The organism is Bradyrhizobium sp. LTSP857, assembly GCF_000938285.1.
GTDB lineage: Bacteria > Pseudomonadota > Alphaproteobacteria > Rhizobiales > Xanthobacteraceae > Bradyrhizobium.
This window is the reverse complement of record NZ_JYMS01000016.1, coordinates 56,346-101,639: the sequence shown is the minus strand read 5'-3', so window position 1 is coordinate 101,639 and position 45,294 is coordinate 56,346. Positions and strand designations below refer to the sequence as shown.

Below are 45,294 nucleotides of genomic sequence, written 5' to 3'. Positions count from 1 at the left end.
GACGAACTCAGACCCGCCATTTACCGCGACAGGAAACTCCACTCCGTTCCGAACAAGTAAAAGCGTCACAAGCTCTCAGGGTGACGGCGAGGGACTGGGGCTCGCGGCCCGAACTCAGTCCCGCAGCAGCTCGTTGATGCTGGTCTTCGACCGCGTGCGCTCGTCGACGCGCTTGACGATGACGGCGCAGGCGGTGCTCGGGCCGATCTGGCCGTTCTTCATGGGCTTGCCGGGCAGCGCGCCGGGGACGACGACGGAATATTCCGGCACTTCGCCGATGAAGATCTCGCCGGTCTCGCGGTCGACGATCTTGGTCGAAGCGCCCAGGAACACGCCCATCGCCAGCACCGCGCCCTTGCGCACGATGACGCCTTCGGCGACCTCCGAGCGCGCGCCGATGAAGCAATCGTCCTCGATGATGACGGGCTCGGCCTGGAGCGGCTCGAGCACGCCGCCGATGCCGGCGCCGCCGGAGATGTGCACGCGCTTGCCGATCTGCGCGCAGGAGCCGACGGTGGCCCAGGTGTCGACCATCGTACTCTCATCGACATAGGCGCCGAGATTGACGAAGGACGGCATCAGCACGACGTTCTTGGCGATGAAGGCCGAGCGGCGGACGATGGCGCCCGGCACCGCACGAAACCCGGCGTCGCGAAAACGGTTCGGGCCCCAGCCTTCGAACTTGGAGGGCACCTTGTCCCACCAGCTCGCCTTGCCGGGACCGCCGCCAATGACGTCCATGTCGTTGAGGCGGAAGGAGAGCAGCACGGCCTTCTTCAGCCATTGATTGACCTTCCACTTGCCGTCGGCCCCGCGCTCGGCGACGCGCGCCTCGCCCTTGTCCAAGGTCTCCAGCACCTGGTCCACGGCCTCGCGCACCTCACCCTTGGTCGAGGTCGAGATGCCGTCGCGCGCGTCGAAAGCGCTGTTGATGGTGGATTCGAGGGCGGACAGGGACATCGGGATTTCCTCAGAGGCGGACGGGAATTTGTGGCGGATTGGGAGGCTTTTTCGGGATTTGGAGGGGAGGAGTCAAGGCATACTCCGCCGTCGTCCCGGGGCGCGCGAGCCCTGTAGCCCGGATGGAGCGAAGCGTAATCCGGGAAAGTCTCTCCTGCGGTGCGATGTCCCGGATTTCGCTTCGCTCCATCCGGGCTACGGGCCTAACGTGACAGCCCCGCCAAAAACCCCGCCAGATCGTCCGTGACGTGGTCGACATAGGCCGCATCGCGCCCCTCCAGTTCCCAGTCCTCGCGCACCACTTCCTTGGTACCGTCAGGCACCACCAGCACCGTGGTCATGCCGAGCTGGTGCGGAACGGTGAGGTTGCGGGCGAGGTCCTCGAACATGGCGGCGCGTGTCGAATCGACCGAATGGTCGCCGAGGAATTTCTGATAGGTCTGCGGCGCGGGCTTCGGCTCGAACCCGGCGGCGATGATGTCGAACACGCCGTCGAAATGTGAGGCGAGGCCGAGCCGCGCCAGCACGGCGTCGACATGGTCGACCGAGCCGTTGGTGAGGATCAGCTTGCGTCCCGGGAGTTTTGCGATCGCTTCGCCGAGCTGCGGGTTCGGCTCCAGCGGCGAGTGATCGATCTTGTGGACGTAAGCGAGGTAGTCGTCGGCGCGCACGCCATGCAGGGTCATCATGCCGCGCATCGTGGTGCCGAAGCGCAAATAATAATCCTTCTGGATTTTGCGCGCTTCCGCAGGGCTCACGTTCAGCCAGTTGCAGACGAACTCCCCGATCCGCGCATCGACCTGCTGCCACAGATTGACGTGATGCGGGTAGAGCGTGTTGTCGAGGTCGAACACCCAGGTGTCGACATGGGCGAAGGTGCGGGGTGGGGTCATATCAAATCTCTATCTGCTACTCGCAAGCGTGGCCCACTTTCCGCCGTCGTCCCGGCGAAGGCCGGGACCCATACCCCCAGGGAGTGGTTTGGCGAAGACTCGGAGCCAGCAGCTTCGCGCGACAACTTCCTGTCGTGGTTATGGGTCCCGGCCTTCGCCGGGACGACACGGGTGTTTGTGGCGCTAGAGCTGATCGCACCATCACCACCACCATCACGGCACCGCAAAGCGCAGCGTCTTGCCGCCGCTGCTCATATCCACGGCACCAAAACCCGTCGCCGCAAATCCGCGCGCGGGACAATCGCTTTGCTCGTTGGTCTCGAACTTGGTCTCGCGCGTGCAGAGCTGCCTGTCGCCGCCCCAGTTCAGCGGCTTGTCCTGCTGCTTGATCACGCGGTTGTCGGCATCGACGGCTTCGGCGAAGCTGAAGATCTGTTTCGGCGTGCCGGTCACGTCGGGATGCAGGCAGGTCTTGGGATCGATGCGATACCAGCCGCGGCTCGTCACGGACTTGCCGTCGTCGGTGGCAACCGCCGCCATCACCTTGTGCGGCGTGTCGTTGCACCAGGTCAGGCCGCTCGGCGATGGCGTCTGCACCGCGTCGACCATGGTCTTGAAGAAGTTCGGCGACGAGACGATGTCGGATGGCAGCCCGCGGCTTTTCAGGAAGGCGGCAAGGGCACCTTGCGTCTTCGGCCCGTCGACGCCGTCGATCGGGGCTGCATCATAGCCGGCGATCAGCAGCAGCCGCTGGATGCCGGCGAGCCGCGCCTGCTCGTCGTCATATTCGGAATCCTCGGCGAGATAGGCGGTGAAATTGCCGTCGTCGCTCTGCGTCGGCGTGATCTGGGTGAAGGCAGCCTGGGTCTGGCCGGCGCGGCACTGCCGCGCAGCCGCGATGACGAAATTGTCTTGCGCGACGCAGAGCATGTCGCTGCCGTTCTGCGGGATGGGCGAAGCGCCATAGACGCCGAGCGCGCGCGCATTGAGCAGGATGCGGTCGGCCGAGAGCGTGCCCTGCACCACCACACGGCAGGTGGCGGGATCGATCCTGAACCAGCCCCGCGTCGCAGTCGCTGCCTTGTCGTCGATGCCGATTGCGGCCTCGACGACGTAGGACATGCGGTTGCAGATCTTGAGGTCGGCGACGGCCGGTGCGGAGGAGAAGACAAATGACACGACTGCTGCCGGCAGCGTCATCAGGAAACGGGTCACGAGCGAGCGACGGCGAGGCCTCGTCCCGCGCTCGTCAAGCGCGGGCGGGGCGCCCTCGGTCCTTGGCCGCTCGCTCATCACTTGTGGATCAGCGTTCCCGTGCCCGTGTTGGTGAAGAGCTCGAGCAGCACCGCGTGCTGCATCTTGCCGTCGATGATGACGACGCCCTCGACGCCCTGTTCGAGAGCGTAGATGCAGGTCTCGACCTTCGGGATCATGCCGCCGGAAATGGTGCCGTCGGCGATCAGCTTTCGCGCGTCCTTGATCGAAAGCTGCGGGATCAGCTTCTTCGACTTGTCGAGCACGCCCGGCACGTCTGTGAGCAGCAGCAGACGTTTTGCCTTCAGCGCGCCCGCAACCGCACCCGCAAAAGTGTCGGCGTTGACATTCAGCGTCTGGCCGTCTTTCGAGGTCGCCAGCGGCGCCAGCACCGGGATCAGCTCATAGCCGATGAGCTGGTTGAGCAGCGTGAGGTCGACCTTCTCGGGGTCGCCGACGAAGCCGAGATCGACCGCCTTCTCGATATGCGAGTCCGGATCGATGATGGTGCGCGTCGTCTTCGACGCCTTCACCATGTTGGCGTCCTTGCCTGACAGGCCCACGGCCTTGCCGCCGGCTTCGTTGATGTAGCCGACGATCTGCTTGTTGACGGAGCCGGCGAGCACCATCTCGACGATCTCGATGGTCGCGGCATCGGTGATGCGCAGGCCGGCTGCGAATTCTGAGACGATGCCGAGGCGCTTGAGCATGGTCGCGATCTGCGGCCCGCCGCCATGCACCACCACCGGGTTGATCGCGGTCTGCTCGAGCAGCACGATGTCGCGGGCAAAATTCCTCGCGGTCTCCTCGTCGCCCATGGCATGGCCGCCATATTTGATGACGATGGTTTCTTCGTCATACTGCTGCATGTGCGGCAGCGCTTCGGACAGGATGCGGGCCTGGTCGAGCGGGGAGATTTCGGTCATCTGGCAGATCTCGCTGGCGGGACAAACGCGGCCTGCGTTCTATCTGATTGGCGGGCGAGGCGCAAAGTGGGACTGATATGAAGCTGCGTAGCCCGGATGGAGCGAAGCGTAATCCGGGGTTGGTGCCAAAAGCGCCAGCGGCCCCGGATTGCGCTTCGCTCCATCCGGGCTACGGATCAGCGCTTGGGCACCACCGCTGCCAGCGTCACCGCCAGCCAGCTCACGATCATCAGCGTTCCGCCGGTCGGCGCGGCGTAGGGAAGCAGCGAATGCCCGGCGTATTGCCGCACGGTGAGGTCGCCCGCGAACAGCGTGGCTGCGATCACGAAGCCGAACGCTGCCATGAGGCCAATTCCGCCGTGCAGAAGGCCGCGTTCGAGCAGCGCGACGACCGCCAATATGGCAGTTGCATGAAACAGCAGCATGGCGCTGGCGGAGGCGAGCCGGCTCGCATCGCCGCCGTGCGCGGACGCGGCCGCCAGCGCCACGCCAGCGGCGCCCATCAAACCGGCAAGCCCAATCAACAGGCGGAACGCGGCCATTACGATGTCCGCTCTTCCAGGAGCTTCGCCATCGCGGCGCGCAGCTCGGCCATTCCGGTGCCGGAGCGCGAGGAGGTCGTCAGCACATCCGGAAACGCGGCGGGATGCTTGGCGAGCGCAACGCCGGTCTCGGCAATCCGCTCGGCAAGCTCGGATGCCTTTACTTGGTCGGCCTTGGTCAGCACGATCTGATAGCTGACGGCCGAGCGGTCGAGCGTGCCCAGGATTTCATGGTCGACGTCCTTCAGCCCGTGCCGCGCATCGATCAGCAAATAGACCCGCGCGAGCGAGGCGCGGCCGAGCAGGAATTTGTGGATCAGGTCGGTCCAGGACGCGACCTGGGTCTTGGGCGCCTTGGCGTAACCATAGCCGGGCATGTCGACGAGGCGCAGGTCGGCTTTGCCGGGGACCTCGAAGAAGATCAGCTCCTGGGTGCGGCCCGGCGTGTGCGAGGTGCGCGCAAGCGCATTGCGGCCGGTGAGCGCGTTGATCAGGCTCGACTTGCCGACATTGGAGCGGCCGGCGAAGGCGATCTCCAGCCCCGCCATCGGCGGCAGCGATGCAATCGAGGGCGAGGCCCAGATGAACTGCCAGTCGCGGGTGAACAGTTTTCGCCCGGCCTCGATCAGCTTCGCATCTTTGTCGTCGGTCATGCGAAGGCTTTCAGTTGTTTACCGCGTCATTGCGAGCGGCTTGTCCGCCGTAGCTCGAAGAGCGAAGGCGGAAGCGAAGCGCTCGCAATGACGGAGCTACGTCGCTTTCTTCGCGAACGTCGCCTTGAGATTGTCGAACAGCTCCACCTTCACACCGTTACGGCGCATGATGAAGCTCTGCTGGAGCACCGACAGCGTGTTGTTCCAGGCCCAGTAGATCACGAGACCCGCCGGGAAGCCCGCCAGCATGAAGGTGAAGATCAGCGGCATCCAGTTGAAGATCATCTGCTGCGTCGGATCCGGCGGCGTCGGGTTCAGCTTCATCTGGAACCACATCGTGATGCCCATGATGATCGGCCAGATGCCGAGCGCGAGATAGTGGCCGAACAGGGGAAGCGTGGTCGGATCGAACGGGATCAGGCCGAACAGGGTGAACAGATTGGTCGGATCGGGCGCGGAGAGATCCTTGATCCAGCCGAAGAATGGCGCGTGCCGCATCTCGATGGTGACGAACAGCACCTTGTAGAGCGAGAAGAACACCGGGATCTGGATCACCACGGGAAGACAGCCGGCGACCGGATTGATCTTCTCCTTGCGGTAGATCTCCATCATCTCCTGCTGCTGCTTCACCTTGTCGTCAGGGTAGCGCTCTTTCAGCACCGCAAGCTGCGGCTGGATCGACTTCATCTTCGCCATCGAGGCGTAGGACTTGTTCGCCAGAGGGAAGAACAAGAGCTTCACGATCACGGTCACGAGCAGGATCGAGATGCCGAAATTGCCGAAGAAGCGGTAGAAGAAGTCGAGCCCGAGGAACATCGGCTTGGTGATGAAGTAGAACCAGCCCCAGTCGATCAAGAGATCGAAATGGTTGAGGCCGAGCTCCTTGTTGTAGCCGCCGAGTCCTGCAAACGGGAACACGCCAACGACGCCGGCTTCCTTGGCGCCCGCAAACAGCCGCGCGTTCGCGGTTGCGGTGCCGCCGATCGCGACGGTGACGGGATCGAGCAGATAGTCGGTCTGGTAGGTGTGGACATTGCCGTTGAGATTCGACGAGAAGCGCGCCTGAAGCTCGGCACTGGTGTCGGGCAGCAACGCCGAGGCCCAGTACTTGTCGGTCATGCCGAGCCAGCCGTTGGTGGCCTTGAAGCTCACCGACTTCGCTTCGTCGATCTTCTTGTAGGCGTATTCCTGCAAGCCATCGAGATAGCCGATCAGGCCTTCATGCAGGATGTAATAGCCCGAGACCTGCGGCGTGCCGTGGCGCGAGATCAGCGCGAAGGGGAAGAGCTTGACCGGCGCATTGCCGACATTGCTCACCTCGTCCTTGACGGTGAAGAGATAGTGATCGTCGACCGAGATGGTGCGGCGGAAGGTGAGGCCTTCGCCATTGTCATATTTCAGCACCACCGGCGTCGACGGCGTCAGGCTGCCGCTGCCGTCCTGCTGCCAGACGGTCTGCGCGTCCGGCATCTTCGCCGTCACGCCCGTCGCCGCCACCCAGCCGAACTCGGCGTAATAGGGTTCTGCCGTGCCCGAGGGCGAATACAGAATGATCGGCGGCGACTTCGGGTCGACCGTCTCACGGAATTGCAGCAGCGCGAGGTCGTCGATGCGGCCGCCCTTCAGCGCGATGCTGCCGGCGAGGCGCGGTGTGTCGATCTTCACGCGCGGGCTGGCTGCAATCGCGGTGTCGCGGGCCACGACCGGCTGGACCTGCTGGTTCGCGCCCGGAGTCGTCGCGGGCGCCGGCGCACTGCCGGACTGCGGCGTGGCGCCCGGCGTTGCGGACGCCGTCGGCTGCGGCGCGGTCTTCTGGAGCTCGGCCTGCGTCTGTTGCTGGGCGCGCTGCTTCTCCATCGCCGGCACGTTGTAGAAATACTGCCAGGCGATCAGCACCAGGCCGGACAGAATGACGGCGAGGATGGTGTTGCGATTGTCGGTCATCACTATTGTCTCGTCATCAATCCGGTTTGCGGCTGGTCGCTGGGGCGGGCTTTTGGCCGCGTCCCTTGTGCGCCTGCCGCGCGGGCTTTGTGAACGCTGCGCGGAGATCGTCGATCATGGTCGCGAAGTCGCGCGTGAGCGCGTCCCGGCGTCCGACCAGCACATAATCATGATGGGGTAGCATCGATACCGGATCGAGCCGCTTCACCACTTCGCGAAGCCGGCGCCGGATGCGATTGCGCTCGGGGGCGTTGCCGTTCTTTTTGGTAACGGTGAAGCCGATCCGGATCGGGCCGCTGTCGTCGCGGCCAAGGCTTCTGCGGTCAAGGCTTTGCAGGACGAACGCGGGACTATTCACCCGCGCGCCATTGGCAACGGCGACGAAATCCGCCCGCTGCCTCAGCCGATCCATGATGAAATCCCAAAAAGGGGGTCCGGCTCAGGCGCTCAGACGCTTGCGGCCGCGGGCGCGGCGTGCGGCGAGAACCTTGCGGCCGCCGGCAGTGGCGAGACGAGCCCGGAAGCCGTGACGGCGCTTGCGCACCAGTTTGCTGGGTTGATAAGTCCGCTTCACGGGTTTTTCTCCGCTGACCGGGCAATTTGCCTGTAGAATTAAGGGTAAAGTCCGGAAGATGCGGCCCAAAATGGGCCATTTCCGGCCCCAAGAGAGCCGCTCCCTGCTTCACGCCGGGTCATCGCGGACAATTTGGCCGGCTTATAAGGGAGCGTCCCCTCTTCGTCAACGTCGCAGGACCGCACAGGTCGGATGAATATCACTGTTTCGGTGGGGTTTTTAACTCTTGAGGTAGCGGCTCGCCGGATCAGCGCTTACATCCCACCTTGGGAGATTAGCGATCCGTAATTTGACCGGCCCTAGGTGTGGGTCGCATGCTCCAATAGCCAGTCCTCCAGTAGCAAGGCCAGCAGGGGCGAATTTTGTGGCGACAGACCTCCAGCCGACCCAAGACTTGGATAGAGCTTTGGATCGAGCCACAGATCGGGTCATGGATCAGCCGGACCCGCCGGTGACGCGGTCGCGCGGGCCGGCGGGGCTTGGCCTGTCCGGCAAGCTGCTGCTGCTGACCGTTCCCCTGGTGATGATCGCGGCGAGCCTGCTCTATGTCCCCGCGATCGCCAACTTCTGGGTCAACCGGCTCAACGACCGCGTCGCGGCGGCCAACACGGCGGCGCTGGTGCTCGATGCGGCGCCGCTCGGCATGGTTCCCGATTCGCTGTCGCGGCAGATCCTCAAAAGCATCAATGCGCGCGCGGTCGCGATCAAGATGGGCCAGCAGCGCCGGCTGCTCGCCAGCGACAATCTGCCGGCCACGATCGAGCACGACATCGACCTGCGCGACATGACCGCGTGGGAGGCGATCACCGGCTCGTTCCAGATGATGCTGGAGACCGGCAACCAGCCGATCCGCATCGTCGGCCCCGGCGTCGGCAACGCCCAGTTCATCGAGATCGTCACCGACGAGCTGCCGCTGCGGCAATCGATGTACCGCTTCTCCCGCAACGTCGTGGTGGTCGCGCTGATCATCGCGGCGCTGACCGCGGGCCTCGTCTACCTCGCGCTGCATTATCTGTTCGTGCGGCCGATGCGGCGGCTGACCGCGAGCCTGGTCGGCTTCCACGAGAATCCCGAGAGTTCGGCGCGGATCATCGTGCCGAGCCAGCGCAGCGACGAAATCGGCGTCGCCGAGCGCGAATTGTCGGACATGCAGCGCGATCTGATGTCGATGCTGCATCAGAAGAGCCGGCTCGCCGCCCTCGGCCTCGCCGTCTCCAAGATCAACCACGATCTGCGCAATCTGCTGGCGTCGGCCCAGCTGCTGTCGGACCAGCTCGCCAGCGTGCCCGATCCGCGGGTGCAGCGCTTTGCGCCAAAGCTCGTGCGCTCGCTCGAGCGCGCTATCGCCTTCTGCCAGTCGACGCTGTCCTATGGCCGCGCCCAGGAGGCCGCGCCTGACCGCCGCATGATGCTGATCGAGCCTGTCGTGCTGGAGGTGCGCGAGACCGCGGGTCTCGCCAACGACGCCTCGATTGCCTGGGTCGCCGCAGTCGAGCGCGGGCTCGCGGTCGATGCCGATCCCGACCAGCTGTTCCGGGTGCTGCTCAACCTCGTGCGCAACGCCGCCCAGGCGCTGGAAAGCCATGCGGCCGGCGACGGCGGCGTGCAGCAGATCCGGATCACCGGCAAACGCGAGGGCGCGGTCGCCATCCTGGAGGTCTCCGACACCGGCCCAGGCGTGCCCCAGCGGACCCGGGAGCATCTGTTCGAGGCATTTCAGACCTCCGGCCGCCCCGGCGGCAGCGGGCTTGGGCTGGCGATCGCCGCCGAGCTGATCCGCGCCCATGGCGGCGACATCCACCTGGTCGAAGGCACCATCGGCGCCACCTTCCGGATCGTCATCCCCGACCGCCCCGTGGAACTCCTCTCCATCCGCAACGAGCGGGCGCGGGCGTAATCGGCCAAAGGCCGACATCGGAAATTGTCATTTGGCTGCAAAATCTCCCTAACCCGGACCTTGCCAATCGGGGCAAGAGCGGTTAGTCAGAGCGCTCTTTCGCACCCCTCCGGCGCTGTCCGGAGGCTGCGTGCGGGCTTTGGCCCGCCAACGCTGTTCGCGAAACACGCGCCCGTAGCTCAGCTGGATAGAGCATCAGACTACGAATCTGAGGGTCGGACGTTCGAATCGTTCCGGGCGCGCCATTTTCTCATCATTCAGAATAAAACTGCGAACTCAGGGTCCTGAATCGGCCCTCTCATTGCATCAGCCGCGTCTGTTTGTGTTGCTAAGCTAGGTTGGTTTGCTCGTAAGTTTTCAAGTAAGCCAATTCTCCACGTTCAGGCCGGGGATACGTTTGAATTCACCGGTATTGGCGGTCACGATCGTGGCGCCGGTCGCATAGGCATGAGCGGCGATCAGCAGGTCGTTGCCGCCGATCGGCTTTCCCGCCGCTTCCAGCTTGGCGCGAATTCCGCCGTATTCGGTGTCGGCTGGCACTTCGAATGGCAGCACATTTATCTCGCCGAGCAGGTCTTCGACAGCTTTGAGCAGTCGCTTCGACCCGCTCTTCGTGCAGCCGTAGCGCAGTTCGGCCGCCACGATGATACTGGTGCAGATGTTGTCCTCGCCGAGCTTGGCGATCCGTTTTGCAACTTTGCCCTGCGGATTTCTGATCAGGTCGGAAACGATGTTCGTGTCCAGCATGTAGCGAGTCAAAACACGCTCTCCGGCGCGGGCGGGGGGTCGTCGATTTCAGGAAAACTCTCTTCCAGCGGCTTCATCGTTTTGAGCAGGGCGACCAGTCCGCGCTTACGCACCGGCTCGATCACCAGACGATCGCCGTCGCGGTGCATGATCGCTTCGTCGCCCGGCAGTTCGAACTCCACAGGAATACGGACCGCCTGGTTGCGGCCGTTGCGGAACAGTCTGACGTGCCTCTGCTCAGGCATGGGTTATCTCCAAGCATATGCCGTAGACATATGCCACTGGGCGCGGGATTACAAGGACCCGCCAAGTCGGGTAGTTTCCGTTTCGGCCTGACGCCAAGGGCGCTGACGGATTGCGCAGGCGATCGCCAAGGGACGACCACCCCCGTCGATCCGCCCTGCGCAAGGCGAGGCGAAACCGGCGCGATGTCAGGCCGGGCTCATTCGGCGTAGGACTGGGTGGACCACGCCGCCCTTAGTTTCGGCGTGACGTGAGCGCCGAACTGGCCGAACCATTTGTTGAACAGGGCCTCGGCCTCGCCCGATTTGAACATCTTCCCCATCGAGTGGTTGACGATCCAGAGGATCGTCGGATTGAGCTTGGGCACCATGAAGCCCTGCGGCGCGTAGCCATATTCGTCACCGACGATTTCAAGCGCGTCCGGCTTCTTCGACTGCCGTATCAGCCCGTAGAAGGCGCCATTGTCGCTGAAATAAGCGTCGGCGCGCCGGGTCTCGACGGTGATGAGCCCGGCCGCGTGGTCGTCAACGTTGACGATGCGGATGTTCAGCTTCTTTTCGGCGATGAGGTTTTTGAGGTCAGGCTCGCTGCTGCCGCCGGTCGCTACCGCGACGATCTTGCCGTTCAAATCGTCATAGCTCTTGATGCCGGCGCTCTTGAGGACGAGCATCTGGCTCGACGAAACATAGGAGACCGACGAGAAGTCGACCTGCTTGTTGCGGCCGAAGGTGTTGACCGTGCCTTCGCATTCGAGGTCGATCGTGCCATTGGCGACGAGCGCCTGACGGTTCTGGATCGTGACCGGGACGTATTTGATCTTGATCTCCGGCAGCTTCAACTCGCTCTTGATGTCGTCGATGATGCGCGTGCAGAACTCGACCGAATAGCCGGTGGGGTTCTTTTGGTCGTCGAGATAGCTGTAGGGAAACAAGGCGTCCCGAACGCCCATGGTGATGGTCTGGGTGTCGCGCAACTTCTTGACGATGGAGTCCACTTCCTGCGCTCCTGCAGACGAAGCTGCGAGACCGATGGCCAGGAACGCGCCTGTGGCGGCAGCAAGATTGAGTGTCATGGGTCTCTTTCGGTTGTCGCGATCGCTCGCATGGTGATCCGCCCCCGGCTGAGGGCAAGTGTTTAGGCGAGTGTCTAGTATCCTCCGCGTGCCCGCGTCTGGAGTTCGTCCCGCGTCATCTGCGCGAAGCCGAGCGCGGGCAAAAGGTCGTTATCTCCTGCGAAGTCGCGGCCGTAGGCCGCCGAGAGCATGGTCATCCCAGCCTCATGCAACGTCGCCGGCCGCCCGACGAGCTGCCCGAGCAGCACCGTCGGCAGCAATCCGAAGGGCACGTCCTCGAGGACATAGCGGCTGTCCAGCGTCGCGGGGCCGAAGCCGCCGCGCCCGCGGTTATGTAGTTCGGCATTCATCTCGGCGATGCTGGCGACCGGGAGTTGGTAGGAGTAGGCGTAGTGTTCGTGGATGGTCCGAACCGAAACGCCGAAGGCTTCGGCGATCGCCAGCCGCTCGGCGTCGAGCGCTTCCATGACACGTCCGACGGCGGGCGTGACGTTCTCCGCCTGCCCCCAGCGCTCGCCGCGCTCCATGCGTGTCAGGTTGTACAGGGCGATGGCGAGGTGGTTCTGCGGGTTGAGATTGCTGAGCGCGATGGCGAGAAGCCCCTCGCGTTCGACGAAGCGGTCGCCGAACAGCGCCGTGCAGAGCGCGAGACCTTCGGCACTGCCGCCTTGCGGCACCGTCGCGAGATCGATCTTCGAGCGCACCGAGTTGACGGCGACCTCGGTCGGCGAAGTCTTGCGGCCGGTCGTCAGCGTCGTGCCCCAATTGATGATCGGCGAACGGACGCCACGCGCCGCCAGCTGCCGCGAGAGATAGAGCGCGCCAAAGGAAGCGTGCGAGCTGATGATGATCGGCTGTCCATCCCGCAGGTGCTGCGCCGCTTCATCGAGGGCCATCTTGTGGGCGTAGCCCGGCATCGCGAGCATCACGACATCTGCGTCGGCGATGGCTTCGGCGGCACTGCCGGCGATGCGCGGATGGAAACTGATCTCGATCGCCATCGTCGCCCGCAGCGGCTCTCCTGCCGCTAAGGCTTGCGTGCTCCGGCCGGAAGGCGACCACAGCATCGGGTCATGTCCGGCCGTCGAGAGATAGGCAGCAGCGCCGCAGGCAGCGGAGCCGGCTCCAAGAATACTTACGCGCATCGTGCGAGCGCCTTTTCTGGGTCTGGTTGGGGAAAGGCGATCATCTCAGCCGCTCAATGCGTCAGGACGTTGGTGAGGAACTGCCTGGCTCGCTCCGAGGCGGGGGCGGTGAAGAACTGGGCCTTGGGCGTGTCCTCCACGATCTGGCCGCGGTCCATGAACAGCACGCGATCGGCGACCCGCTGGGCGAAACCCATCTCATGGGTCACGACCATCATGGTCATGCCTTCGAGTGCCAACTCCTGCATGACTTCCAGCACCTCGTTGATCATTTCTGGGTCGAGCGCCGACGTTGGCTCGTCGAACAGCATGGCTCGCGGGTCCATGGCCAGAGCGCGGGCGATCGAGACGCGCTGCTGCTGTCCGCCTGAAAGCTGGCTGGGTCGGCTGTCCCGCTTGTCGCCGAGCCCGACCCGCGCCAGAATTTTCTCCGAGCGCGCATCGGCCTCGGCCCGCGAGCGCTTCAGCACATGGATTTGCGCCAGGCTGACGTTCTGCAACGCCGTCATGTGTGGATAGAGTTCGAAGCTCTGGAACACCATGCCGATGCGCGCGCGCAGGGCCGGCAGGTCGGTCTTGGGCGAGGACACCGAGACACCATCCACGGTGATCGTGCCGCGCTCGAACGGCACGAGCCCGTTGATGCATTTGATCAGCGTGCTCTTGCCGGACCCGGACGGCCCGCAAACCACCACGACCTCGCCGAGGCTGATGGTCGCGGAGCAGGCGCGCAGGATTTGCTGGTTGCCGTAGGATTTGTGCAAATCGTCGATGACGATCATGACGGAAGGCCCTTCCTGTAGAACTCGGCGGCTTTCGTCGTGCCCAGGCAAATCACCAGATAAACCACGGCAACCAGCGCATACATCTCAGTGGCGCGCCCATCGCGCGATGCGACGACGCTCGCGGCGGTCAGGAAATCATGCAGCGAGACGACATAGACCAGCGAGGTGTCCTGGAAGACGATGACGATCTGGTTCAGGATCAGCGGCATCATCGCCCGCAATGCCTGCGGCAGGATGATGAGGCGCAGCACCTGGCCGCGCCGCAGCCCGGTCGCAAGTCCCGCATCACTCTGTCCATGACGAACGTTCGAGATGCCGGCGCGGACGATTTCGCAGTAGAACGCCGCCTCGAACAGCACAAACGCCAGCAGTGCGGAGGTGAGCGACCCGACCGGCCTGCCGATGGCGAGTGGCACGAGGAAGTAGAACCAGAACAGCACCAGCACCAGCGGCAGCGTGCGCATCACAGTGACGTAGGTCGAGGCGGGGACGGAGAGCCACCGGTGCGAGGACAGCCGCATCAGCGCAAGCCCGAAGCCCAGCATCAACCCGCCGACGGTCGCGACCAGGACCAGCAGCGCGCTGAGCGCCATGCCTTCCACCAGAAACGCCGAGGAGCGGGCGATGATGCCCCAATCGAAATCGCTCATGCCGGCGTCTTTCGCAGGGCTGCGCCGCCGATCCTGATATCGATGAAGCGCATCAGTCCCGTCACGCACAGGCCGATGACGAGGTAGCCGATGGTTGCGAAGGTGAAGGCCTCGAAACCCTGGAAGGTGTAGTTCTCGACATGGCGGCTCTGCGCGGTGAGTTCGAGGACGCCGATCGTGAGGCTGAGAGAGGAGAGCTTGACGGTGATCAGGAATTCCGAGGTCAGCGGCCCGACGATGGCGCGCAGGCCCAGCGGCAGCACGATCAGCCGGTAGGCCTGCGCCGGACGCAGCCCCGTCGCCAGCGCCGCCGGCATCAGCGGCGCGCCCACCGCGTCGATTCCGGCGCGGACCTGCTCGGCGACACGCGAGCCGGCGAAGAGGCCGATCGCCACGACAGCGGTGACGACCTCCGGATAGGGCAGGTCCCGCTTGAGCCAGAGCCCGAAGGAATCGGGGACCACTTCGGGCAGCACGAAATACCAGAGAAAGAGCTGCACCAGCGGCGGAACGTTGCGGAAGACGTCGATGTAGAGTCCGGCCAGCAGCCGGGCACCGCGCGAAGGCGAACTCCGGGCGGTTCCGGCCAGCAGACCAACCATGAGCGCGACGGCCCAGCTGGCAAGGCTGATAATCACGGTCCAGAGCAGACCGCTCCACAGCCAACCCATATAGGGATCTTTGAAGAGGATCGACCAATCCCAACGGTAATTCATCTCGCGGGGGGCCTGTCGCGCAATATCTCCATGATGCAGCGCGGGTCTCGGTCGTCCATCAGCAGCCCTTGAATTCCACTATTCCCGGAATGATTCCGCCATCGATTGAATATTGTCAAACCTGCCGGTTGCAAGCGTCGGGCCAATTGGCGCCATTCTGGAAAGAGGCGCCTACGATCGGGAAGCCCAAGAACGTTCAGCGTGCGCAGGAGCACGCGCTCCTCGTGCGACAACCACCGGCTTTGCGCCGGACTGTTTTCCACCCCGGCAATCGGCTATTGTTGCAATGTGCGTTGTTGCTTGTTGGGGGGAACATGCAGCTTGGTCTCAAATCCCGCAAAGTCATTTTTGTTCACGGCATTTTCGGCTGGGGCGAAGGTGAGCTGCCGCTTTCCTATTGGGGCGACGCGCTCGCGCAATTCGCGGCGCCCCGCTTCGAGGTGCATGAGGTCAAATGCGGGCCGGTGAGCTCCTTCCACGACCGGGCATGCGAGCTGTTTGCCCAGATCAAGGGAGGCGATTTCATCTACGGGCCCGTTGCGACCAGCGCCAAGCGCTCCCTGGTGCCGCGTGAAGAACGAAAACATGTTGCAGGTCCCTTGTTGCCGGACTGGTCGGCGGACAATCCGGTCATTCTGGTCGCTCATAGCGCTGGCGCACACACCTGCCTGGCACTGCAGCGATTGCTCAAGGACGATCATTTCGGAGTTGGGTCGAACGCCGACTGGGTCGAAGCCGTGATCTGCATCTCCGGCGTGCTGAACGGTTCGACCCTTGCCTACAGGTTCGGCTGCGACCCGGCGACGGGTGTCCTGACCGACAATCCGGAGCGCCTGATCCGGGCTACCGTCGAAATCGCCGAGTTCGTCCCGACGATACCGTTCGCCGGGATCGACCTCTGGCTGGAGCAGTGGAATGATCGCAACGCTTTCGTGAGCGGCAGGGATAATCTCGCTTATGATCTCAGCCTGACGGGTTGCCAGGTCGCCAATGCAGCGTTTTCCACCAACCCGAACAGCTATTATCTCTCGCTCGTCACCAGCATGCCGACGGAACGAAAATGGCTCGGTATTCCAGTTCCGCGGCTGTTTGGCGGAATCAATGTTCTGCTGGCGGGGTCGGCAACGTATCAGGCAGACGTCGTCGACTTCGAACGCGGAGCCCTTCCGCTGCCGAACTGGGGAACGACGCCGGACCTCCTGATTGATGCCTGGCGCGAAAACGACGGAGCCGTGAGTGCGATCTCGCAACGCTTCCCCTTCACGCACCACAATGAGCCGTTCGGCCGAGAGGGATTTTTCGATGGCGCGCCGATCGAAAAGGGCAAATGGTACTTCGAGCGGGTCGAAAATGTCATCGGCAGGCGCTTCGATCACCTCGACCCCGGATTCGGCGTCAGGATGAAATGGGCGGCAGCCGCAGCCCAACGCCAGCTCTATCAAAAGCTTGCAGCGCTATTATAGCGCGACAGCCCGTCGCGCGGCTCGGTGGCGCCGGTCCCGGATCTGGACCGGCGCACTCTGGATATTTCCTCTTAACCCTAAAATAATGCGCACCGGCTACGCTTTCCGCCGCCTGATTGCGCCTCGTGGGGTTTGATTCGCTCACCCCAGAACTTCTGTCATCCAGAATTTGGACAGTTCGCCAACATGCCCAAGCTTAATCGTATTGGTTACAAACTCGGCGCCGTGGGCCTGTTCGGCGTTCTGCTTTCGGGAGCCATGGTCGCCAACCAGATGGTCTCGGAGCAGGCTATCAATTCAGCCCAACACCGCGCCAGCGTGCTCCAGACGATCGCCGACCACACCCTTCAAGGCAACATTGCCTTGCGGGGAATGGAGCTGGCGGTGCGCGATACCAGGCAGTCGAAGAATTCGTCCGAACTCGAGAAGGGCCTCGGCGGCCTCAACGCCGCCTTCACGGCCGTGACCAGGGAGCTCGATGTTGCGATCGGCAATGTCGCCAATCCCCTCGACAAGGAGCGGCTGGAGAAAATCAGGTCTCTTGCCGCCGACTACAACAACCAGGCATCGGAAATCGGAAAGGCCCAGCTCAGGATCTTCGAGATCACCAAGAAGCGGAACGATCGCTCCGCCGAGTGGACCAAGACATTTGAAGACCTGCTGCTGTCGTCGGCGCTGATACGCGCGACAAATCGGTCCGATATCGAAAAGGTCCTGAACGAAGCCGATTCAATGTTCAATTCGGTTCGCTCAGCGACCTGGCAATTGATCGCAACCGGCGACGAGAGCCAGAAGAACGTCATCGACAATCGTACCGCTGGACTGGATGACACGTTGGACAGTGCCAGAAGCATCGTCAGCGACGCTGGACTTCTGGGGACGATCGATTCGCTCGCGACCATCGTGAAGAAATTTTCGGCCGCTACCCGCGAGGCCATTCAGGCGGAAGCGGACAAGAAGCAGCTCGTCGATGTGAAGGCGCTGCCGGTTGCCAATCAGATCCTCGAGTTGATGCGAACGGCCGTGGAAATTGCCGAAAAGGGCACCGAGGAAGCCAAGGCGCAGGCCGCGGCCGAATTGGGCCAGGCGAACCGTCTGAGTTTCGTCATGGCTATCATCATGATGCTGTCGCTGATTGGCTCGGTGATCTTCACGTTTGTCGGCGTTTCAAGGCCGCTGACCCGCCTGAGTGCCGCACTCGGCAAGATGGCGGGTGGTGAGCTGAATATCGAAATTCCCGGCGCAAATCGCGGCGACGAAGTCGGCGATGTGGCCAAGACGGTCGTCGTGATCCGCGAGAATGCCGAACAGAGAGCGCGGGATGAAGCCGATGCCAAGGCAAATCAGGACAAGCGTGTTGAGGGGCAGCGCAAGGCTGACATGATCAAGCTCGCCGACACTTTTGAGACCGCCGTGGGCGAGATCGTCGAAACCGTGTCGTTGGCCGCGACCAAGCTCGAAGCCTCCGCCTCGACGCTCAGCTCGACCGCGGAGCGTGCACAGGACCTCACCACGACGGTCGCCGCCGCGTCCGGGGAAGCGTCCGCGAATGTGCAGTCGGTGGCCGCCGCCACCGAGGAAATGGCGTCATCTGTGACCGAGATCAGCCGCCAGGTGCAGCAATCGGCGCGGATGGCCAACGATGCGGTCGGCCAGGCCCGCATCACCAACGAGCGGGTCAGCGAGCTGTCGAAGGCGGCAAGCCGCATCGGGGACGTCGTCGAGCTGATCAATACCATCGCAGGCCAGACCAATCTGCTGGCGCTGAACGCCACCATCGAGGCGGCGCGTGCCGGCGAGGCCGGCCGCGGCTTCGCGGTCGTGGCCTCGGAAGTGAAGGCGCTCGCCGAGCAGACCGCGAAGGCCACCGGCGAGATCGGTCAGCAGATCGCGGGCATTCAGACCGCGACGGCAGAGTCGGTCGGCGCGATCCAGAACATCAGCAGCACCATCGAAAAGCTGTCCGAGGTTTCATCGACGATTGCAGCCGCGGTCGAGGAGCAGGGCGCGGCGACCCAGGAAATCTCCCGCAATGTGCAGCAGGCTTCGCACGGCACCCAGCGGGTTTCTGCCAACATTACCGACGTGCAGCGTGGCGCGTCCGAGACCGGCACGGCCTGTTCGCAGGTGCTGTCTGCGGCGCGGTCATTGTCTGGCGACAGCAATCGTCTCAAGCTCGAAGTCGGCAAATTCCTGGACTCGGTCCGGGCGGCCTGACGGGCGTAGTCCGAGGGCTCCGCTCACCGAAGCACCTCGGACAATTCGCCTGACCCCTCACGCCGTGGCGAGCACCGGCTGCTTCGGCCGCCGGCCGATCATCAGCGACAGCACGGCCGCGAGGATGCCTGTCACACCTGCGATCATGAAGGCTTGCCAATAATCACCCTGCGTTGAGCGCATGAAGCCGGCGAAGAAGGCCGCGCAGGCGGCCCCCAACTGATGACCGGCGACGACCCAGCCGAAGATCAGCGGCGCATTCTTGTCGCCGAACGTCTCGTTGGCGATGCGCACGGTCGGCGGCACGGTCGCGATCCAGTCGAGCCCGTAGAACACGGCGAAGACCGACAGGCTGACAAACGAGAAATCCGAGTAGGGCAGATAGATCAGCGAGAGCCCGCGCAGGCCGTAATAGAAGAACAACAGCTTGCGTGGATCGAAACGGTCGGTGAGCCAGCCCGACAAAGTGGTGCCGAACAGGTCGAAGAACCCCATCAGCGCGAGCAGGCTCGCGGCCTGCACTTCGAAGATGCCATGGTCGCCGCAGAATGCGATCAAATGGGTGCCGACGAGACCATTGGTGGTGAAGCCGCAGATGAAGAAGGTGGCGAACAGGAACCAGAATGTCTGTGTCTTAGCCGCGCGCACGAGGTTGCTGATCGCGGCGGCGAACGGATTGCCCTGCGCCGGTGGCGCGGGCTGATCGTCATGCGCACCGCCGTAAGAGCGCAGCCCGATCGTGGCGGGCCGCTCCGGCACCAGAATGTACACCAGCGGAATCAGCGCCGCGCAGCACGCGGCCACTGTCAACACCACCGGCTGCCAGCCGCCCCATTCGACCAGGGCCGCGAGGCCCGGCATGAAAATGAGGGTGCCGGTGGCGGTGCTCGCCGTCAGCAATCCCATGACGAGGCCGCGATTGGTGGTGAACCAGCGGTTGACGATGGTGGCGCCGAGCACGTTGGCCACCGCGCCCGAGCCGATGCCGGAGAGCAGTCCCCAGGTCAGGAACAATTGCCACGGCGCAGTCATGAAATAGCTCGCAGCCGTCGAGAGCGACATCAGCACCAGCGCGCCCAGCACCGTGCGGCGGATGCCGAAGCGCTGCATCACGGCCGCGGCGAACGGACCGGCGAGGCCATAGAGAAAGATGCCGACCGCGGCCGACGACGAGATCACGCTGACGTCCCAGCCGAAAGTCTTTTGCAGAGGCAGCATCAGCACGCCGGGCGTCGCGCGCAGTCCCGCTGACGCAAGCAGCGCCAGGAAGATCACGGCGACGACCACGAAGGCGTAGTTCCGGCCGAACGGCCGCTTCGAGACGGAGGCGGATTGAACGGAGGCAGGTTGAACGGAAGAAGGGGGCATGTTACTTACCGGTACGTATTGCGATGCGGCATTAGTACGTACCGGTCAGTAACATTGTCAAGCCCATCCGAGAGGCAGCCAAGTCCGATGAAGAAGAAAGTCGACATGCCTGCGGACCCGCCGCTCCGGGCCGCCGATCGCATTCGCGCCTCCGCAAGCGAGCTGTTCTACCGCGAAGGCATCCGCGCCGTCGGCGTCGACGAGGTGGTGGACCGGGCCGGCGTGACAAAACCCAGCCTCTATCGCAGCTTCGCCTCCAAGGATGATCTCGCCGCAGCCTATTTGCGCGATTACGATGTGAGCTTCTGGGAGAACTTTGAACACCCCGGCGGCAAGACTTACAGCAACGCGCGCGATCATGTGCTCGCCTATATCAGCCAGCTCTCGTCGCGCGCCGTGGCCAAGGGCTATCGCGGCTGCGGCCTGAGCAACGCCGCGGTGGAATATCCGTCGCGCGACAATCCGGCGCGCCAGGTCGCCGAAGCGCACAAGAAGGTCTTCCGCAAGCGCCTGCGCGAACTCGCAGCTGGCATGGGCGCGCGTCAGCCGAACGTGCTCGGCGATGCGCTGCTGCTGCTGATCGAAGGCATCTACGTCACCGGCCAGCAATCCGAAGACGGCCCTGCGCAGTCCGCGCTTGCTACGGCGAAGCTGCTGATCGATGCGAGCGTGAAGGCGGGGTGAGGGCCATCGCACGGCTTTGACGGAAGATTATGCGCTGCTTTCGTCGGTGGGAATGTGGCGCCGGAAGTCCATCCTGTCGTGGAGGATGCGCACGATTTCGATCGTGCTATCCGGCGCGGCGCGGTACATGAGGAAGTGGCTTCCGCGCCGACCGCGTCGTGCAACGTGGAGCGTGCGAAGACCCGGCGCGATCTCGTCCCGGGTTTTGGAGCCTGTAACCTCAGGGCGATCGGCGAGTTCGCCGATCGCTTGAACCAGCACGTCCCGATAGACGCGCGCTTGGCGCGGCCCGAAATTCTCAGTGGTCCATTTCAGAATATTGGCAAAATCGACTTCCGCGGCAGCACCGAGGCGGACGCGCCATTGTTGCCGGGCCATACGGCTTTATTCGTCCGTTCCGGAGATGACCTTCTCCGAGAGATCAGTCAGATAGGTTTGCAGGTCGTCGATTGTCCTGAATTCTTTGAATTCGCCACGCTCTAATGACCCAATCCCAAGGCGAGCCGCGGCGCGCAACGCCTTGAGCTTGCCGGCGTCCTCGGCTTCGCGTTGCTCCACCAGTCGCAGTCCGTCGCGCAGCACTTCGCTGGCGTTCTGGTAGCGGCCGGACTCGACGAGGGTTTCAATGAGTTCCTGTTGGCGTTTCGTCAGCACGACGTTTCGCGTTGGCATCGTCGTCCTCACTATTTCGGCCTCTATGGCATAATATGCCACAAGGGTCCTGTCGCTTCAATCTCGCAATCGACGTCGTGCTGTTGGCTGCCGCGGCGCATTTGCGTGGATGCTACGCCGAGCAATGGCGCGGCGAATATGCTGGTCAGCGCCACCCCATCGCCGGCGCGACGTGCGTCAAGGTCGCCTCGATCGAATGTGCGCAGTAGTCGACGCCCAACTGGTTGGGAATCGTCAACAGCAACGTGTCAGCCTCTGCGATCGCCTCATCCTGTCGCAGATGCTCGATCAGCGCCTCCGGCTCCGCGGCGTAGCTCCGTCCGAAGATTGCCCGCGTACGCGGGTCGATGAAGCCGATCTGGTCTTCACCTCCGCGCTCTCCGCCGAAATAGGCGCGGTCGCGATCGTCGATCAGCGCGAAGATGCTGCGGCTGACGGACACGCGCGGCTCGCGTCGGCATTTGTCGCCAGAGGCGTCGATTTTTGCCCGTGAATGACTTATGCTGCCGATCTTCGCACACGGGTTTGCGGCGGGGAGATCAGCGCTTCCGCGGGAATTCCCCACTCGCGGTGCAGCCGCCAGGCCATCTTCATCGTAAGAGGGCGCTTGCGCGTCAGGACGTCGGAGGCGCGCTGGCGCGAGCCGAGCAGACGGCCGAGATCCGCTTGGGTATGTTCCCCGGTTTCCATACGATAACGGATCGCGTCAACCGCATCGGGCGGGTCAATCGGCCAGTGCTTGCGCTCATAGTCTTCGATGACCAGTGCGAGAAGGTCGAAACGATCGCCCTCCGGCGTGCCGGGCTTTGGTTCGCTTTCGAAATAGCGCTCGATCTCTTCGAGTGCAGCCGAGTAGTCGCCTTCGGAGCGGAGCGGACGGATCATTTTCTTGGCCATGAGACGGTCTCCGGGTCGATGCGGTCGTATTCAGCGTGAGTACCAATGAACTTCACCAGCAGGCGGCCAAACGCAAACGACACATGCACGACCAATCGATATTTGTTGCCGCCCAGGTCAAAGATGACCCGATTGTCACCCACGAAATCGACCGTGCCGCCGAACTGCCGCTTTATCTCAGCCGGACCGGCCCAACGCGCCTTCGCTGCAATCGCAACCCAAGCGCGGATCGGGCCCTCAGCGCGCGGGTGACGCGCCCAGAATTGCCGTAGCGTCCGACGGGCGATCACCTGCATTCTGAGATCATATCATGTCACCATTTTGGTGACAAACAAATTGATGCTCGCAGTGCGCGGGTGGCAGAATCGCGTCTCCGGGGTAGCGAAGAAGCCATGGCGCCTCGGACGTCACCGCCACCCAAGCGCCGGCGCGACATGCGTGAGGATCGCCTCGATCGAATGTGCGCAATAAGCGACGCCCAGCTGGTTGGGCACCGTCAATAGCAACGTATCTGCCTCCGCGATCGCCTCGTCCTGCCGCAGCTGCTCGATCAGCGCATCCGGCTCGGCGGCATAGCTCCGGCCGAAGATCGCCCGCGTTTGCGGGTCGATGAAGCCGATCTGGTCTTCGCCTCCGCGCTCGCCGCCGAAATAGGCGCGGTCGCGATCGTCGATCAGCGCGAAGATGCTGCGGCTGACGGACACGCGCGGCTCGCGGGTGTGGCCGGCCTCTTTCCACGCGGCGCGATAGCTGCGGATTTGGGCTGCCTGCTGCACATGAAAAGCCTCGCCGGTCTCGTCGTTCTTCAGCGTCGAGCTCTGCAAATTCATGCCGTGCTTCGCGGCCCACACGGCGGTCGCGTTCGAGCCGGCACCCCACCAGATCCGTTCGCGCAGGCCTTCGGAATGCGGCTCCAGGCGCAGCATCCCCGGCGGATTTGGAAACATCGGCTGCGGATTGGGTTTTGCGAAACCCTCGCCGCGCAGGACGTCCAGAAAGACCTCGGCATGGCGCCGACCCATGTCGGCGTCGGTCTGGTCCTCGGCCGGCTGATAACCGAAATAGCGCCAGCCATCGATCACCTGCTCCGGCGAGCCGCGGCTGATGCCGAGCTGAAGCCGCCCGCCGGCGATGAGATCGGCGGAGCCGGCGTCCTCCGCCATGTAGAGCGGATTCTCGTAGCGCATGTCGATCACGGCCGTGCCGATCTCGATCTTGCTGGTCCTGGCGCCGACCGCCGCAAGCAGCGGAAAGGGCGAGGCAAGCTGGCGCGCGAAGTGATGCACGCGGAAATAGGCGCCGTCGGCGCCGAGCTGCTCGGCTGCAACGGCAAGCTCGATCGATTGCAGCAGCGTGTCCCCGGCCGAGCGGGTCTGCGATTGTGGCGAGGGCGTCCAATGTCCGAAGGACAGGAATCCGATTTTTTTCATGCGGTCATCTATGGATGGTGGGGAGGGGTTAGTCTTCTCACATTTTGACGAACACAGAAAATCTGGCTATAATCTGGCCAGAATGCCCTTTGACATCATCCTTGCTCCAGAAGCCGTGGAAGACCTCAAGCGCATTAAGGCGCATGTTCGGGCGGCCGTTCGTGCCGCGCTGGAAACGCATCTGAGGGACGAGCCCGAGAAAGTCAGCCGCAGCCGGATCAAGAAGTTGCGGGGTTTGCGACGGCCTCAATATAGGCTGCGCGTAGACGAAGTCCGAGTATTCTACGATGTTTCCCGCACGACCGTCGAAATTCTGGCGATCGTTGCCAAATCGGAGGCCGAGTCATGGCTCGCACAATTCGGAAATCCGGAGTGAAAGAGGTTCCGCTTTCCGAGATCAAGGATGATTTGTCTCGCTACCTTCGTGAAGCGGAGACGCAGGAGATTGTCATCACGCGTCACGGCAAGCCGGCCGGTGTGTTGATTGGATTCGAATCGGAGGAGGACTGGTTCGAATACCGTTTGGAGCATGATCCTCGCTTTTTGCAGCGGATCGAACAGGCGCGCAACAGCTTGCGCGCCGGGCGCGGTGTGAAGCTTGAGGATATTGATACGGAGTAGCGGTGGAGGCTCGTCCATCCCACACGCCCCGATAATGGCATCGTGCGCCTGTTTTGCCCGACGGGCCAACGGCTTCGCCGAAAACTCGCGTGCATCTCCAATTATGTGCGAATGAGTAGCTGAGACGGATAGTCCAAAAATGGCAGGGGGAGTGGACCGCCCGTATTTCAAGCATTCGATCTCGCAGCTCGAAAGCTTGTTCGAGCAGAGCCACTCGGACTCGCATGTTCTTGGTGTGCTGGCCCACGAGCTTGAGTTCAGGACAACGCCCCGGGCGGGGCAACTCCGTGCGAGGGTCGCGGAAGCTCTGGCCATCCTGTCAATCAAACGAGCAAATGCGACAGGTTTGGGCGGGGCCACCTCGCCTGCAGACTCTACGGCATCAGCAATCGCGATCCCAAAAAATCGAGATCCTCAATCTACCCCAGTGCGGGAGCAATCGGAGCCTTCGACGAGCATTCCAGCTCCGCCATCGATAGACCTTGGCGAATTGCCGTCAATCCCGATCCCCCAGAACGCAAACGAACCCGCAGCCATCCTCGCGGCATGGACCGCGCTGGAAGCGCTGTCACCACAGACTTACCGGCGCCCCGAGGACTTGGCCGCCGGAGACCGGAGTTGTGTTGCCAATCTATCAGCTGGTCGCGTGCCTTGGGGAATCGGAGAACGTTCACGGCCGAAGCGGCAGCTCTATTATCAGATAATCCTCGGCGCCATTCCAATGGACCGAGCAACTGAGGAATTGGTGAAGGCTTTCGGTGAAGATGAAGAACGTAGTTTGCGAGCGCGTGAGAAGGCGGCCATCGCCGCGGTCCTCGTCGATAGGAATGGCGTGCTCGTCGAGGAAAACGGCATTGCCGTATCGAGCTTCGCGTGGGCGTTGCCGCTGGCCCTCAAACTGAAGCTTGGCGCGTTAGGGGCTTGGCCTAACGTCGAGCCGAAGATCATCGAGAAGTTGGACGAAATCCTGCGGCGCGTGGATGAACATGGAGCGCCGATACCGCTCGATCTTCCGACAATCGAAAAGGCTCATCGATGGCTTGTGGGGCAATTTGGATTGCCGAGTGATTTGGTCGACGGGCCGACATTCGCGTTGAGAGTCTACCACTATTTCAAGGCGAAGAATCCACCCGAAGCACTGCTCCTTAACTCTTTCTTTCTCGGTGATCTGGCTCGTGCAGGTTTGCTTTTAAACCAAGGGAACGGTCTTGGTGGCCTTCGGCGGTATTTGGGCATCGAGAAGCCAACACAGATGTTCGATCTACTTGCCGATGGCGCAGCCTTGGAAAGGGCCGTTGCGCCAGCGATGATTCCGGCAGTTCGATGGCCGAGCTCCGGCGGGCATCCTCTGGTGCTGCTGCAACAGGCGGCGGTCAACCTCGCGCGATCCGAACTTGCCAGCGGCGAAGGCATGATCGCTGTGAACGGTCCTCCGGGAACAGGCAAGACAACGCTGCTTCGGGACATCGTGGCCGCTTGCGTCCTCGACCGCGCGCTTGCGATGGCCGCCTTCGATGATCCAGAGAAGGCTTTCACCCCATCGGGAGAGAGAATAGCTGCGGGTGAGCAGGCGTTCTTTCATCTCTATTCCTTGGCGCCGACTCTCAAGGGACACGAAATCCTCGTCGCATCGAGCAACAACAAGGCGGTGGAGAACGTGAGCCGCGAGCTGCCGGCCGCCAAGGCGGTCGGTCGGGCGTTTGAAGAACTGAGCTACTTCAGGTCGGTTAGCGACCTCGTTCACGGGCAGCGCGATGGGGTCGACGTGGACGAGGGAGATGGCAGCGTCACACCTGAGCCGGTCGAGACCTGGGGGCTGATCGCCGCGGTTCTTGGCAATGCAAAGAATCGAGCCGCCTTCCGGCAATCCTTCTGGTGGCACGATGACCGCGGCTTTCGGCTCTATCTGAAGGCGGCCAAGGGAGATCCCGTGGTGCGCGAGATAAAGGACCCGGACACCGGAAAGATCGTAGAGCGGCGCACGCCCTCGGTGGTCCTATCTGAGAGACCGCCGTCGCCTCAAGCAGCCAAAGGAAACTGGCGAAAAGCTAAGGAGAGATTGCTCACGCTCAAGCACGAGGTCGATGCGGAGTTGAAGGCGCTCGAAGGCGCGCGCCAGCTCTGCCTGCGTCTCGCCGAGACCCAGTGCAGTTTGGTCAACAGCGATGCCGCCTTGAAGCAGTTGAATGCACGGCGGCCACAAGCGGAAGCGCATAGATCGCGTGTTCAGATGCAAGTACACGACACGAAAAAGGACTATGAGCGGTGCGTGGGCGAAGTCGCGTGGCATCGGAGTAAGCGGCCGGGATTTCTGTCTCGCCTGTTCCGAACGGCGCGCTGGAAAACTTGGTCGCAATCACACCCTCCACTCGTCGAGGCCGCCTTGCTAGCTGGAAACACGTTGCAAGCTGCTGAGCGAGCCTTTGCGGAGGCAGCAAGGGCGCTGGACACGCTGACATTGGAAATTCGAAAGGCGGATGAGGGTATTGCGGTCGCGCGACAGAAAATTGCCGAACTCTCTCAAAGGGTCGAGGCGCATCGCCGTGTTCTCGGTGATCGCCTCGTAGACGAACAGTTCTTTGCTAAAGGGCACGAAGCCTCGAATCTGACGTCGCCCTGGATACCGGATAGCCTGCATCGCAAGCGCGAGGACGTCTTTGTTGCAGCTCTGGCCGTGCATCGGGCGTTCATCGATGCGTCGGCGCAAAAGGTCCTGCACAACCTCAGTGTCTTGATGGATACCTTCTCAAGCGGGCCACCAGAGGCTGAGGCGAAGCGCGCGCTGCTCGGCGATCTCTGGTCGACCCTCTTTATGGTCGTACCGGTCCTTTCCACCACCTTCGCCTCCGTCGGACGCATGCTTGGTGATCTGCCAGTCGGCGGTATCGGGTGGCTACTGATCGACGAGGCCGGCCAAGCCCTGCCCCAAGCGGCCGTAGGCGCCATCATGCGGGCGAAGCGGTCGATCGTTGTCGGCGATCCGCTGCAAATCCCGCCGGTGGTGACATTGCCGGAACGCCTGAACTCCGAGATCTGCAAATTCTTCAAGGTCGACAAACCGGTCCGGGCGGCGCCGGAAGCTTCTGCCCAGACACTGGCCGATCGCGCCTCGCAGTTCCAAGCCTCATTCCGCTCGGATCAGGGCCCGCGGCGAGTCGGGATTCCGCTTCTCGTACACCGGCGGTGCCAGGAGCCAATGTTCGGTATCTCGAACCGGATCGCCTATGACGGACAGATGGTCCATGCACCGGGATTGCGCAAAGCGGGGACGATCGGCGCGTCGCTCGGACCATCCGCATGGCTCGACATCGACGGCGAAGCAAATTCGAAATGGTGCCCTGCAGAGGGTGAACTCGTCGTCGCGCTTTTCAAGAAGCTTGCCTCCGCGGGCATCACGGAGCCAGACCTGTTCGTCATCACGCCGTTTCGGATCGTCGCCCAGGAACTGCGGCGCCGATTGGAGAGTGAAGCCACGACGTTCGCTGCACTCAAGATCGATATCCGCGAATGGGCGATCGATCGCATCGGGACCATTCACACAGTTCAGGGCCGTGAAGCCGATTCGGTCATCTTAGTCCTCGGTGCGCCAAAGGCATCGCAGAACGGGGCGAGAAGTTGGGCGGCTGGGACGCCGAACATTCTGAATGTCGCCGTCTCACGTGCGAAGCAGAATCTAGACGTGGTGGGCTCTTACGGCGCTTGGTCGGGTGTTGGGCATGCGCGCGAGGTCGCTACAATGCCGCGCCGTCGCGTCTGATATGGTCCGACAAGAGCCGGGTGGCGCTGGTGTCGCATACCGATTCGGAAGGCTTGCCCAATCCCCACACGCACCGATGATGCCATCCTGCCCCTGTTTTGCCCGACGGAGCAACGTCTCTGCAAGGCACCTAAGCCATTGATCCCGCTCATGCCGGCTACTGTGCATGGGGTTGTTTTCGACATTTTTGTTTGAGGCGGCACGAAGCGGCGTGCGGAGCCAGACCTCATCCGGCTCTCGCCTACTTCATCACCCGCAGACCCTTGGTCGTAAACCGCTGCGTCTTGTCACCGGGCCGCACCGGCCGCCGCGTGCCGGCGGCCTTGCCGGTGCCGGGCGGTTGGTGCGCCGGCACAAGCTGGTCGGGGCGGGAGCCGATCAGATCGGCGCGGCCCATCTCCTTCAGCGCCTCGCGCAGCACCGGCCAGTTATCCGGGTCGTGATAGCGCAGGAACGCCTTGTGCAGGCGCCGCTGACGCAGGCCCTTGATCGCCTCGACCTTGTCGCTGCCGCCGCGCCGCACGCCGCGTAAGGGATTGACGCCGGTGTGGTACATCGCGGTTGCCGTTGCCATCGGCGAGGGCAGGAAGGTCTGCACTTGATCGGCGCGATAGCGGTTCTTCTTGAGCCAGAGCGCGAGGTTCATCATGTCCTCGTCGGTCGTGCCCGGATGCGCCGCGATGAAATACGGGATCAGGTAATATTTCTTGCCGGCCTGTTCGGCCGCCGCATCGAACATCCGCTTGAACTGGTTGTAGGCACCGATGCCCGGCTTCATCATCTTGTCGAGCGGGCCGCGCTCGGTGTGCTCCGGCGCGATCTTCAGATAGCCGCCGACGTGATGGGTGACGAGCTCCTTGATGTATTCGGGGCTCTCGACCGCGAGGTCGTAGCGCACGCCCGAGGCGACCATCACCTTCTTGATGCCCTTGGTCTCGCGCACCTTGCGATAAAGCCGGATCAGATCGTCATGCGAGGTGTTGAGGTTCGGACAGATCTCCGGGAAGACGCAGGACGGCCGGCGGCACGCCGCCTCGACCTTCGGGTCCTTGCACGCCATCCGGTACATGTTGGCGGTGGGGCCGCCGATGTCTGAGATCACGCCGGTGAAGCCCGGCGTCTTGTCGCGGATCTTTTCGATCTCGCGCAGGATCGAGCCCTCCGAGCGGTTCTGGATGATGCGGCCTTCATGCTCGGTGATCGAGCAGAAGGTGCAGCCGCCGAAGCAGCCGCGCATGATCGTCACCGAGAATTTGATCATGTCCCAGGCGGGGATTTTGGCTTCGCCGTAGGACGGATGCGGCGCGCGCGCGTAAGGAAGGTCGTAGACCGCGTCCATCTCGTCGCTGGTCAGCGGGATCGGCGGCGGGTTCAGCCACAGGTCGCGATCGCCGTGCCGCTGCACCAGCGGCCGCGCATTGCCGGGATTGCTCTCCCGGTGCAGCACGCGCGACGCGCGCGCATAGGCTTCCTTGTCCTGCTCGACCTGCTCCAGCGCCGGCAGCCGGATCACGGTCGGGCCTTTCGTCCGCGAAGCGCCTTCATCCGCTGAGTCGAGATCGTCGGCATGCAGCTCGGAATAGTCCTCGGGCACGCGGCGGAACAGCGCGACGCCTCTGATGTCGTCGAGCTCGCGCGGCGCCTCGCCCGCGGCAAGACGGTTGGCGACCTCGACGACGGCACGCTCGGCATTGCCGTAGAGCAGCAGGTCGGCCTTGGCGTCGGCCAACACCGAGCGGCGCACCTTGTCGGACCAGTAGTCGTAATGCGCGATCCGGCGCAGCGACGCCTCGATGCCGCCGAGCACGACCGGCACGCCCTTGAACGCCTCGCGGCAACGTTGCGCATAGACGACGGTGCAGCGGTCCGGCCGCTTGCCGCCTTCGCCGCCCGCGGTATAGGCGTCGTCATGGCGCAGGCGGCGGTCCGCGGTGTAGCGGTTCACCATCGAATCCATGTTGCCGCCGGTGACGCCGAAGAACACCGTTGGCTTGCCCAACGCCTTGAACGGCTCGGCCGAATGCCAGTCGGGCTGCGAGATGATGCCGACCCTGAATCCCTGCGCCTCCAGCAGCCGGCCGATGATCGCCATGCCGAAGCTCGGATGGTCGACATAGGCATCGCCGGTCACCAGCACGATGTCGCAGGCATCCCAGCCGAGCGCATCCATCTCGGCGCGGCTCATCGGCAGGAACGGCGCCGGCTTGCGCGGCCGGGCCTGGGCCATCAGGGGCTTTTCGGCGGTCATGATTTGGGTGTCCATGGCGCCTACGCATAGGACTCCGCGCCCGCGAATACAACCGACGGGCGCGTGAAGAATTGCGGGTTCCGTACAGGGACGCCCATCCGGGACCGACAGGGCCCTCGGCGGGCCCCCGTCAGAGCGGATCGCGGATCAGCGGCGAGGTGGAGCAGTGGATGCCGCCGCCACCGAGCGCAACCTTGTCATAGGCGACGACGCGCGTGGTCACGCCGGCCTTGGCGAATTTCTCCATGGTTCGCGGCGAAATCCCTTCGGGCACGATCACGTGCCCGGGGCGAACGGCCAGGCAGTTGATCACCCAGTTCTGGTCGTCGGGGCAGACCTCGATCTGGCGGATCTTCAATTCCTTGAGCTTCTCGAGAAACCAGAACGGCAACAACGTCGGGTTCACGAACGCGGTGTCGCGATCGATCATCACGAACATGCCGTCGATGTGTAAACGGTAGCCGGTGAGATGAACGCGCAGCAGCTCGACGCCCTGGGTGCGCAGCACATCCTCGAGCTGGCGCGCGCCTTCTTCGTCGACCCGGCTCGACAGCCCGACAACGGCAACCTTCGGAGTGATGAAGGCAAAGCTGCCGCCTTCCATCAGGCCGACGCCCGAGATCGTCCGCAGGATCGGCATTCCGAGATTGGCCAGCGTCCGCGTCACCGGCAGTTCCTCGCCGCGGCGGATCGGCGGACCTAGGCGCGTGACGATGGCGCCACCGCCCACGGCGATGACGCTGTCGCGGGTGTAGACGCTCTTCATCTTGCCGGGTGCGCATTTGTCGATATAGACGACCTCCGCGCCTTCCTCCCGCAAGGCGCTGGCGAGCGCGTCGTGTTGCGCCTGCTGGGCGGCGAGATCGGGGATCGTGTCGCCGCGCCAATACCACCCCTGCTCCGGATCGCCGAAGGCGCCGATCTCTGGCAGCCGCTTGCTCGGGTCGACGATGTTCAGTTCGGGACCGGGGCGATGCATCAGCACCATGCGGAGCCGGCCGACATCGTTGTTGCAGCCCCATCGACGACCCCACACGCCGATCTGCTGTGACTCCGCCTCGAAGGCCGGTTCGGCCTGCGACGCGAATGTCTTGATCAGCATGTTGTAGCGGTATTCGGGTTCGGAGATGATCGACATGGACGTCTCTCTTTCAAGTCGTAATGAAGGGTGTCATGAGGCCCGGCCGCGGCCGGTGCGGCGTCTCATGATGCGGCCGTCGGAATGGTCCATTCCTCACCGCGCACCGTGGTGACGTATTCCGGCCAGCGGTAGTGCACCGGCGGCGCGAAGTCCTTCGGCAGCAGCGGAGCGACCCATTTCGAGCCTCCGATCCCGCCGCCGGTCCGTTCGCGAAATTCAGCCACGGCCTTGTTCAGCGACACGCCGTCGGTCAGCAGATCGAGAATTGTCGTTGCGATCACCTTGCCGGCGGTGAGCCACATCGGATCGATGCAGGCCGGCACGCCGCCCATCGCGTAGCGGGTCCAATCGGGATAGCGATAGCCGGGATCGGGCGCGCGCAGCGTCGGACGGCCGACATAGAGGCGCACGGTCGGCGCATGCCAGGTGTAGTCGACATAATCATCGGCCGCGAGATTGGTCTGCCAGGGCGGCAATTGCTCGCGAAAGGCCTTCTCACCGTCCCACGGTGCGGTCACGTGCTGAATCTCCGGCGTGAAGGGATCCTCCATCGGCGCGATGCCGAGGCTTTCCTGAATCTTGCGGCCGAAGAGCCGCGCTTCGTCATTGTACTGCGGAGCGCCGATCGCCTCGAAATTGCGCCACGCGACCTCAGCCATCGCGTGATTGGCGAGACCTGCCCGTGTCCGCGTGATCCAGCGCGCGGTGACCTTGCAATGGGTCATTGCCGCGCAATGTTCGGCATTGCGGTCGAGCACCTCGAACACACGCGCGCACATGTCGAGCGTCGGGGCGCGCAGCGAATATTGAATCTGGCCGAGGCCAGGTGCGATATTGTCTGCGGCCGCCTGGCCTGCATGCAGGATGAATTCATTCAGGCTCCAGCTGCCATGATGCGGCAGCATCGATTCCTTCATGAACTTGCTGGAGCTGTACATCAAGCAGACGGCATCGATCGCTCCGGGTGCGCGTGCCGCCGAATGCGAATGGGCAACGCCGGTGACGGCGCCGGAGTTCTGCCAGGTCTCCGGAGATGCACATTCGAACGTGTAGATGCGGCTCCAATAGGGTGCGCTGTGCGTATCCCAGAAGCAGCTGTTGGCGAGTCTCGGGAATGAGTGCGGGTGGAAGCTGATCGCCGCATCGAGATCGTCGTAATAGCCCTTGGCAGCGTGGACCGGCTTGGAGCCGCACATCTTCTCGGCCGGCTCGCCGAAGAACTTCAGCCGCCCCTTTATGCCGCTGCGTTCCATCACATGCTTGGCGGCAAGGAAGCCGGTGAAAGACCCCATGCCGAGCGCCGAATGCGGATCGGTATGGCCGGCGGCGTGAGGGCTCACGCCGATGCGTGGCTGCCGGTGCGGCACCGGATCCTGCGAGGCGCCCGGAACCGCGTCGTACTCGGCGTAGCCGCCGATCGTGGGGCCATCGCCGTTCGACCACACCGCGGCAAAGGCGGTGGGCATTCCGCCCGACCCTGCCTCGACCGCGAAGCCTTCCGCCTTCAGGCGCTCGACGTACCAGGCTGCCGATTTGTACTCGCGCCAGGATGGCTCGTGCAGATTCCAGATCGTCAGATGGTCTTCGGACAGGCGTCCTGCATGATGGTCAATCCAGTCGAGGGCCAGATTCTTGTCGGGACTGAAGTCGTTATTGCGCGGCATGATTATCGTTGTTCCGGTTATTGGGAGCGTCGCTGGCGAATGGCGATGTCGATGAACAGGAGGGATACGGTCGTCAGAATCAGCACGGCTGCGACCGCGGCGATGGTGGGGTCGAGACTCTCGTTGATGCCGTCCCATATCCGCTGCGGCAGGGTGAACACGCTGCGTCCGGCGATGAACAGCACGATGACCACTTCATCCCAGCTATGGATGAAGGCGAAGATCGCGCCGGAGATGATGCCGGGCAGGATGTTGGGGACGATCACCAGCCGCAGCGTCTGAATCATGCTGGCCCCGAGGCTCTGCGACGCCTGCTCGAGCTTCGGATCGAAGCCTGCGAGCGCAGTCGAGACCGTGATGACCACATAGGGAAGCCCGGTCACCGCATGGGCGATGATCACGCCGGCGAAGGAGCCGATCAGCTTGAGATCCACCCAAAGCTGATAGATGCCGAGTGCGTACACGATGGTCGGCACGATGATCGGGATCAGCATCAGCACCCGCACCGCGTCGCTGGCACGGCTGTTGATGCGCCAGCAGCCGATCGCGCAGAGCGTGCCGGCCGTCACCGCAATCGCCGTCGAGGCGATCGCGATCACCAGGCTGTGCCAGATGCTCGTCAGCCAGGCCCGGCTGGTCAGCAGGCCGCGGTAATATTGCAGCGACAACCCGTCGTGGGGCAGGGACAAATAGGGCTGGTCGGTCAGCGAGACCGCGAACACGATGCTGATCGGCAGCACCAGGAAACAGACCACCGCCCACGCCATCGAGCGCGTCATCACCGAGATATTGCCGGGTGCAGGAAATGCCACGGGCTACACCGATCCGAACAGCTTGCGCAGGTCGATGATGCGACCGAGGACCGCGAGCAGGAGCCCGATCACGACGAGCAGCGTTGCCGCGAGCATGGTGCCCACGCCCCAGCGCACGATTTCGAGAATCTGGACCTTGATGTACTCGGCGATCATCAGCGTCTTGCCGCCGCCGAGAAGCGCCGGGGTCACGAAGAAGCCGAGCGAGAACACGAAGACCAGGATGCCGGCGCCGATCACGCCCGGCATGGACAGGGGCAGGAACACCTTGCGGAACGCGGCGCCGCGGGTCGCGCCGAGGCCGCGGGCCGCCGCAACGCAGCGCTGATCGATATCATTCATGTTGGCGTAGATCGGCAGAATGCCGAACGGCAGCATGTAGTGCACCATGCCGATCACCACGCCGGTCTCGTTCCAGATCAGGCTGAGCGGACTGTCGATGATTCCGCTGGCGATGAGAACGTTGTTGATGAGGCCCTCGCGGCGCAGCAGGATGAACCAGGCGAACGCGCGCACCAGCACCGAAATCCACAGCGGCACGATCACGCCGAGCAGCATCCAGCGCTTGCCGCGTTCGCCGCTATGCACCAGCGTGTAGGCGACCAGATAAGCGAGAACCAGCGTGATGACCGTGGTCAGAATGCTGATCCGTGCCGTCGTCACCAGCATCTTGTGGATCGACGCGCTGGTCGCAAGCAGCGCAAAGTTATCCAGCCCCGGTTTCGGCTCCGTGACGCTGATCCAGAGCACCCGGCCAATGGGATAGAGATAGAATGCGAGCATCAGCAGCAGCGCCGGCATGATCAGCAGCCAGTAGCGCATCGCGCCATGGAGCCGACGCGGCGACGGCGGCCCTAGCGCCCCGGCGACATCGGTCGCCGGGGTCGTTTCGGTCGTGGCAAGGCGCGACAGCAGCGCTCGCATGACGGCTCAGGACGAGATGAAGTCGAGATAGGCCTGGAACGTCTTGGAGTGGTTCTCGATGTACCAAGCCGCATTGATCTTGGCCTGAACCGCGACATTGGCCGGATCGCCCGGGTTCGTCTGGCGCAGATCGGCGGGCACGAGGCTTTGCGCGGCCGGATTGGCCGGTCCGTTGCCCATCGCGGCGAGCAGCTTCACCTGGCCTTCGGGTTGTTGCATCGATGCGATGGCGCGGAATGCTTCCGCACCCGCCGGATTGCCCTTGGGCACGACCCAAAGGCCCGGCTGCAGCAGCCCGTCCTTGAAGGAATAGGCGATCCGGCCCTTGGTCTCGGCCTTGAGCACGTTGGCGCGCGTATGCCACAGCAAGCCCATGACGCATTCGCCGTCACGCATCAGGCTCTGACTTTCGGCGCCGCTGTTCCAGTACAGCAGTTCCTTCTTGATCGTGGCCATCTTCTCGAAGGCGCGCTTGGTGTCGAGCGGATAGAGCTTGTCCAGCGGCACACCGTCGGCGATCAGGCAGAGCTCCATCATCGCCTGGGAATCCTTGCGCATCATGCGCCGGCCCGGATACTTCTTGAGATCGAAGAAGTCGGCGAGCGTCGGCGTGTCCTTCACCTTGGCGGTGTCCCACGCCATCACCGACGAGAACATGTAGTTCACGACGCCATTCTCATAGGCGAATTCGGCCGGCACCTTGGTCTTGTCGACGATGCCGTAGTCGATCTTCTCCAGCGCATTGCGCGGGTTGAGCTCGGCCAATGTGGTGATGCCGCCATCGCAGATGTCCCAGGTGACATTGCCCGACTGCACCATGGTGAGGATCTTGCCGTTCAAGGCGCCGCTGCCGTCGAGCACGATGCGGCCGCCCTGGGCGGCGAATGGCTGCACATAGGCCTCATCGAAGGCCTTCATGGCGGCGCCGCCGAAATTGACCAGCACGACGTCCTTGCGCGTTTCGGCGAGCGCGCGATCGGTCCTGAGCAGTGCTGGCGCTGCGATGAGGGCGGCGCCCGCGAGTAACTTGCGGCGCGAGATCACCAGAGCAGTCTTGTCGAGAGCAGTCTTGCGGTCGGTCATGAAGGGCTCACTGGTTGACGTGGTTACGTGAAGAGAAGGCGGTCAATTGTCTGAGACGAGCGTTGCGGCGGAGGCGTCCCATCCGATCGACACCGGCTGGCCGGTGGCGGGAGGTGCGCCGCTTTTCCAGGTCGGAATCACGATCACGACGGCGCCGAACTCCAGGGTGTCGACCACGAGCCGGAATTGGGCGCCGAGATAATTCCATTCGGAGATTACGCCCTTCAGGGCGTTGTCGGACGGCGCGCCGCCGTCCACGATCGAGATCTTCTCCGGGCGCAGTGCCAGCACCACGTCCTGCCCCGGTGCCGGACAATCGCCGCCCGGGACGGCCTGTGTGAATCTTGTGCCCTGATGCGTGAAAGCGAAACCGCCGGGGATGTGTGCGTCCACGGTGCCGCGAAGGAAGTTGCTTCGGCCGAGAAAGTTGGCGACGAATGTCGTCGCCGGCTGGTCATAGAGCTCGCTTGGCGACCCCTGCTGGATGATCCTGCCGTCGCGCATGACGGCAATCCGGTCCGACATCGACAGTGCTTCATCCTGGTCGTGGGTGACATAGATGAAGGTCAGGCCGATCCGCTTGTGCAGCCTCTTCAATTCGTCCTGCATCTCGCTGCGGAGATTCTTGTCGAGCGCGCTGAGCGGCTCGTCGAGCAGCAGCAGATGCGGCGTGAACACCATGGCCCGGGCGAGCGCCACGCGCTGTTGCTGACCTCCGGACAATTGGCGTGGATATCGATCCGCGCGCGAGGCGAGCTGCACCAGGTCGAGCGCCGCGTTGACCTTGGCCTGGACCTCGGCCTGCGAGCATTTGCGTATGCGGAGCGGGAAGGCGACGTTGTCGAACACGGTCAGATGGGGGAACAGCGCATAACCCTGAAAGACCATGCCGAAATTACGTCGCTCGGGCGGCAGCCGCACGATGCTGTGCCGATCGAGCTGAATGTCGCCGCGGTCGGGCTGGACGAAGCCTGCGATCGACATCAGAAGGGTCGTCTTGCCCGAGCCGGACGGCCCGAGCAGGGTCAGAAACTCGCCGCGCCTGACCGTCAGCGAAACATTGTCGAGCGCTGCGAACTCTCCATAGAGTTTCGTGACGCCCTCGACATTCAAATCATGACCGATCTGATCAGCCATCGCGCGCCATGAACTCCCATCCCGTCTCGATCGCCGTCTCAATTCGCGAATGAACGTCGCTGTCAGCAGGCAAGAGCGGCCTCCAGGATATCCAAGCCTTCATCCACGATGGACTCCTCGGCGGTCAGGGGCGCCAGGATCCGGATCGTGTTTGCGTTGGTGCCGCAGGAGAGCAGCACGAGACCGTTCTCGTAAGCGGTCTGGACGACGCGTTTGGTCGTCTCCGCATCGGGCTCCGAGCCGCCGCGTTCCCTGACGATATCGAATGCGACCATTGCACCGAGGCCGCGGATGGCGTCGATCGGCAACACATTGTTCTGGGATCTCAGTTTTTCGAGCCGCGCCTTGAGCTGCGTGCCCTGCCTCGCCGCGCGGTCGAGCAGCTTTTCTTCGGCGAACACATCCAGCACGGCGAGCGCCGCGGCGCAGGAGACCGGATTGCCTGCATAGGTGCCGCCGAGGCCGCCAGGATCGGCCGCATCCATGATCGCGGCGCGGCCGATCACGCCCGACAGCGGAAAGCCGCCGGCAAGGCTCTTGGCAACGCAGATCAGATCCGGCGTGACGTCGTAATGCTCCATGGCAAACATCTTGGCGGTGCGTCCAAATCCGGTTTGGACTTCGTCGGCCACCAACACGATGCCGTGCGCGTCGCAGAGGCGGCGCAGCGCGCGCATCAACTCCGGCGGCGCTTGATGGAAGCCGCCTTCACCTTGCACGGGTTCGATGATGATCGCCGCGATTCCCGAAGGATCCGCATCGGCCTTGAAGATGAAGCCGAGATATTTCAAGGCATCCTCGACGGTGACGTCGAGCTGCGGCACCGGGAACGGCACGTGCCAGACCTCGGGCAGCGCGGGGCCGAGACCTTTCTTGTACGGCGTCACCTTGCCGGTCATCGCCGAGGCCATGACCGTGCGTCCGTGAAATGCCCCGGTAAACGCGATCACGCCGGAGCGCCCGGTCGCGGCGCGCGCGATCTTGACGGCATTCTCGGTGGCCTCGGCGCCGGTCGTGAAGAACGCGGTCTTGCGTCGTCCCTGAATCGGCGCGAGCGCGTTCAACCGCTCGGCAAGAGCGATGTAGGGCTCATACATCAGGACTTGAAAGCAGGTGTGGGTAAAGCGCTGCATCTGCTCCGCAGCGGCCGCGATGATCCCGGGATGGCAGTGCCCGGTGTTGAGGACCGCGATGCCGCCGGCAAAATCGACATAGCGCTTGCCCTCGACGTCCCAGATTTCGGCATTGCGGGCGCGGGCGGCCGAGATCGGCGTCGCATGGCTGACGCCGCGAACGACGGCGTCCGCGCGGCGAGACAGCAATTCGGCATTCGTCGGCATGGACGCATCCGGCAAAGGGATGAAACGCCCCTGAGGCTAGAAGCGGCCCGGCCGAGGAACAATCAGCTTATTCGGCGGCCATTGCTGCATCTAATGCACTGGTCGGCGGCGCGCCGAGCGTTTCCTTCAACCAGCGGCGCAGCACGACCAGATCGGGATCGCCCCATCGTTTGGTCGCCGCGAGAAAATAGTAGCCGCCGAGCCTGACCGGGCGTGGGCTCAAATCGAGCAGCCGGCCGGTGACGAGGTCCTGTTCGACCAGCAGCGTATTGGCCAGCGCCACGCCCTGGCCGAGGCGGGCGGCCTCGATCGTGAGGTGAGCGTGCCACAGCCGCGGGCCGCGCAGCATCGGCAGGTCGGTGATGCCGAAATATTCCAGCCATTGCTCCCAGTAGAGCGTCGACGCCTCGTGGATCAGCGGCAGTTTGAGGATGTCGGCGGCCTCCCGGACCTCGGGAAAGCGCGAGCAGAATGCCGGACTTGCGACCGCATGGACGAGCGGGTGGGCGATCAACTCGGTGCTGACGTCGGGTTGGGCGTCGAGCCCGTTGATGCAGACGACCTCCGCATCGGCCTCGCCGCGCACGAGGTCCGGTCGCGACAGCGTCGGTTGCAGGATGATTTCGTAATTGCCCAGCCGGCTTTGCAACTGGGGCAGCGCGGCCAGCAGGCGCTGATTGGCGATGCCGGGAATGCACCACAGCGTGAGCGTGCGCGAGGTCTGACGAATCTCGTCATTGGCCTGCCGCATGATATCGAAGGACCGCCGGATCTGGCCGTAATAGGCCGTGCCCGCCGAGGTCAATCTCAGGCCTCGCCCATGCGGCTCGACCAGCGTGACGTTGAGATCCTGCTGAAGATTTCGCAGATGGCGGGAGACGACCGTCGGACTGACGGCGAGTTCGTCACTCGCGGCCTTCACGCTTCCAGTGCGCGCGAAGGCCTCGAAAGCTTTGATTGCATTCAGAGAAGGAAGGCGCATCGCGTGGCGATCTCTCGACGGACTTCCCGGCCGGAATGGCGTAGCTCACCTGAGCGGTCGACGGAAGGGCAGCGGCGCCCGCGTTCCGCGGGACTTTCCCCTGTCGCGGAGATTATATCATGATTTCAATGATACGCCATTTTCGTCGGGCCGGTCTGCGGCGAAAACCCGCGTGCCGGCGTTGACGCTATGGGAGGCGATCGTGGCAAGGCGGTCTGGCCCGCACTGTGACACCGCCCACATACCGTCCGGCTGCGCCGCGTCATTCTCATCCCGGTTTCAAGGGAGAGAACCATGTTTCTAGTCGACGCGCTGTTGATCCTGGCGATGATGTTTTTCCTGTTCCTGCCGATCACCGATCGCAGAACGGTGCGGATGAGGCTCTGCATGCTCTGCGCGCTGCTGGCGGTGTTTTCGGTTTCCGTCACCCGCACCCATGTTGCGCCGGTGCAGCTCGCAGGCATCGCCTTGCCCCCCGGAGCACTGCGAGCGCCGCCTATGCACACCAGCGATCGGTCTTCTGGGTTCTCACCGCGGCCGGTATCAGATATTCAATTGCTCCATGGGCAAGGAAACTTCTGACGGCGGTGACGAAGCCGGCGCGGCGCCGTCCACTGAGGCCTGGCTCGGCGCGGTTGCGCTGATTGGCTTCATCCTGGTGGCGACTGCGCAGGCCTCCAATCAGATTTTGGCGCGCGGCCTTGCGGGCTCGGTCCCGCCGTTTGCGCTTGCCTTCTTCCGCTGGAGCATCGTCGCCATCGGTCTCGCGCCGATCGCGCTCACGGAGATACGTGCCGGCCGCGTACCGCTTGGCAAGAACATCTGGCCGATCCTCGCGGCCGGCTTCACGGGCATGTATCTCTGTGGCGGTCCGGTCTATGTGGCGGGCGTCTCGACCACGGCGATCCACATCGCGCTGATCATGGCGCTATCGCCGATCACCGTGCTGCTGATCTCCGCCGCGCTCGGCATGGAGCATATCGGCCCGCTGCAATGGCTCGGCACGGCGCTGGCGCTTGCCGGCGCGCTCCTGATCATCTCCGGCGGCCATATCGAGGCGCTAACGCAATTGGAGACAGCATCGGGCGACGGTCTTGTCGTGATCGCGATGCTCGGCTGGTCCGGCTATACCCTGCTGCAGTCGCGCGCCGCGCCGCGCGCATCCTTGCTTGCGCGCATGAGCCTGTTCGCAGGCGCCGGCGCGTTGTTCTCGCTGCCGCAGGCGCTCCTGGAGATGTGGGCCATGCCGGCGCAGGTCTTCAGCACAAAAGCGCTTGCAGCCTATCTCTTCGCCGGGATCGTGCCCGGCCTGCTTGCCTATGCCGGCTTTGCCTGGCTCGGCGGCAAATTCGGCTCGGTGCGGACATCACTGGTTCTTTACATCGGGCCGGTCGCGAGCGCGTTGCTGTCGTTCGCGATCCTCGGCGAGCCGCCGAAGCTGATCCATCTTTTCGGCGGCCTGCTGATCCTCGGCGGGGTCTGGGCGAGCCTGCGCAAATAGTTCCATCGGCCTGCCGTCGTGTTTCATCCGCGGGAACCAACCGCCGTCGTGCACATTCTGATTGAGGTGGTGTGCGAGGCCAGCGCTCGCGCCCTACGATCGGGCGATGGGGGAGCGATGGGGGAGCTGTGAGTACAGTCATAGAGAACTTGCTGGCGCGGAAGCAGAAGCTGGTGGAACAGCTCGAGGCGGCGCAGACGGTCGAGGAGCGCGACAGGATCGAGCACCAACTCGAGCAGATCAACACCGCGCTGGATTTTCTCGACAGGCCCGGACCGAAGGGCGGACAGTAGCCCCGCTCAGCCCACCTTCAGCGCTTCCACCTTCAAGGCCTCCACCTTCAAGGCCTTGGCATAGACCAGGCCCGAATTGGTGACGTGCGTCGTCATCAATTTTTCGAAATCAGCAAATTCGCAGCGGGCGAACAGGTCGAGCAGCCTGCGATGCTCGTCGAAGGAGGTGCGGGTCCGGACGTCGATCGGCGAGGTCAGGTTGGTGCGGAGCGCAGCGACGCGGCCCGAGACGAGTTGATAGGATTCGATGAGATAGCGGTTGCCGCAATGCGCGAACAGCCCCTCGTGAAACGCGGCGTCGGCGCGGCCATAGGCGATGTTGTCTCGCGCCGTGACCGCCTGCTCCATGGCCGCGATTGCATCGCTCATCGTCGCGACGGCGCCGTCGCGATCATGGCGAAAGGCGAGCTCGGCGGCTTTCGGCTCAAGCGCGATCCTGAAAGTGCAGAGCGCAGTGATATCCTCGGCGCTCGGCGTGAACACAAAACTGCCGACCTGCGGCCTGATCACCACGAGCCCCTGCGCCTGTAACTGGCCCATCGCCTCGCGCACTGGCGTGCGGCTGACGCCGAAGGAATTCGCCACCATCTCCTCGGAGATCGCCGCACCCAGCGCGAACTCGCCGTCGATGATGGCCTGGCGCAGCCGCTGCATCACCCGCTGGGACAGCGATTTTGGTGTATCGAGCTTCAGCGATCGCATGCGTTGTCTCAGATCACCTTGCCCGGATTGAGCAGATGATCCGGGTCGAGCGCGGCCTTCAGCGTCCGCATCAGCGCGATCTCGGCGTCGCTGCGGGCATGGCCCAGCCATTTCTTCTTCAGCGTGCCGATGCCGTGCTCGGCGGAGACGCTGCCGCCCATCTCACGGACGAGACCGTAGATGATCGCGTCCATTTCTTCCTTCGGCTGCTGCTCGACGCTGAGGCCCGTCACCCAGGAGACGAGGTGGAGATTGCCATCGCCGATATGGCCGTAATAGACGCTCTCGCATCCCTTGATGCCTGTCGCGAGCGCGGCCTTGCAGCGCGTGACGAACTCGTCCATCCGTGCCACCGCAAGGCCGATGTCGTAGGAGATGTGCGGCCCGAGCACCTGGCCGAATTCGGCGCAGATGTCGCGCACCCGCCAGAACGCCTGCGTCTGCGCCAGCGATTGCGCGACCGCGGCATCGGCGAGCAGCCCGCGCTCCATCAGCTCTTCCAGCCAACTTTGGAAGCGCGGCGCATCGTGGCTCTCGTCGGTGCCCTGCGCCTCCACCAGCACGTAGAGGCCGTGGCCTGCGGCGACCGGTGGCTTAACCCCGGCGCGCGACGTGATGACGTCCCAATAATCCGGCCACATCACTTCGAATGCCGACAGCAGCGGGCCGAGCCCGGAGCGTGCCGCATCCAGCAGCGCGATCACTGCTGCATAGTCCTTCAGCGCACAAAGCGCGGCCATGGTCGAGCGGGGCTTCGGAAACAGCTTCAGCACCACGCGGGTGATGATGCCGAGGGTGCCTTCCGAGCCGATGAAGAGATGCTTCAGGTCGTAGCCGGCATTGTTCTTCATCAGCTTGTTGAGACTGGTGATGATGGTGCCATCCGGCAGAACCACCTCCAAGCCGAGCACCAGTTCACGCGTCATGCCGTAGCGGATCACGCGATTGCCGCCGGCATTGGTCGAGAGATTGCCGCCGATCGCGCAGGAACCGCGCGAGCCGAGATCGAGCGGAAAAAAGAAGCCGGCTTCGTCGGCGGCTTTTTGAATCACCTCAAGCGGCGTGCCGGCCTTCACCGTCATTGTCGCGGAGGCGCGATCGATCTCCTCGATGCCGGTCATGCGCTCCAGCGAAATCGCGACCCAGCCCGGCTCGGGCGAGGCGCCGCGGCACAGTCCGGTCAATCCGCCCTGCGGCACGAAGGGCAGCCGCGCCTGACGGCAAGTCGCGATCGCGTCCGCAACGCCCTGCGCATCGAGCGGGCGGATCACCGCGAGCGGCGTTTGCGGCAGGCTCGCGCTCCAGTCGTTGTGATTGCGCGCCGGCACGTCGCTGCCGGTCAGCACGGCAGCCGCGCCGAGCTTGTCGCGCAAGGTGCCGAGCAGTTGATCGGGATGTCCCGCGGGGGTCACCATGTCCATGTGAGGCCTCTTGCAGGTCTGGCCGGGCGCCTGTTGCGCGCCATCGCGGCGAGGGAATTGCATCCTCCTTGTATGTAAGGTACAAGATGAAAAGTAAAGCAAAAACAAGGCCTCGATTGGCCCCGAAGATCGTTATGGATCAGGGGCTTATTCCGAAGCCGCAGCAATGGGTGGTGCTATGACGGAGGCAATTCGCGGATTCTGGGTGGCGTCGGCGACACCGCTGACATCGGATGGCAGCGTGGATTCCGCGAAGCTCGCCGCTCACGCCAAGCAGCTCTTCGAGAAGGGTGTCGACGGTGTCGTGCTGTTCGGCACGACAGGTGAGGGCACCTCCTTCAATGTCGGCGAACGCGTCGCGACCGTTGAGGCGCTGCTCAACGCCGGCGTCGCCGCGGAGCGCATCGGTATAGGCGGCGGTTTCCCTGCCATCAGCGACAGCATCGCGCTGACCCGCGCGGTGCTCGGCCTCGGCCTGCGCCATGTGCTGTTCCTGCCGCCTTACTTCGATCGCAACGTGACGCCTGACGGCATCGAGGATGCCTTCGCCGCCATCATCGACCGCGTCGGCGATGATCGTCTGCGCGCCGTGCTCTATCACATCCCCCAGATCTCGGGCGTCGCAATCCCGACAACCGTCGCAGCAGCCTTGCGCAAGCGTTACGGCAAGCTGGTCGCGGGGTTGAAAGACTCCAGCGGTGACTTCAAGCAGTTCCAGGCGTTCCGCGCAGCTAGCCCCGAGCTCGCCATCACCGTCGGCAATGAAACCGACATCGCCCGCGCGATCGCCGGCGGCGGCGCCGGGACGATTTGCGGCATGGCCAACATCGCGCCGGAGCTGGTCAAGGCGATGATCGACGGCAAGGACGTCGAAGCGCGCATGCAGGCCGCGGTCGACATCGTGGTCAAGAGCCCATCCTTCCTCGCGACGCTTAAGGCCATTCTCGCCGCACAGACCGGCGACGCAGGCTGGCTGCGTGTGCGTCCGCCGCTTCGTGCATTGTCTGATGGCGCGGCGCTCAAGTCGAAGCTGGATGAGTTGACCAGCCCTGCGATCGCCTAAGATCGCTTGTCATTCGAGGCAATCGTCCGGGGTGCGCGCTGACATCGCGCGGACCGCCACGAGCGCTGCCGCAAAGCCGGCCGCCGCACCCACGCCGAGCGCCCAGCGTGGGCCCAGATTGTCCGCCACCCATCCGACGATCGGCGCCCCGATCGGGGTGCCGCCAAGCGCGACGCCGAGGCGCAACGCCATCACGCGTCCCCTCATCCTCGGTTCGGTCGAGAGCTGCATCAGGCTGTTCGAGGTATTGGTGACCGTCAGAGCAGCGACGCCGATTACGACCAGGCTGCCTGCGAACAGCCAGTAGCTCGGCGCCAGCGCGGCCAGCGTGCACCCCGCTCCAAAAGTTGCAGCTCCAAGCAGCAGCGAGACGAATCGCGGCTGGGCGCGCCCTGCGGCCAGCAGTGCGCCCGAGATGGTGCCGATCGCCATCGTCGACGACAGCAGACCAAAGCCGCGCGCATCGGTGTGAAAGACCGTGACTGCCATGGTCAAGATGAAGATCGGGAAGTTCAGCCCAAACGTGCCGATCAGGAACAGCATGATCATGATCGCCCTGAGATCCGCGCGCGACCACACGTAGTGAAAACCCTCCGTCATGCCGCCCTTGGCCCGCTGCGCCCGTGCATTCGGGCGAAGTTCCGAGGCGCGCAGCAGGGAGAGTGAGCCAAGCACCGCCATGAAGGATGCGGCGTTGATCAGGAATGCCCATCCGGTGCCGATCGAGGCGATGATGATGCCTGCGATCGCGGGCCCGATCATTCGCGCGGCGTTGAACGACGTCGAGTTCAGCGCGATGGCGTTGGAGAGGTCGCCGTCGCCAACGAGCTCCGCGACGAAGGTCTGGCGCACCGGGGCGTCAAAGGCCGCGGC

The 45,294-nt window shown here is 63.6% G+C and carries 45 protein-coding genes, 1 tRNA gene and 1 pseudogene (1 of these 47 cut by a window edge); 12 read left to right on the top strand and 35 right to left on the bottom strand.

The window, feature by feature from the left end:
* Positions 1–114: 114 nt before the first annotated feature.
* From dapD to rpmH, 9 genes are all read right to left on the bottom strand, one after another.
* Positions 115–960 (bottom strand): 2,3,4,5-tetrahydropyridine-2,6-dicarboxylate N-succinyltransferase, encoded by an 846-nt coding sequence (dapD, locus tag UP06_RS08165; protein ID WP_045001959.1) that lies wholly within the window; start codon positions 958–960, stop codon positions 115–117.
* A gap of 203 nt (positions 961–1,163) precedes the next feature.
* Positions 1,164–1,853: a pyrimidine 5'-nucleotidase gene (locus UP06_RS08160; RefSeq protein ID WP_045001957.1), complete on the bottom strand. Its 690-nt coding sequence runs from the start codon at positions 1,851–1,853 to the stop codon at positions 1,164–1,166.
* A 213-nt stretch (positions 1,854–2,066) separates the two neighbouring features.
* Positions 2,067–3,053 carry a DUF1036 domain-containing protein gene (locus tag UP06_RS08155; RefSeq protein WP_045001968.1) on the bottom strand — a complete coding sequence of 329 codons (987 nt, stop codon included), beginning with the start codon at positions 3,051–3,053 and terminating at the stop codon, positions 2,067–2,069.
* 92 nt (positions 3,054–3,145) lie between these two features.
* Complete coding sequence (argB, locus tag UP06_RS08150) at positions 3,146–4,033, bottom strand: acetylglutamate kinase (protein WP_045001955.1); 888 nt, start codon at positions 4,031–4,033, stop codon at positions 3,146–3,148.
* A gap of 176 nt (positions 4,034–4,209) precedes the next feature.
* Positions 4,210–4,575: a DUF423 domain-containing protein gene (locus UP06_RS08145; protein WP_045001954.1), complete on the bottom strand. Its 366-nt coding sequence runs from the start codon at positions 4,573–4,575 to the stop codon at positions 4,210–4,212.
* Entirely contained in the window at positions 4,575–5,228 is a 654-nt protein-coding gene (yihA, locus tag UP06_RS08140) for a ribosome biogenesis GTP-binding protein YihA/YsxC (protein ID WP_045001953.1), read from the bottom strand. The genes UP06_RS08145 and yihA overlap by 1 nt, the downstream gene beginning before the upstream one ends.
* Before the next feature lie 96 nt (positions 5,229–5,324).
* The gene (gene yidC / locus UP06_RS08135) at positions 5,325–7,172 is read right to left on the bottom strand and encodes a membrane protein insertase YidC (protein ID WP_045001952.1); all 1,848 of its coding nucleotides are present in this window, start codon (positions 7,170–7,172) and stop codon (positions 5,325–5,327) included.
* A gap of 16 nt (positions 7,173–7,188) precedes the next feature.
* Positions 7,189–7,584 (bottom strand): ribonuclease P protein component, encoded by a 396-nt coding sequence (gene rnpA, locus UP06_RS08130; RefSeq protein WP_045001951.1) that lies wholly within the window; start codon positions 7,582–7,584, stop codon positions 7,189–7,191.
* 27 nt (positions 7,585–7,611) lie between these two features.
* Positions 7,612–7,746 (bottom strand): 50S ribosomal protein L34, encoded by a 135-nt coding sequence (gene rpmH / locus UP06_RS08125; protein ID WP_008542748.1) that lies wholly within the window; start codon positions 7,744–7,746, stop codon positions 7,612–7,614.
* Between the two features lie 430 nt (positions 7,747–8,176).
* Between rpmH and UP06_RS08120 the strand changes: the two genes are divergently transcribed.
* On the top strand, positions 8,177–9,643 hold the full coding sequence (locus UP06_RS08120; RefSeq protein ID WP_045001948.1) for an ATP-binding protein: 1,467 nt from the start codon (positions 8,177–8,179) through the stop codon (positions 9,641–9,643).
* A gap of 168 nt (positions 9,644–9,811) precedes the next feature.
* A tRNA-Arg gene (locus tag UP06_RS08115) sits at positions 9,812–9,888 on the top strand.
* A gap of 112 nt (positions 9,889–10,000) precedes the next feature.
* Here UP06_RS08115 and UP06_RS08110 read toward each other — a convergent pair.
* The 7 genes from UP06_RS08110 to UP06_RS08080 form a co-directional block, all read right to left on the bottom strand.
* Positions 10,001–10,390 carry a type II toxin-antitoxin system VapC family toxin gene (locus tag UP06_RS08110; protein ID WP_082081304.1) on the bottom strand — a complete coding sequence of 130 codons (390 nt, stop codon included), beginning with the start codon at positions 10,388–10,390 and terminating at the stop codon, positions 10,001–10,003.
* Positions 10,391–10,398: 8 nt separating this feature from the next.
* Positions 10,399–10,635: an antitoxin gene (locus UP06_RS08105; protein WP_045001946.1), complete on the bottom strand. Its 237-nt coding sequence runs from the start codon at positions 10,633–10,635 to the stop codon at positions 10,399–10,401.
* Positions 10,636–10,832: 197 nt separating this feature from the next.
* Positions 10,833–11,705, bottom strand: a complete 873-nt coding sequence (locus UP06_RS08100) for an amino acid ABC transporter substrate-binding protein (RefSeq protein WP_045001944.1) — start codon at positions 11,703–11,705, stop codon at positions 10,833–10,835.
* 74 nt (positions 11,706–11,779) lie between these two features.
* A complete protein-coding gene (locus UP06_RS08095) occupies positions 11,780–12,850 on the bottom strand; it encodes an NAD/NADP octopine/nopaline dehydrogenase family protein (protein ID WP_045001943.1) in 1,071 nt (356 codons plus the stop codon).
* Positions 12,851–12,903: 53 nt separating this feature from the next.
* Positions 12,904–13,632 (bottom strand): amino acid ABC transporter ATP-binding protein, encoded by a 729-nt coding sequence (locus UP06_RS08090; protein ID WP_045001941.1) that lies wholly within the window; start codon positions 13,630–13,632, stop codon positions 12,904–12,906.
* Complete coding sequence (locus UP06_RS08085; RefSeq protein WP_045001940.1) at positions 13,629–14,285, bottom strand: amino acid ABC transporter permease; 657 nt, start codon at positions 14,283–14,285, stop codon at positions 13,629–13,631. Before UP06_RS08085 ends, UP06_RS08090 begins: the two co-directional genes overlap by 4 nt.
* Positions 14,282–15,001 (bottom strand): amino acid ABC transporter permease, encoded by a 720-nt coding sequence (locus UP06_RS08080; RefSeq protein ID WP_045001938.1) that lies wholly within the window; start codon positions 14,999–15,001, stop codon positions 14,282–14,284. The genes UP06_RS08085 and UP06_RS08080 overlap by 4 nt, the downstream gene beginning before the upstream one ends.
* 68 nt (positions 15,002–15,069) lie before the next feature.
* Between UP06_RS08080 and UP06_RS08075 the strand changes: the two genes are divergently transcribed.
* Together UP06_RS08075 and UP06_RS08070 are read left to right on the top strand one after the other, a co-directional pair.
* Positions 15,070–16,464 carry a lipase-like domain-containing protein gene (locus tag UP06_RS08075; protein ID WP_156162837.1) on the top strand — a complete coding sequence of 465 codons (1,395 nt, stop codon included), beginning with the start codon at positions 15,070–15,072 and terminating at the stop codon, positions 16,462–16,464.
* A 186-nt stretch (positions 16,465–16,650) separates the two neighbouring features.
* Positions 16,651–18,681, top strand: coding sequence for a methyl-accepting chemotaxis protein (locus UP06_RS08070; protein WP_045001936.1), 2,031 nt, complete (start codon positions 16,651–16,653; stop codon positions 18,679–18,681).
* A 57-nt stretch (positions 18,682–18,738) separates the two neighbouring features.
* On the opposite strand, the gene UP06_RS08065 is transcribed toward UP06_RS08070, so the two are convergent.
* Complete coding sequence (locus UP06_RS08065) at positions 18,739–20,049, bottom strand: MFS transporter (protein WP_045001935.1); 1,311 nt, start codon at positions 20,047–20,049, stop codon at positions 18,739–18,741.
* 87 nt (positions 20,050–20,136) lie between these two features.
* Here UP06_RS08065 and UP06_RS08060 point away from each other — a divergent pair, with 87 nt between their 5' ends.
* The gene (locus UP06_RS08060) at positions 20,137–20,733 is read left to right on the top strand and encodes a TetR/AcrR family transcriptional regulator (RefSeq protein ID WP_045001934.1); all 597 of its coding nucleotides are present in this window, start codon (positions 20,137–20,139) and stop codon (positions 20,731–20,733) included.
* Between the two features lie 27 nt (positions 20,734–20,760).
* On the opposite strand, the gene UP06_RS08055 is transcribed toward UP06_RS08060, so the two are convergent.
* The 6 genes and pseudogenes from UP06_RS08055 to UP06_RS08030 form a co-directional block, all read right to left on the bottom strand.
* Positions 20,761–21,111, bottom strand: a complete 351-nt coding sequence (locus UP06_RS08055) for a type II toxin-antitoxin system RelE/ParE family toxin (protein ID WP_045001933.1) — start codon at positions 21,109–21,111, stop codon at positions 20,761–20,763.
* 6 nt (positions 21,112–21,117) lie between these two features.
* Complete coding sequence (locus UP06_RS08050; protein ID WP_045001967.1) at positions 21,118–21,405, bottom strand: type II toxin-antitoxin system ParD family antitoxin; 288 nt, start codon at positions 21,403–21,405, stop codon at positions 21,118–21,120.
* 145 nt (positions 21,406–21,550) lie between these two features.
* Positions 21,551–21,862 (bottom strand): annotated as a pseudogene (locus tag UP06_RS08045) (LLM class flavin-dependent oxidoreductase); the annotation flags it as partial.
* Between the two features lie 41 nt (positions 21,863–21,903).
* Positions 21,904–22,302, bottom strand: coding sequence for a helix-turn-helix domain-containing protein (locus UP06_RS08040; protein ID WP_197087144.1), 399 nt, complete (start codon positions 22,300–22,302; stop codon positions 21,904–21,906).
* The gene (locus UP06_RS08035; protein ID WP_045001928.1) at positions 22,287–22,598 is read right to left on the bottom strand and encodes a type II toxin-antitoxin system HigB family toxin; all 312 of its coding nucleotides are present in this window, start codon (positions 22,596–22,598) and stop codon (positions 22,287–22,289) included. Before UP06_RS08035 ends, UP06_RS08040 begins: the two co-directional genes overlap by 16 nt.
* A gap of 111 nt (positions 22,599–22,709) precedes the next feature.
* Positions 22,710–23,732, bottom strand: coding sequence for an LLM class flavin-dependent oxidoreductase (locus tag UP06_RS08030; protein WP_045001927.1), 1,023 nt, complete (start codon positions 23,730–23,732; stop codon positions 22,710–22,712).
* Here UP06_RS08030 and UP06_RS08025 point away from each other — a divergent pair.
* The 3 genes from UP06_RS08025 to UP06_RS08015 all read left to right on the top strand — a co-directional run bounded on the left by UP06_RS08025 (position 23,731) and on the right by UP06_RS08015 (position 28,110).
* On the top strand, positions 23,731–24,108 hold the full coding sequence (locus UP06_RS08025) for a type II toxin-antitoxin system RelE family toxin (protein ID WP_197087143.1): 378 nt from the start codon (positions 23,731–23,733) through the stop codon (positions 24,106–24,108). The genes UP06_RS08030 and UP06_RS08025 overlap by 2 nt on opposite strands.
* Positions 24,105–24,353, top strand: a complete 249-nt coding sequence (locus UP06_RS08020) for a type II toxin-antitoxin system Phd/YefM family antitoxin (protein ID WP_045001925.1) — start codon at positions 24,105–24,107, stop codon at positions 24,351–24,353. The genes UP06_RS08025 and UP06_RS08020 overlap by 4 nt, the downstream gene beginning before the upstream one ends.
* Before the next feature lie 139 nt (positions 24,354–24,492).
* Positions 24,493–28,110, top strand: a complete 3,618-nt coding sequence (locus UP06_RS08015) for a DEAD/DEAH box helicase (protein WP_045001923.1) — start codon at positions 24,493–24,495, stop codon at positions 28,108–28,110.
* A gap of 241 nt (positions 28,111–28,351) precedes the next feature.
* Here UP06_RS08015 and UP06_RS08010 read toward each other — a convergent pair whose 3' ends face one another.
* From UP06_RS08010 to UP06_RS07970, 9 genes are all read right to left on the bottom strand, one after another.
* A complete protein-coding gene (locus tag UP06_RS08010; RefSeq protein ID WP_045001921.1) occupies positions 28,352–30,373 on the bottom strand; it encodes a YgiQ family radical SAM protein in 2,022 nt (673 codons plus the stop codon).
* A 115-nt stretch (positions 30,374–30,488) separates the two neighbouring features.
* Positions 30,489–31,496, bottom strand: a complete 1,008-nt coding sequence (locus UP06_RS08005; protein WP_045001920.1) for a dimethylarginine dimethylaminohydrolase family protein — start codon at positions 31,494–31,496, stop codon at positions 30,489–30,491.
* A 65-nt stretch (positions 31,497–31,561) separates the two neighbouring features.
* The gene (locus tag UP06_RS08000) at positions 31,562–33,163 is read right to left on the bottom strand and encodes a zinc-binding metallopeptidase family protein (RefSeq protein ID WP_045001919.1); all 1,602 of its coding nucleotides are present in this window, start codon (positions 33,161–33,163) and stop codon (positions 31,562–31,564) included.
* Between the two features lie 17 nt (positions 33,164–33,180).
* Positions 33,181–33,975 (bottom strand): ABC transporter permease, encoded by a 795-nt coding sequence (locus UP06_RS07995; RefSeq protein WP_197087142.1) that lies wholly within the window; start codon positions 33,973–33,975, stop codon positions 33,181–33,183.
* Positions 33,976–33,978: 3 nt separating this feature from the next.
* A complete protein-coding gene (locus tag UP06_RS07990) occupies positions 33,979–34,899 on the bottom strand; it encodes an ABC transporter permease (RefSeq protein ID WP_245305434.1) in 921 nt (306 codons plus the stop codon).
* Positions 34,900–34,905: 6 nt separating this feature from the next.
* Positions 34,906–35,982 (bottom strand): ABC transporter substrate-binding protein, encoded by a 1,077-nt coding sequence (locus tag UP06_RS07985; protein WP_045001915.1) that lies wholly within the window; start codon positions 35,980–35,982, stop codon positions 34,906–34,908.
* A 42-nt stretch (positions 35,983–36,024) separates the two neighbouring features.
* Positions 36,025–37,119, bottom strand: a complete 1,095-nt coding sequence (locus tag UP06_RS07980) for an ABC transporter ATP-binding protein (protein ID WP_045001913.1) — start codon at positions 37,117–37,119, stop codon at positions 36,025–36,027.
* A 62-nt stretch (positions 37,120–37,181) separates the two neighbouring features.
* Positions 37,182–38,459, bottom strand: coding sequence for a 4-aminobutyrate--2-oxoglutarate transaminase (gene gabT, locus UP06_RS07975; RefSeq protein ID WP_045001912.1), 1,278 nt, complete (start codon positions 38,457–38,459; stop codon positions 37,182–37,184).
* 67 nt (positions 38,460–38,526) lie between these two features.
* Complete coding sequence (locus UP06_RS07970) at positions 38,527–39,441, bottom strand: LysR family transcriptional regulator (RefSeq protein ID WP_045001910.1); 915 nt, start codon at positions 39,439–39,441, stop codon at positions 38,527–38,529.
* A 294-nt stretch (positions 39,442–39,735) separates the two neighbouring features.
* On the opposite strand from UP06_RS07970, the gene UP06_RS07965 reads away from it, so the two are divergent.
* From UP06_RS07965 to UP06_RS41420, 3 genes are all read left to right on the top strand, one after another.
* A complete protein-coding gene (locus UP06_RS07965; RefSeq protein ID WP_045001908.1) occupies positions 39,736–40,023 on the top strand; it encodes a hypothetical protein in 288 nt (95 codons plus the stop codon).
* Complete coding sequence (locus UP06_RS07960) at positions 40,004–40,942, top strand: DMT family transporter (protein WP_045001907.1); 939 nt, start codon at positions 40,004–40,006, stop codon at positions 40,940–40,942. Before UP06_RS07965 ends, UP06_RS07960 begins: the two co-directional genes overlap by 20 nt.
* A 128-nt stretch (positions 40,943–41,070) precedes the next feature.
* On the top strand, positions 41,071–41,235 hold the full coding sequence (locus UP06_RS41420) for a hypothetical protein (protein ID WP_197087141.1): 165 nt from the start codon (positions 41,071–41,073) through the stop codon (positions 41,233–41,235).
* A 6-nt stretch (positions 41,236–41,241) separates the two neighbouring features.
* Here the strand turns inward: UP06_RS41420 and UP06_RS07955 are convergent, their stop codons facing one another.
* Complete coding sequence (locus UP06_RS07955) at positions 41,242–41,937, bottom strand: GntR family transcriptional regulator (RefSeq protein ID WP_045001905.1); 696 nt, start codon at positions 41,935–41,937, stop codon at positions 41,242–41,244.
* Positions 41,938–41,945: 8 nt separating this feature from the next.
* A complete protein-coding gene (locus tag UP06_RS07950; RefSeq protein WP_045001904.1) occupies positions 41,946–43,358 on the bottom strand; it encodes an FAD-binding oxidoreductase in 1,413 nt (470 codons plus the stop codon).
* A gap of 178 nt (positions 43,359–43,536) precedes the next feature.
* Between UP06_RS07950 and UP06_RS07945 the strand changes: the two genes are divergently transcribed.
* Positions 43,537–44,421, top strand: coding sequence for a dihydrodipicolinate synthase family protein (locus UP06_RS07945; RefSeq protein WP_045001903.1), 885 nt, complete (start codon positions 43,537–43,539; stop codon positions 44,419–44,421).
* Positions 44,422–44,430: 9 nt separating this feature from the next.
* Here the strand turns inward: UP06_RS07945 and UP06_RS07940 are convergent, their stop codons facing one another.
* Positions 44,431–45,294: the 3' portion of an MFS transporter gene (locus UP06_RS07940; RefSeq protein WP_045001902.1), read on the bottom strand. The gene runs 366 nt beyond the window's last position; only the last 864 of its 1,230 coding nucleotides appear in the window; its start codon lies beyond the right edge, outside the window — the gene reads right to left on this strand; its stop codon occupies positions 44,431–44,433.

Excerpts from the sequence above, each read along its gene's own strand:
- UP06_RS08065 (WP_045001935.1), bottom strand. The coding sequence starts at position 20,049 with ATGCCCCCTTCTTCCGTTCAACCTGCCTCCGTTCAATCCGCCTCCGTC.
- UP06_RS08085 (WP_045001940.1), bottom strand. The coding sequence starts at position 14,285 with ATGAGCGATTTCGATTGGGGCATCATCGCCCGCTCCTCGGCGTTTCTG.
- UP06_RS08145 (WP_045001954.1), bottom strand. The coding sequence starts at position 4,575 with ATGGCCGCGTTCCGCCTGTTGATTGGGCTTGCCGGTTTGATGGGCGCC.
- gabT (WP_045001912.1), bottom strand. The coding sequence starts at position 38,459 with ATGCCGACGAATGCCGAATTGCTGTCTCGCCGCGCGGACGCCGTCGTT.
- UP06_RS08095 (WP_045001943.1), bottom strand. The coding sequence starts at position 12,850 with ATGCGCGTAAGTATTCTTGGAGCCGGCTCCGCTGCCTGCGGCGCTGCT.
- UP06_RS07955 (WP_045001905.1), bottom strand. The coding sequence starts at position 41,937 with ATGCGATCGCTGAAGCTCGATACACCAAAATCGCTGTCCCAGCGGGTG.
- UP06_RS07945 (WP_045001903.1), top strand. The coding sequence starts at position 43,537 with ATGACGGAGGCAATTCGCGGATTCTGGGTGGCGTCGGCGACACCGCTG.
- UP06_RS08160 (WP_045001957.1), bottom strand. The coding sequence starts at position 1,853 with ATGACCCCACCCCGCACCTTCGCCCATGTCGACACCTGGGTGTTCGAC.
- UP06_RS08015 (WP_045001923.1), top strand. The coding sequence starts at position 24,493 with ATGGCAGGGGGAGTGGACCGCCCGTATTTCAAGCATTCGATCTCGCAG.
- UP06_RS08010 (WP_045001921.1), bottom strand. The coding sequence starts at position 30,373 with ATGGACACCCAAATCATGACCGCCGAAAAGCCCCTGATGGCCCAGGCC.
- UP06_RS07985 (WP_045001915.1), bottom strand. The coding sequence starts at position 35,982 with ATGACCGACCGCAAGACTGCTCTCGACAAGACTGCTCTGGTGATCTCG.
- UP06_RS07960 (WP_045001907.1), top strand. The coding sequence starts at position 40,004 with ATGGGCAAGGAAACTTCTGACGGCGGTGACGAAGCCGGCGCGGCGCCG.
- UP06_RS08080 (WP_045001938.1), bottom strand. The coding sequence starts at position 15,001 with ATGAATTACCGTTGGGATTGGTCGATCCTCTTCAAAGATCCCTATATG.
- UP06_RS08100 (WP_045001944.1), bottom strand. The coding sequence starts at position 11,705 with ATGACACTCAATCTTGCTGCCGCCACAGGCGCGTTCCTGGCCATCGGT.
- UP06_RS07950 (WP_045001904.1), bottom strand. The coding sequence starts at position 43,358 with ATGGACATGGTGACCCCCGCGGGACATCCCGATCAACTGCTCGGCACC.
- rnpA (WP_045001951.1), bottom strand. The coding sequence starts at position 7,584 with ATGGATCGGCTGAGGCAGCGGGCGGATTTCGTCGCCGTTGCCAATGGC.
- yidC (WP_045001952.1), bottom strand. The coding sequence starts at position 7,172 with ATGACCGACAATCGCAACACCATCCTCGCCGTCATTCTGTCCGGCCTG.
- UP06_RS07990 (WP_245305434.1), bottom strand. The coding sequence starts at position 34,899 with ATGCGAGCGCTGCTGTCGCGCCTTGCCACGACCGAAACGACCCCGGCG.
- UP06_RS08040 (WP_197087144.1), bottom strand. The coding sequence starts at position 22,302 with ATGGCCAAGAAAATGATCCGTCCGCTCCGCTCCGAAGGCGACTACTCG.
- UP06_RS08110 (WP_082081304.1), bottom strand. The coding sequence starts at position 10,390 with ATGCTGGACACGAACATCGTTTCCGACCTGATCAGAAATCCGCAGGGC.
- UP06_RS08060 (WP_045001934.1), top strand. The coding sequence starts at position 20,137 with ATGAAGAAGAAAGTCGACATGCCTGCGGACCCGCCGCTCCGGGCCGCC.
- UP06_RS08055 (WP_045001933.1), bottom strand. The coding sequence starts at position 21,111 with ATGGCCCGGCAACAATGGCGCGTCCGCCTCGGTGCTGCCGCGGAAGTC.
- dapD (WP_045001959.1), bottom strand. The coding sequence starts at position 960 with ATGTCCCTGTCCGCCCTCGAATCCACCATCAACAGCGCTTTCGACGCG.
- argB (WP_045001955.1), bottom strand. The coding sequence starts at position 4,033 with ATGACCGAAATCTCCCCGCTCGACCAGGCCCGCATCCTGTCCGAAGCG.
- UP06_RS07965 (WP_045001908.1), top strand. The coding sequence starts at position 39,736 with ATGTTTCTAGTCGACGCGCTGTTGATCCTGGCGATGATGTTTTTCCTG.
- UP06_RS08105 (WP_045001946.1), bottom strand. The coding sequence starts at position 10,635 with ATGCCTGAGCAGAGGCACGTCAGACTGTTCCGCAACGGCCGCAACCAG.
- UP06_RS08070 (WP_045001936.1), top strand. The coding sequence starts at position 16,651 with ATGCCCAAGCTTAATCGTATTGGTTACAAACTCGGCGCCGTGGGCCTG.
- UP06_RS08000 (WP_045001919.1), bottom strand. The coding sequence starts at position 33,163 with ATGCCGCGCAATAACGACTTCAGTCCCGACAAGAATCTGGCCCTCGAC.
- UP06_RS08030 (WP_045001927.1), bottom strand. The coding sequence starts at position 23,732 with ATGAAAAAAATCGGATTCCTGTCCTTCGGACATTGGACGCCCTCGCCA.
- UP06_RS08155 (WP_045001968.1), bottom strand. The coding sequence starts at position 3,053 with ATGACGCTGCCGGCAGCAGTCGTGTCATTTGTCTTCTCCTCCGCACCG.
- UP06_RS08035 (WP_045001928.1), bottom strand. The coding sequence starts at position 22,598 with ATGCAGGTGATCGCCCGTCGGACGCTACGGCAATTCTGGGCGCGTCAC.
- UP06_RS07970 (WP_045001910.1), bottom strand. The coding sequence starts at position 39,441 with ATGCGCCTTCCTTCTCTGAATGCAATCAAAGCTTTCGAGGCCTTCGCG.
- UP06_RS08025 (WP_197087143.1), top strand. The coding sequence starts at position 23,731 with ATGCGGTCATCTATGGATGGTGGGGAGGGGTTAGTCTTCTCACATTTT.
- UP06_RS08090 (WP_045001941.1), bottom strand. The coding sequence starts at position 13,632 with ATGATCGTCATCGACGATTTGCACAAATCCTACGGCAACCAGCAAATC.
- yihA (WP_045001953.1), bottom strand. The coding sequence starts at position 5,228 with ATGACCGACGACAAAGATGCGAAGCTGATCGAGGCCGGGCGAAAACTG.
- UP06_RS08120 (WP_045001948.1), top strand. The coding sequence starts at position 8,177 with ATGGATCAGCCGGACCCGCCGGTGACGCGGTCGCGCGGGCCGGCGGGG.
- UP06_RS07980 (WP_045001913.1), bottom strand. The coding sequence starts at position 37,119 with ATGGCTGATCAGATCGGTCATGATTTGAATGTCGAGGGCGTCACGAAA.
- UP06_RS08050 (WP_045001967.1), bottom strand. The coding sequence starts at position 21,405 with ATGCCAACGCGAAACGTCGTGCTGACGAAACGCCAACAGGAACTCATT.
- UP06_RS08005 (WP_045001920.1), bottom strand. The coding sequence starts at position 31,496 with ATGTCGATCATCTCCGAACCCGAATACCGCTACAACATGCTGATCAAG.